At 66.0% G+C, this 46,381-nt stretch carries 44 protein-coding genes and 2 pseudogenes; 26 read left to right on the top strand and 20 right to left on the bottom strand.

All coding sequences use genetic code 11. From position 1 onward, the window contains the following. The coding region (locus A3A5_RS0127155) for a helix-turn-helix domain-containing protein (RefSeq protein ID WP_018310564.1) at nucleotides 1-231 on the bottom strand (231 nt) is incomplete at its 3' end. Nucleotides 232-299: 68 nt separating this feature from the next. Here A3A5_RS0127155 and A3A5_RS0127150 point away from each other — a divergent pair. Continuing rightward, the gene (locus A3A5_RS0127150; protein WP_018313618.1) at nucleotides 300-551 is read left to right on the top strand and encodes an antitoxin; all 252 of its coding nucleotides are present in this window, start codon (nucleotides 300-302) and stop codon (nucleotides 549-551) included. Between the two features lie 8 nt (nucleotides 552-559). Continuing rightward, nucleotides 560-958 (top strand): type II toxin-antitoxin system VapC family toxin, encoded by a 399-nt coding sequence (locus A3A5_RS0127145; RefSeq protein WP_232431473.1) that lies wholly within the window; start codon nucleotides 560-562, stop codon nucleotides 956-958. Between the two features lie 232 nt (nucleotides 959-1,190). Here A3A5_RS0127145 and A3A5_RS0127140 read toward each other — a convergent pair whose 3' ends face one another. Both A3A5_RS0127140 and A3A5_RS0127135 read right to left on the bottom strand, forming a co-directional pair. Beyond that, complete coding sequence (locus A3A5_RS0127140; RefSeq protein ID WP_018313616.1) at nucleotides 1,191-1,757, bottom strand: DUF6036 family nucleotidyltransferase; 567 nt, start codon at nucleotides 1,755-1,757, stop codon at nucleotides 1,191-1,193. Beyond that, the gene (locus A3A5_RS0127135) at nucleotides 1,754-2,419 is read right to left on the bottom strand and encodes a helix-turn-helix transcriptional regulator (RefSeq protein ID WP_018313615.1); all 666 of its coding nucleotides are present in this window, start codon (nucleotides 2,417-2,419) and stop codon (nucleotides 1,754-1,756) included. The genes A3A5_RS0127140 and A3A5_RS0127135 overlap by 4 nt, the downstream gene beginning before the upstream one ends. A gap of 337 nt (nucleotides 2,420-2,756) precedes the next feature. Between A3A5_RS0127135 and A3A5_RS0127130 the strand changes: the two genes are divergently transcribed. Genes A3A5_RS0127130 through A3A5_RS0127110 form a run of 5 tightly spaced genes read left to right on the top strand, consistent with a single transcriptional unit; the run spans nucleotide 2,757 to nucleotide 7,934 of the window. Then, nucleotides 2,757-3,710: a hypothetical protein gene (locus A3A5_RS0127130; RefSeq protein ID WP_018313614.1), complete on the top strand. Its 954-nt coding sequence runs from the start codon at nucleotides 2,757-2,759 to the stop codon at nucleotides 3,708-3,710. Beyond that, nucleotides 3,707-4,591 (top strand): ThiF family adenylyltransferase, encoded by an 885-nt coding sequence (locus tag A3A5_RS0127125; protein ID WP_018313613.1) that lies wholly within the window; start codon nucleotides 3,707-3,709, stop codon nucleotides 4,589-4,591. Before A3A5_RS0127130 ends, A3A5_RS0127125 begins: the two co-directional genes overlap by 4 nt. A gap of 3 nt (nucleotides 4,592-4,594) precedes the next feature. Further along, a complete protein-coding gene (locus A3A5_RS0127120) occupies nucleotides 4,595-5,818 on the top strand; it encodes a hypothetical protein (protein ID WP_018313612.1) in 1,224 nt (407 codons plus the stop codon). Continuing rightward, on the top strand, nucleotides 5,815-6,924 hold the full coding sequence (locus tag A3A5_RS0127115; protein ID WP_018313611.1) for a GNAT family N-acetyltransferase: 1,110 nt from the start codon (nucleotides 5,815-5,817) through the stop codon (nucleotides 6,922-6,924). The genes A3A5_RS0127120 and A3A5_RS0127115 overlap by 4 nt, the downstream gene beginning before the upstream one ends. Nucleotides 6,925-6,926: 2 nt before the next feature. Next, on the top strand, nucleotides 6,927-7,934 hold the full coding sequence (locus tag A3A5_RS0127110; protein ID WP_026201179.1) for a hypothetical protein: 1,008 nt from the start codon (nucleotides 6,927-6,929) through the stop codon (nucleotides 7,932-7,934). Between the two features lie 48 nt (nucleotides 7,935-7,982). Here the strand turns inward: A3A5_RS0127110 and A3A5_RS0127105 are convergent, their stop codons facing one another. The 10 genes and pseudogenes from A3A5_RS0127105 to A3A5_RS42240 all read right to left on the bottom strand — a co-directional run bounded on the left by A3A5_RS0127105 (nucleotide 7,983) and on the right by A3A5_RS42240 (nucleotide 18,218). Beyond that, complete coding sequence (locus A3A5_RS0127105) at nucleotides 7,983-8,669, bottom strand: cyclase family protein (RefSeq protein WP_018313609.1); 687 nt, start codon at nucleotides 8,667-8,669, stop codon at nucleotides 7,983-7,985. Nucleotides 8,670-8,789: 120 nt separating this feature from the next. Continuing rightward, nucleotides 8,790-10,433: a hypothetical protein gene (locus A3A5_RS0127100; protein WP_018313608.1), complete on the bottom strand. Its 1,644-nt coding sequence runs from the start codon at nucleotides 10,431-10,433 to the stop codon at nucleotides 8,790-8,792. A gap of 165 nt (nucleotides 10,434-10,598) precedes the next feature. Then, nucleotides 10,599-11,426 carry a class I SAM-dependent methyltransferase gene (locus A3A5_RS0127095; RefSeq protein ID WP_018313607.1) on the bottom strand — a complete coding sequence of 276 codons (828 nt, stop codon included), beginning with the start codon at nucleotides 11,424-11,426 and terminating at the stop codon, nucleotides 10,599-10,601. Nucleotides 11,427-11,573: 147 nt separating this feature from the next. Next, entirely contained in the window at nucleotides 11,574-11,918 is a 345-nt protein-coding gene (locus A3A5_RS0127090; RefSeq protein WP_018313606.1) for a Na+/H+ antiporter subunit G, read from the bottom strand. A gap of 10 nt (nucleotides 11,919-11,928) precedes the next feature. After that, nucleotides 11,929-12,201: a K+/H+ antiporter subunit F gene (locus tag A3A5_RS0127085; RefSeq protein WP_013956829.1), complete on the bottom strand. Its 273-nt coding sequence runs from the start codon at nucleotides 12,199-12,201 to the stop codon at nucleotides 11,929-11,931. Continuing rightward, the gene (locus tag A3A5_RS0127080) at nucleotides 12,186-12,689 is read right to left on the bottom strand and encodes a Na+/H+ antiporter subunit E (RefSeq protein ID WP_018313605.1); all 504 of its coding nucleotides are present in this window, start codon (nucleotides 12,687-12,689) and stop codon (nucleotides 12,186-12,188) included. The genes A3A5_RS0127085 and A3A5_RS0127080 overlap by 16 nt, the downstream gene beginning before the upstream one ends. Before the next feature lie 3 nt (nucleotides 12,690-12,692). Next, nucleotides 12,693-14,234, bottom strand: a complete 1,542-nt coding sequence (locus A3A5_RS0127075) for a monovalent cation/H+ antiporter subunit D (RefSeq protein WP_018313604.1) — start codon at nucleotides 14,232-14,234, stop codon at nucleotides 12,693-12,695. Continuing rightward, entirely contained in the window at nucleotides 14,231-14,599 is a 369-nt protein-coding gene (locus A3A5_RS0127070) for a Na+/H+ antiporter subunit C (RefSeq protein WP_018313603.1), read from the bottom strand. The genes A3A5_RS0127075 and A3A5_RS0127070 overlap by 4 nt, the downstream gene beginning before the upstream one ends. Then, a complete protein-coding gene (locus A3A5_RS0127065; RefSeq protein WP_018313602.1) occupies nucleotides 14,599-17,400 on the bottom strand; it encodes a monovalent cation/H+ antiporter subunit A in 2,802 nt (933 codons plus the stop codon). The genes A3A5_RS0127070 and A3A5_RS0127065 overlap by 1 nt, the downstream gene beginning before the upstream one ends. 462 nt (nucleotides 17,401-17,862) lie before the next feature. Then, a pseudogene (locus A3A5_RS42240) lies at nucleotides 17,863-18,218 on the bottom strand (acyl-CoA dehydrogenase family protein). Between the two features lie 154 nt (nucleotides 18,219-18,372). On the opposite strand from A3A5_RS42240, the gene A3A5_RS0127050 reads away from it, so the two are divergent. Both A3A5_RS0127050 and A3A5_RS0127045 read left to right on the top strand, forming a co-directional pair. Continuing rightward, a complete protein-coding gene (locus A3A5_RS0127050) occupies nucleotides 18,373-19,800 on the top strand; it encodes an amidase (protein ID WP_018313599.1) in 1,428 nt (475 codons plus the stop codon). A gap of 88 nt (nucleotides 19,801-19,888) precedes the next feature. Then, nucleotides 19,889-20,842 (top strand): tripartite tricarboxylate transporter substrate binding protein, encoded by a 954-nt coding sequence (locus A3A5_RS0127045; protein ID WP_018313598.1) that lies wholly within the window; start codon nucleotides 19,889-19,891, stop codon nucleotides 20,840-20,842. Between the two features lie 37 nt (nucleotides 20,843-20,879). Here the strand turns inward: A3A5_RS0127045 and A3A5_RS0127040 are convergent, their stop codons facing one another. Both A3A5_RS0127040 and A3A5_RS43630 read right to left on the bottom strand, forming a co-directional pair. Then, the gene (locus A3A5_RS0127040; protein WP_018313597.1) at nucleotides 20,880-23,042 is read right to left on the bottom strand and encodes a PQQ-dependent dehydrogenase, methanol/ethanol family; all 2,163 of its coding nucleotides are present in this window, start codon (nucleotides 23,040-23,042) and stop codon (nucleotides 20,880-20,882) included. A gap of 81 nt (nucleotides 23,043-23,123) precedes the next feature. Next, on the bottom strand, nucleotides 23,124-23,354 hold the full coding sequence (locus tag A3A5_RS43630) for a hypothetical protein (RefSeq protein WP_157637307.1): 231 nt from the start codon (nucleotides 23,352-23,354) through the stop codon (nucleotides 23,124-23,126). Between A3A5_RS43630 and A3A5_RS0127035 the strand changes: the two genes are divergently transcribed. Then, nucleotides 23,353-24,150, top strand: coding sequence for a crotonase/enoyl-CoA hydratase family protein (locus tag A3A5_RS0127035; RefSeq protein WP_018313596.1), 798 nt, complete (start codon nucleotides 23,353-23,355; stop codon nucleotides 24,148-24,150). The genes A3A5_RS43630 and A3A5_RS0127035 overlap by 2 nt on opposite strands. Before the next feature lie 135 nt (nucleotides 24,151-24,285). Here the strand turns inward: A3A5_RS0127035 and A3A5_RS0127030 are convergent, their stop codons facing one another. After that, nucleotides 24,286-25,101: an IclR family transcriptional regulator gene (locus A3A5_RS0127030; RefSeq protein ID WP_018313595.1), complete on the bottom strand. Its 816-nt coding sequence runs from the start codon at nucleotides 25,099-25,101 to the stop codon at nucleotides 24,286-24,288. Between the two features lie 216 nt (nucleotides 25,102-25,317). On the opposite strand from A3A5_RS0127030, the gene A3A5_RS0127025 reads away from it, so the two are divergent. The 6 genes from A3A5_RS0127025 (at nucleotide 25,318) to purT (ending at nucleotide 32,132) form a co-directional block, all read left to right on the top strand. Continuing rightward, nucleotides 25,318-26,496, top strand: a complete 1,179-nt coding sequence (locus A3A5_RS0127025; protein WP_018313594.1) for a thiolase family protein — start codon at nucleotides 25,318-25,320, stop codon at nucleotides 26,494-26,496. Nucleotides 26,497-26,541: 45 nt separating this feature from the next. Then, the gene (locus A3A5_RS0127020) at nucleotides 26,542-27,306 is read left to right on the top strand and encodes an SDR family NAD(P)-dependent oxidoreductase (protein ID WP_013956840.1); all 765 of its coding nucleotides are present in this window, start codon (nucleotides 26,542-26,544) and stop codon (nucleotides 27,304-27,306) included. 42 nt (nucleotides 27,307-27,348) lie between these two features. Continuing rightward, nucleotides 27,349-28,113, top strand: a complete 765-nt coding sequence (locus tag A3A5_RS0127015) for a crotonase/enoyl-CoA hydratase family protein (RefSeq protein ID WP_018313593.1) — start codon at nucleotides 27,349-27,351, stop codon at nucleotides 28,111-28,113. Nucleotides 28,114-28,232: 119 nt separating this feature from the next. Beyond that, nucleotides 28,233-29,225 carry a tripartite tricarboxylate transporter substrate binding protein gene (locus tag A3A5_RS0127010; RefSeq protein ID WP_018313592.1) on the top strand — a complete coding sequence of 331 codons (993 nt, stop codon included), beginning with the start codon at nucleotides 28,233-28,235 and terminating at the stop codon, nucleotides 29,223-29,225. Between the two features lie 194 nt (nucleotides 29,226-29,419). Continuing rightward, complete coding sequence (locus A3A5_RS0127005) at nucleotides 29,420-30,664, top strand: MFS transporter (RefSeq protein WP_018313591.1); 1,245 nt, start codon at nucleotides 29,420-29,422, stop codon at nucleotides 30,662-30,664. A 262-nt stretch (nucleotides 30,665-30,926) separates the two neighbouring features. Further along, nucleotides 30,927-32,132, top strand: coding sequence for a formate-dependent phosphoribosylglycinamide formyltransferase (gene purT, locus A3A5_RS0127000; RefSeq protein ID WP_081624002.1), 1,206 nt, complete (start codon nucleotides 30,927-30,929; stop codon nucleotides 32,130-32,132). 14 nt (nucleotides 32,133-32,146) lie between these two features. On the opposite strand, the gene A3A5_RS0126995 is transcribed toward purT, so the two are convergent. Beyond that, a complete protein-coding gene (locus A3A5_RS0126995) occupies nucleotides 32,147-33,478 on the bottom strand; it encodes a mechanosensitive ion channel family protein (RefSeq protein WP_018313589.1) in 1,332 nt (443 codons plus the stop codon). A 587-nt stretch (nucleotides 33,479-34,065) separates the two neighbouring features. Between A3A5_RS0126995 and A3A5_RS0126985 the strand changes: the two genes are divergently transcribed. The 5 genes and pseudogenes from A3A5_RS0126985 to A3A5_RS42235 all read left to right on the top strand — a co-directional run. Beyond that, a complete protein-coding gene (locus A3A5_RS0126985) occupies nucleotides 34,066-34,938 on the top strand; it encodes a LysR family transcriptional regulator (protein WP_026201177.1) in 873 nt (290 codons plus the stop codon). Nucleotides 34,939-35,138: 200 nt separating this feature from the next. Then, nucleotides 35,139-35,891 (top strand): aldolase, encoded by a 753-nt coding sequence (locus A3A5_RS0126980; RefSeq protein ID WP_018313586.1) that lies wholly within the window; start codon nucleotides 35,139-35,141, stop codon nucleotides 35,889-35,891. A gap of 440 nt (nucleotides 35,892-36,331) precedes the next feature. Beyond that, on the top strand, nucleotides 36,332-37,555 hold the full coding sequence (locus A3A5_RS0126975; RefSeq protein ID WP_018313585.1) for an MFS transporter: 1,224 nt from the start codon (nucleotides 36,332-36,334) through the stop codon (nucleotides 37,553-37,555). Beyond that, nucleotides 37,552-38,151 carry a 2-hydroxychromene-2-carboxylate isomerase gene (locus A3A5_RS0126970; RefSeq protein ID WP_018313584.1) on the top strand — a complete coding sequence of 200 codons (600 nt, stop codon included), beginning with the start codon at nucleotides 37,552-37,554 and terminating at the stop codon, nucleotides 38,149-38,151. The genes A3A5_RS0126975 and A3A5_RS0126970 overlap by 4 nt, the downstream gene beginning before the upstream one ends. 288 nt (nucleotides 38,152-38,439) lie before the next feature. Continuing rightward, a pseudogene (locus tag A3A5_RS42235) lies at nucleotides 38,440-38,622 on the top strand (acyl-CoA dehydrogenase family protein); the annotation flags it as partial. A 25-nt stretch (nucleotides 38,623-38,647) separates the two neighbouring features. Here A3A5_RS42235 and A3A5_RS0126960 read toward each other — a convergent pair. Next, a complete protein-coding gene (locus A3A5_RS0126960) occupies nucleotides 38,648-38,965 on the bottom strand; it encodes a multidrug efflux SMR transporter (RefSeq protein WP_018313582.1) in 318 nt (105 codons plus the stop codon). A 117-nt stretch (nucleotides 38,966-39,082) separates the two neighbouring features. Between A3A5_RS0126960 and A3A5_RS0126955 the strand changes: the two genes are divergently transcribed. Next, entirely contained in the window at nucleotides 39,083-39,991 is a 909-nt protein-coding gene (locus tag A3A5_RS0126955) for a LysR family transcriptional regulator (protein WP_018313581.1), read from the top strand. Between the two features lie 15 nt (nucleotides 39,992-40,006). On the opposite strand, the gene A3A5_RS0126950 is transcribed toward A3A5_RS0126955, so the two are convergent. After that, nucleotides 40,007-41,248 (bottom strand): HD-GYP domain-containing protein, encoded by a 1,242-nt coding sequence (locus tag A3A5_RS0126950; protein ID WP_026201176.1) that lies wholly within the window; start codon nucleotides 41,246-41,248, stop codon nucleotides 40,007-40,009. Nucleotides 41,249-41,471: 223 nt separating this feature from the next. Here A3A5_RS0126950 and A3A5_RS0126945 point away from each other — a divergent pair, with 223 nt between their 5' ends. Both A3A5_RS0126945 and A3A5_RS0126940 read left to right on the top strand, forming a co-directional pair. Next, entirely contained in the window at nucleotides 41,472-41,765 is a 294-nt protein-coding gene (locus tag A3A5_RS0126945; RefSeq protein ID WP_010812104.1) for a putative quinol monooxygenase, read from the top strand. A 116-nt stretch (nucleotides 41,766-41,881) separates the two neighbouring features. Further along, nucleotides 41,882-42,883, top strand: a complete 1,002-nt coding sequence (locus tag A3A5_RS0126940; protein WP_018313579.1) for a cysteine synthase A — start codon at nucleotides 41,882-41,884, stop codon at nucleotides 42,881-42,883. A gap of 13 nt (nucleotides 42,884-42,896) precedes the next feature. Here the strand turns inward: A3A5_RS0126940 and prpR are convergent, their stop codons facing one another. After that, on the bottom strand, nucleotides 42,897-44,861 hold the full coding sequence (gene prpR, locus A3A5_RS0126935) for a propionate catabolism operon regulatory protein PrpR (protein WP_018313578.1): 1,965 nt from the start codon (nucleotides 44,859-44,861) through the stop codon (nucleotides 42,897-42,899). 281 nt (nucleotides 44,862-45,142) lie between these two features. On the opposite strand from prpR, the gene prpB reads away from it, so the two are divergent. Continuing rightward, nucleotides 45,143-46,051, top strand: coding sequence for a methylisocitrate lyase (prpB, locus tag A3A5_RS0126930; RefSeq protein WP_018313577.1), 909 nt, complete (start codon nucleotides 45,143-45,145; stop codon nucleotides 46,049-46,051). A gap of 98 nt (nucleotides 46,052-46,149) precedes the next feature. Further along, nucleotides 46,150-46,381, top strand: a 232-nt coding sequence (locus A3A5_RS39420) for a citrate/2-methylcitrate synthase (RefSeq protein WP_035813795.1), incomplete at its 3' end; no start/stop codon positions are given.

The following is a 46,381-nucleotide window of genomic DNA, read 5'->3' as shown; positions in this document are numbered from 1 at the left end:
CAGCCCTTTCTCGCGCCAGGCGTTCGTCCAGTTGTACACAGTCTTCTTGCTCACATCCAACTGCGTCGCGATCTCGTGCACTCGTTGACCTGCACCGAGCAGCAACAAGCCTTGTCCTCTAACCCTGAAGTCTTCATACGGATGCCGCAGCGCAAGCTCTTCCAAGGTTCGTTTCTCCACGTCGTTCAGTTCGATGGTGCACTTCATCGGCGATGCCAGCTCGTTCTTCATGTGACTGGCATCTGACTTTCATTCGTGAAATTGGTTTACTCAAGACACTTATACCAACGGAAACACTCATGAGCACCACTGCCAAGATCTTTACCACTGGCCGCAGCCAGGCGGTGCGGCTGCCGCAGGAATTCCGCTTCGCTGAGCGTGAGGTTTATATACGCCGTGACCCGTCCACAGGGGACGTGATTCTGTCGCGCCGTCCGGAGAGTTGGGACAGCTTTCTGGCTGAGATCGAGGGTAGTGCCGTGCCCCCAGACTTCCTGGCAGACCGCACGCAGGGCGAACAAGCCCGGGATCCGCTGGCTGGCCTCGAATGACGCGCTACATGCTCGACACCAATATCGTGAGCCATCTGCTGCGGGGACATCCAGCAGTCGTGGCGCGCGTAACGGCCGCGCCAATGGTTTCGCTGTGCCTGTCAGCCATCACCGGCGCGGAACTGATGTACGGATTGGCCAAGCGCCCCGGCGCAGCGCGCCTCGCGCGCGCCGTCGACGAGCTGCTGCGCCGGGTTGAGGTGTTGCCCTGGGCGTCTTCGGTGATGGCCAGCTATGGCGAGACCCGCGCTGTGCTGGAATCCCAAGGGCAGCCGATGGGCGCACTGGATTTGCTGATTGCCGCGCATGCGCGGGAGGCGGGTGCAGTGCTGGTGACCAATGATCAGGCGTTCTGGCGCGTCCCTGGCCTAGTGGTGGAGGACTGGTCGGTGCCGACAGGAAACTGACCGGCTGGCGGGCAAACGAGAGCGTCACAGGGATCGGACCGGTGGCTCCAGGCCCCATGTGGCCGAGTACAGGCAGGTGTAGGGGCGCGCCAGGCTGCGGGTGATTTCACCGCCGCCGATCCCACGTCCTGTCTGTTACCGCAACACTGAGGGGCTCAGTCGGGCGGGGCAGGGCAGATGCCGGTGTGGATGCGACGCGCGGTCAATGTTGTGGCGCCCTCTGAAAGCAGACCTAGGCGTCATCGGCGGGGACCGCATGACCTTGGTCCCGCAATGCTTTCGTCCAGCGCTTAATGCGTGCACGCAGTCGTCCCTGTGCAGCTTTTTCTATCGGCATGTCGTCGACGAGGCCGATCGCTGCGCGCGGCGAAACATAGCCGTACTGAATTAGGGCCATACAGAAGACGCGGTCCTTGTCGCGATCCGCTACCGCCTTCGCCATAAAGAGGTCAACGACGCCCAAGCAATAGCCAACCCGCCCGTTCGTGCCCGCGGTCTGGATGCGCTGCAGGCGGCTTTGCCAGCCGGCTGGGAGGCACGCAGTCTCAGGCCCGACGCCCTGCGCGTAGTAACCATACGTCTCGTGAAAGCGCGAACCCTCTCCGATGGCTGCGTCAATCGCATCCGCCTTGTCGGTAGCATTGAGCGGGTAGATGTCGGCCTCCGCGGACATCGTGAAAACCGCCGGGGGATTGGGGATCGGCCCCAGGATCGATTGGCTGCCAACGACAACGAACTCGTACTCGTTCGTAATGTCGGCCGCAGCTCGAATGATGTGTTCCAGATCTTCCCGGTTCATTCCTGGTCCCCGAGGACAACGCCCTTCTTCAACGCCTGGATCTGTGCAAGCACGTCCTGTCGAACGGCATCGGGTAGAAGCGTCGGCAGGGGAGAGGCCTGCCGAAGCTCTTGAGCACGCCGAGTCCGGCCCAGCGCTTTGCGCCACGACCGGTTCGCAAGAATCGTTTCCCACTCGGACCAGAGTGAATCAGACCGTGAGTCTCCCTGCGAGCGCCATCGTCTGAGGATCTCTTGGGCGCGGTCCAGAAGCGCAGGATCGTCATGAATCATGCGGATCGCCTCCTTGTGGAGCGCCATGCTCTGCAAGTCCTGAGCTTCATGGCGGCTGCGATCAGTCCTGACCATAACCTGCACTTGTGGTCTGGCACGCTTGGACGAGCCGGCCGCCGAATTGGCTAACGGCGGCTGGAACGTGTCACTGACTAAGAGGGCGAGGTCACCGGCCACGCCCAGGACGGACATCACGCGCAAGTATGTGCCCATCGTCGGCGCGGGGTCGCCTGCCTCAACGGCAGCGAGGGTCGTCCGGGAGATGCCGACGCGCTTGGCCATTTCGACCGTGCTAACGTTCCGCGCCTTCCGCAGGCGTTTGATACGGTCGCCGAGTTGCAGCAGCAAGTGACGCTCTAGGACAGAGGTGGTATCGGTAAAGGCAGGCATATGTCCAGTATTCTAGGCAAAACAACTGCCTTTGACCAGCTTGCTGAACATATGCATCAGATCTAGAAGACACGCCTCAGCGGGATACCGGGAACGAGTCCCTCAGGCTGAGATATATTCGATTTAACATAATATACATTATGCGTAACTTGAGCATGAGGACCAATTAGTATTGCCGTACTTGGCCCAAATAGAAAAGACATACCCCCGACCAAAACTGGCTTGCTGTCGGCATCTGTGGCCACGCCCGTGACACCATAGCCTGGCTGTTATATGCTCCAATCCACACTTGCCTCCCGGTCCGGCCACACAAGAACAAGGCACCAGCCAAACCTGCATGTTCAAATTCATCGGGCGTTTTCGACAGCGGCTGCGCTACCTGGACCTGAGCCTGAGGGCCAGCCGGTCCGTCCGGATCCGGGTCGTCGAGCGGCCCGGCTTGTGGATGGACGCTCAGCAGCTTGAAGCCATGCTGGCTGAGATGCGCGGCATCGTGCAACGGGGAATCGGCAAGGATCTCGATTACGGGGTGCTTTCCGGCGACCCTGAAAGGCTGCGGCGGGCCGTGATCACGCTGCTTTATGACCGGGACAGCGGCCGGCCGATTGCGTTCAACGCGCTGTCGGTCATGCCGGTCGAAATCAAGGGACGGCCGGCCGAGGCCATTCACCTTGGGCTGGTGATGGTCGATCCGGGCTATCGCACGCAAGGACTGTCCTGGGTGCTGTACGGGCTGACCTGCATCCTGCTTTTCTTTCGCCGCGGCCTGCGCCCGATCTGGATCAGCAATGTGACCCAGGTGCCGGCCATCATCGGCAAGGTCGCCGAGGTCTTTGTCACGGCCTATCCCAATCCCTTTGAGCCGTCGCGGCGCAGCTTTGAACACCTGAGCGTGGCCCGCGAGATCATGAAATCGCATCGGCATGTCTTTGGTGTTGACCAGGCGGCGGGATTTGACGAGGCGCGGTTCGTGATTACCGATGCCTATACGGGCGGCTCGGACAATCTCAAGAAAACCTTCGACCAGGCGCCGAAGCATCGGGACGAGCGCGCCAACGAACTCTGCCAGCGGGAGCTGGATTACCAGCGCGGCGACGATTTCCTGCAGATCGCCTGCCTGGACCTGGCCAGCGCACGGAAATACCTGTTGCGGGAAGTGCCTCGGGACTCGCTGCCCGCCATCCTCTATCAGATTGCGTTCCTGGCTGTCGGCCGGATCGTCCTGCCATTGTTCCACTGGCTGAATCCGCGTGAGCCGCTGGGAGTCCTGCGCGCAAGGAAAAGCCAATGATTCCACCCTTTTCATACGAGGAATTCACCACCCGCAACATCGGTTTCGTGACCGACGCGGAACAGCAGCAATTGCGTAATGCACGGGTGCTGATCTGCGGTGTCGGCGGCATGGGCGGCGCCTGCCTGCAGGCGCTGGCACGGGTCGGCATCGGCGGCTTTGCGCTGGCGGACTTCGATGCATTCGACGTGTCGAACCTGAACCGCCAGGTGTTTGCCAGCCTGGATACCGTTGGCGTGAACAAGGTCGAGGCCACCGTGGCGCAGATCCGGCGCATCAACCCGGAGCTTGCCATCGAGACCTTCGGCGCGGAGTGGACCGACAAGCTCGATGACTTGCTGAGCCGTTACAAGATCGTGGTCAACGGCATGGATGACATGGCCGCGGGCATCGCGCTCTATCGCAAGGCGCGGGAGCATGGTGCGACCGTCATCGACGCCTATACCGCTCCCCTGCCCTCGGTCACGGTCGTCCGACCGCAAGATCCCCGGCCCGAGGAGCGTCTGTCCTACCCCACGGCCGGCATGGACTGGAAGTCCCTGACGCCGGAGGTCAGGCAGGCATGCCTGGGCAAGGAACTGGAATATGTGATGGTCAACTCGAGCTCCGTCCGGCATGTTGAGCTTGGCATCGCCAGGGACCTGCTGACCGGCAAGCGCAAGCGCATGTCGTTTGCGCCGATGGTGATCACCACGGGCAACCTGATGGCGTTCGAAGCCATCAAGCTGGTGCTCGGCCGGCCGCGGCTGGCCGGCGTGCGCGGCTATTTCTTCAATCCCTGGAGCATGCGTGTCGAGACACCGCGCAATGTGCTGACGGCATGGGCCGTACGCGCGCTGGTACGGCGCTTCATGACAAGGCTGATGCGAGATGAGGGTTGACGCGTGATTGACGCCCTGGCAAGCGATGTGGCCGTTACCTGGCTCGGCGCGGTGGGCTGCGGGCTCTACCTGCATTTCCTTTGGTCCCGGCGCGAGGCCGGGGCCGGCACGGGCCTGTTCCTGTTCGGGGTGCTGACGGCGCTGCTGGCGGTCCGGGGCTTTTCCTGGCTGTTTGGCGGCACGCTGCTTGCGCAACTGGTGTTTGCAGCGGCAACCCTGCTGCCCATTGCCATGACCCTGTTTGCCGAGCACCTGGTGCGGCGCCACCACCCGTTGTGGCTGAAGCTGCTGGCGCTGGGCGTGTCGGTGGTGTTCTTCGTCGTCAATCTCTTTACCGATCTGTCGGGCAATACGCCGCTGCTGCTGACGTTCCTTGGCTGCTTTGCCGTGGTGACGGCAAGCAATGGCTGGTTCCTGCTGTGGCTGCGCGATGCCGAGCTGTCCGACAACGAGGAACGCCTGGCCCGGGCGGTAGTGGTGGTCGTGGCCCTGGCCGTGCCGCTCGCGGCCACTGACTTCCGCGAGGAACTCGGCCATGTGCCGGTTCGCCTCGGGGCGCTGGGGGCGCTGGCATTCGTCTATGTCTTCCTGAACCTGTCGGAATCGCAGCGGGTCGTGCGCGGGCTGCTGGTGCATATTGCAGCCGCCCTGCTCTTCGCCGTCGTGCTGGCCAGCGTGATGGCGCTGGCTTCGCGCGGGCCCGGCCCGGGCTTTGCCGAGGCTGGCCTGCGCGGCATGCCCGTTGCCATTGCATGGGTGCTGCTGACGGCCATTTTTGTCCGCATTCGCGCCGTTTCGCTGGCCGGTGATGGCAACGCGTTCCTGCGCTGGCTGCTCCACGCCCGGCTGGATACGCCAGAGGGTTTCCTGCATTCGCTCAGGCGCCTGCCGCAGACCGCAGACCATGTGGTGCTCGGCAACGCGGAGCTTGGTGGCTACGCCCTGGACGCACTGTTCGAGCTGGCAGGAAGGCGGCGTGAGCCCGTGTCGATCGGCGACGCCAGGGCGTGGGCCAGGATCCGGCAAGGCGATCGGGTCGAGGCCGCGGAGCAGCTGGTGGACCTGCTCGAGCGCCACGAAATGACGCATGCCCTGCTGATCGCGCGCCAGCCCGCGCAAGTGGTGCTGCTGAACCTGCCGCAAGGCGCCAACGCGGCCATCGGCGAGTTGCGCGCCGCGGTGATCCTGCGGCTGGCGCGCCATCTCGGACAGCGGGAGGCCGCATGACAACAGTGCTGCGTGAAGGCGATTTCGACGCGTTCTTCGAGGCGCCCTTCGCCTGCTATGGACGCGATACCCATTTTGTGTCGCCGATGAAGGGGGATCTTGCGCGCGCGCTGGACCCGGCGAAGAACCCGCTGTTCCGGCAGTTTGCGCGCCGCACCTGGTTCACCGCCCATCGGGACGGACAGATCGTGGGCCGTATCCTGGCCCATATCCACGATGCGTCCAATCAGCAATACGGCCAGCAGCGCGGCTACTTCGGCATGTTCGACTGCGTCGATGACGTGGAGGTCGCGCAAGCGCTGCTCGGCGCGGCGGCGGGCTGGGTGAAGCACAACGGCTGTGAGGAACTGGCTGGCAGTTTCAACCTGACGATCACGCAGATGATCGGCATCGTCACCGAGGGCTTCGAGCATCCGCCATACACCTACCAGGAATACACGCCGCCGCATATTGCCAGGCTGCTCCGGGCATGCGGCTTCGAGCCGTTCTTTCCGATGCGCACGTTCGAGCTCGACGTGCGCAGCTACGATCCGGTGCAGTTGATCGGAAGCAAGCAACGCGCACTGCTGCAGGATCCCGCCTGGCAATTCGAGCCCATCCGGCGGCGCGGCTTTGACCGGCGCCTGCTGGAGGCATGCGCGGTCCTGAACGATGGCTTCGCCAACAACCCGATGTTCGTGCCGCTGACGGAGGAGGAATTCCTGTTTCCCTGCGCCGGCATGATGTGGATCATCGACGAGCGCCTGTCCTATACCGCTTATTTCAAGGGCGAACCGATCGGGGTGCTGCTGTGCGTGCCGGATCTCAACCCGTTTCTGCGCGCCACCGGCTTCCGCCTGAAATTGTCAACGCTCTGGCATCTCATCAGGTTCCGCGCCAGCCGCAAGCGTGCGGCGATCATCTTTTTTTCCGTGCGCAGGGACTACCACAGCCGCGGCGTCAACGGCGTCATGCTGCACCATCTGCTCAAGGCGATGCGCGGTGCCGGGTACTCGCACCTGGGCATCAGCTGGGTGTCGGATTCGAATGGCGCCAGCCAGAAGCAGATGGAGAAGATGGGCGCCAGGCCACTGCATCGGCTGCATCTCTTCAGGAAGGCCATCTAGTGATGCTCACGCGCGATCAGCAACTCACCCTCGTTGCCCAGGCTGGCCGCGCCCCCAGCGCGCACAATATCCAGCCCGCTCGCTGGCGCTTTGCCGGCGACAAGGTTGAACTGTTTGAAGACCCTGCGCGATGGCTGTCCGTGGGCGACCCCACCGGGCGGGACAACCAGATCGCCCTGGGCATGGCCTGGGAAGGCATGACCATGGCGTTGTCGACGCTCGGGTTGAGGCTCACCCAGCCTGAGGTCTCCAGCCTGCCCTACCCTCCCGCTACCCAGGACTTTCGCCGGGCCGCATCTGCCCTGATCACATCAGGTGCGGGCCCGGATCCCCTTGCCGCCTTCGTGGACGCGCGCCGCGCCTATCGAGGCAAGTTTCTCCGTGCGACCCCGCCGCAGATCAATTCGTTGGGCGAATGCGCTGCGGACCACGCCGAATTCGTCACGCTGGCGAGCAAGAACAGCACGGCGCAAATCGCCCAATGGTATGACGACGCTGCTGCTGCGGGATTGGATGACCCACGGTTTGCCGAGGAGCTCTATCACTGGCTGCGCTTGTCACCGCACGATCCGGGCTGGCCGCGCGACGGGCTTTCGGCCGACTGCATGGCACTGTCGCGGTGGGAAGCCTGGGGTGCGTCGATTGCGCTGAGACCCCGTGTGATCCGGCTGCTCTCTGCGCTTTCGCTGACCCGCCTGCTGGCATCGGAAAGCGCAAAAGTGAAAAGCGCGGCCCGGATCGTCCTGATTCATGCCGCACCGGACGTCACGAGCTTTGACATCGGGCGCCGCTGGTACCGGTTCTGGCTGGCCATGACTGCCAGGGGCTTTGCCGGCGTGCCGATGTCGGCGCTGGCCGATTCACCTGGCCATGCCGCCCTGCTTGCCGAAAGCCAGCGGTTGCCGCGCAGAAACCGGCTCGTGAACATCATGCGCTTTGGGCCTGTGCCGGTCCGCGGCATCCCCCGGAGCGCAAGACTTCCCACCGCAGAGCTGATGCAGGCATCCTGAGCCAACGACGCTTGCGGGTTGCGGCCCTTACCCCGGGCGCGGTCCTGGCTATGCGTGTTCGCGCACCTCGGCGAAGGCGCGGACGGGGAAAGCCGCCGCGTCCCGCGCCTTCAGCGGGATGGAAAAGAAGCGAAACGGCACGCCATGCAAGCGCGACAGTCCGGTGAGGTTCTCGACGATCAGGATGCCTCGTCCCAGAAACCGGGTGTGCGCCGGGCGTTCCGGATCCTGGGTCGAGTCGACGTTGGCGCAGTCCACCCCGAACAAGGCAATGCCCGCGTCGCAGAGCCGGCTGATCACGTCGCGTGAGATAAACGGGTGCGATCGATAGATCTCCGTCCCCCAATGGCGATCCCAGTCGAAATTCACCAGCACGGCCTGGCCTGCGAGCTGCTCGGGAAACTGCAGGTCATGCCACGCAAGTTGTTGCCCGGGGGTCGCGTGGCGGGCATCGATGACCACGCCGTCAAGCACCAGCCGGCTGAGATCGAGCGCAGCAATGTCTTCCGCGCCTTCGAAGCGGTGACGGGGCGCATCCAGCTTGGTGCCGACGGATGTCTGGAACGCCACCTCGGAAATCTCGAACGAGGCTTTGCCCTCGTAGTGCCAGCCTGATTGCGCATGCGTCATGAACGGCCGGATACGCGCGGTCAACTCGACCGCTTCGCCGGTTTCGCGCTTGAAGAGGACGCCAGGCATCCCGTCGTGGAACACATGAGAGAGATCGACAATCATCGTCTGCGCTCCATCCTGGTTGCGCTGAACCGATGCTACTGCCGTGCCTTCAGCCGGGTCAAGCTGCCAACGGGCGGCATCGTGAGTCCTTTCAGTCATGAACCGGGACAACCCACAAGGCTAAAGCAGCTTCAGGAATTCCAGCAGCGCATCCTTGTCGCTTTCGGCAAGGGTCAAGAACGCCTTTTCATGGCCGCGGTTGTCGCGCCCCGCTGTCGCCGTGTCGTAGAGCACGGGTTTCGACCACGGCTGGTAGCTGGCCGGATAGGCCCAGGTGCCGTCCGCATCGAGCTTGCCGGCGATGCCCAGCTTGCCGTAGTCCAGTGCATGACCGCCGACCCAGAAGCGCCTGGGCCGCGCCTGCGGATGCATGAGATGCCAGAGCGTGGGCACGGAGCCGTTGTGAAGGTACGGTGCCGTCGCCCACACGCCGGAGAGGATGGGCGCGACATAGCCCCCGGTGCTTGCCGCGTCGATATGCTTGCCCAGCTCGGAGCGCGAGATGGCTTGCAGCAGGCCGGGATCGATCGCTTGCCAACGCGTCGGGTCAGTACCGATATCCGCTTGTGCCACCAACCGGTTGGGGAAGCTGACAAGCCGCGGGCGCTCAGTGTCCTGGCTGTAGCTGCCGTGGCACTGGGCGCAGTGGGCATCAAAGATGGCGCGGCCGCGCGCGGCGCGGGGACGGTCAACCGGGCCCGGAAACGGCGGCGGCGTGTAGCCCGCCATGAAGCGCATGACGTCTTCCACTCGCGGAATGGCGCGGCCGGCGCGATCCGGCGGCATGCCCATGGTCGGCACGGTGAAGAAGGCCACGATATGCGCCAGCCGCCCGGCATCATTGGCGGCACCGGGCGCTACCGGCACGAAGCGCGGCGCGCCCTTGCTGGTATAGACGCCGTCATAGAGCAGCGATGAGCGCAGGCTTCGGTAGCCCAGTTCCGGAATCGAGGTGGAACCACTGGCGGCGATGCCCGCTGGGAGAAGATGAAACTGGAACTTGAGTGCCGCGACACCATTGGTGCTGCCGGCCGCCCCGTTGCTGAACGGCAGTGGCTCGTCACCGCTGGCTTCAAGTTCCGCCACCCGTTTCACCAGCCGCGGCCAGACGAATTTCCGGATGGTATCCAGTTCCTCCTTGCTAGTGTCGGGGTAAAGCTGGTGGATGGCTGACAGGAGCTTCTCCGGATCGGATTTCACCCGCTTCACCGCCTGATAGACCGCGGCGACGAAGGCGTCGAGGTTGAGGGAGGTATTCGGCAGCCCCAGCCAGACATCGTTGGTGGGACGCCCGTCCTTGCCGTAGGTGATGCCCGCATGGCACGATGCGCATCCCAGGTTGGACACCTCCAGGCGGATTTTCGGGATGTCCCGGCCGATTATTCCGCTGACCACGCCCAGGGGCTTGTCGAACCTGGGCTGTTGCTGGCGCGGCCAGTTGCGGACCGCATCGGGATAGATGAATCCGAACTCGCGCAGCGCCCGGCGCAAGGCGTCATGGGTGACCGGAACGCCGGGGCCGCCGGCCAGCAGCAGCGCCGTCGTTGCCAGCTTCCACGGCAGCGCATTGGTTTCCAGGGTATCGGTGCTCAGGCCGCCGAAGTCATCGAAGACAAAGCGCGCCGCCCCGAGCTCATCGGCACGAGCCCCGGCCCTGAAGTCCCGCATGACCGCGGATTCGCCTTCAGCATAGCCACGCAGGAAATCGCATCCCGACAGCGAACCTAACAGCAGACCGATCGCGAGCACGCGAACAAGGGGCATCGTAGTCATCGTCCGACAGCGCGCGCCAGGGGAATCCGGACCGCGCCGCGCTGATGGTAGCCGACGATCCGTGCTGTCTCAAGCCGAGCCTGGCTACAGTATCGGTGCAAGCGGCGATTTGCGCACGCCCCGGCGATGGCCTGGCGGCGACCTGCCGGGGCTGCTTTACCCCGCGGGCGCGGTTACCATCGCCACGTGCGCCTGCATCGGACCGGCCAATGGACCCGCGCCGTAAGTCTGCAGGAACGCCTGTTCGCAATGGTCGGTTGCCTGGCCGAGCGCATCCGGCCCGCGCCGCTCCAGGTCGGCCCGCAATGGCGTGCCCTGGCAGAATGCCACCGCCGGGATGCGGGCGGCGCTGGCGCGGCTGGTTGCCGCGACGGTTTCAAAGACCGGCGATGACTGGAATCCGCCCAGGCGCAGATCCTGCTCGATGGTGGCCTGGCTGTGGTAGCCGTGCGGGACGCGGGCCATGAACTCGGGCGGCGCGTCGGGAAACAGCGTGGCGAGTGCCCCGGTGACATCGCGGGCAAAGGCGTTGAATTCCAGCCGGTCCCAGACATTGAAGATCAGCGTGCCGCCCGGCGCCAGCACGCGGCGGGCTTCGGCGAAGGCGCGGCCCTTGTCCGGGAAGAACATCACGCCAAACTGGCAGGCGACCATGTCGAAGCTGGCATCGGCAAACGGCAGCGCCATGGCGTCGGCCTCACGCCATTGCACCGGGCGGCTGGTGCCGGCCTGCTCGGCCCGCGCCAGCATCGGCGCGTTGAGGTCGGTGGCAACGATCATGGTATCGGCCGACAGCCGCCCGGCGATTTCCCGGGTCAGCACGCCGGTGCCGGCGGCCAGTTCCAGCACCCGCCGCGGCTGCAGCGCTGCGATGCGGGCAGCCATGTCGGCAGCGTATGGCGCAAAGATCATCGGCACCATCAAGGCCTCATAGACGTCAGGAATCGCGCCCGCGAAGACCTTGTCCGAGTGTTGCAAGTCCATGAAACCCCCTGCCCTGGCGTGAAAGGTGCCGGCATCGCCTGACTGGGTGTAGGACACATTGCAGCGAAAGTAAACCGTTGCAGCAGGCACCAAGGCGCGGTTGGCATGCTTCGTTTCCTGTGGCTGTCGGGTTTGCGCGTTGCTGCCCTAATCGCGGATGCGCGGCATCCAGCCGCTGCCGCGCGTGCACGGATCCACCGGCAGCTGGCGCTGCAGCGCGGCCTTGGCCAGCATGTGGGCACTGATCGGCGCGGTCAGGAACAGGAAGGCGGTCACCAGCAGTTCATGCAGGCTGGCATCGCCCCGGAAGCTGAAATACGCCACGGAGGCCAGCACCACCCCGCCCACGCCCAGCGTGGTCGACTTGGTCGGCCCATGCAGCCGCATGAAGAAGTCCGGCAGCCGGAACAGCCCCATCGCCCCGACCAGCATGAAAACGCTGCCCACCAGCAGCAGCGCGCACACGATGAATTCCGCAACAGGATGCAGCATCTGGCGCTCCCTAGTATTCGATGATGTCGCCGCGCTGCAGGTACTTGGACAGCGCCACGGTGCCGACAAAGCCCATCACCGCGATCAGCAGCGCGGCCTCGAAGAACAGTGCCGAATCCAGGCTGATGCCTAGCACCACGATCAGCGCGATGGCGTTGATATTCAGTGTGTCCAGCGCCACGATGCGGTCCGGCAGGCTGGGTCCGCGCAGCAGCCGCGCCAGGGTCAGCAGGAAGGCGAGGCCCAGGATCACCAGGCAGACCGGTATCACGATGGCAAGCATTGGAAGATCTCCTTGAGCGGGGTTTCATAGCGCGACTTGATGAGCCCGACCAGCGCGGCCTCTTCCTCCAGGTCCAGCACGTGCACGAGCAAGGCGCGGCGGTCGTCGCTCAGTTCGGCACACAGCGTGCCGGGGCTGAGCGAGACGATGCTGATCAGTGCGGTGGTGGCAAGCTCGTGCTCGACATCGAGCGGCACCACGATAAAGGCTGGGCGCAGGCGCGCGGTGGGGCCCAGCACCATGATGGCCACTTCCACATTGGCTTTCACGATATCGAACAGCACATGGATGCTGAGCCGCAGGATCAGGTCGGGCCGCGACAAGCGGAACGCGCCCAGCACCAGCCAGCGGTCGGCCAGCCGGCCGATGGCCCAGCCGAGCAGTGCCCCCAGCAGCCAGTGCCCGGGTGCCAGGCTATTGGTCAGCAGCAGCCACATGATCATCAGGATCAGGCTCAGCCAGGGATGGGGAAGCAGACGCTGCAGCATGGCTTACGCCGGCTTTCCGGGCAGCACTGCCCGCAGATAGGCGGCGCGGTCCAGCAGTTGCGCGGCCGCGTCAGCCACATAGTCGCTGACCGGCCGCGCGCATACCGTCAGCGCGACATTGCCCGCCAGCAGCAGTGCGCAGCAGGCCAGCTTGCGCGCGTCGGGCCGCACGCGCAGGCGTGCCGCGCCGGGATGGTCGTCGTCGAGGTATTCATCCCCTTCCGGCACGCGCGCCGCCGCATGCGGCAGCCGCCACAGCAGCCGCGTGCCGGTGCGGGACACGGCAATCAGCAGCAGCAGGCTCGACACCAGCACCGCGGGCCACAGCGCCGGCACCCACGGCGGCGGGGTCGCGCGCAGGACCATGGCCTTGCCGAGGAAGCCCGACAGCGGTGGCAGGCCCACCGCTGCCACCACGCCCACCAGGTACAGCAGGCCCGCCAGCCGCGAGGCACTGACCGGGGTCCCGTCCTCGCGCGCCGGCTCCGGTTCCAGCGCGTCGGCCAGCAGGAACAGCGCGGCGGTGCACAGCGTGGTGCTGAGCAGGTAGAACATCGCCGCGGCCCAGCCGGCTTGCGTCTGCATCGATACGCAGGCGGCCAGCAACCCGACTGATGCCACCACCAGGTAGCTGGTCATCGCGCGCAGCGTGCCGGCGGCGACCGCGCCCAGCGCGCCTACCGCCAGCGTGAACAGCGCCAGCACGAACACCCAGTCATGCAGGAATGGCCCCAGCAGCCCCCGCGGGCCGCCGAAGATCAGCGCATCGCAACGCAGCATCGCGTAGATGCCGACCTTGGTCATGATGGCAAACAGCGCTGCGACCGGGCCGGTGGCGCTGGCGTAGGCGCGCGGCAGCCAGAAATACAGCGGAAACAGCGCCGCCTTCAGCGCAAAGACCAGCATCAGCATGGCGCCGGCGGCCACCGCCAGCGGCAGGTCCTGGGCCGGCAGGCCGGCCAGGCGCAGGCCGAGGTGCGCCATGTTCAGCGTGCCCGACAGCCCATACAGCACGCCGACAGCCACCAGGAAGAATGACGACGCCACCAGGTTCAGGATCACATAGTGCAGCCCGGCGCCGACACGCGCCCGCCCTGCCCCATGCACCAGCAGTGCGTAGGACGCGATCAGCAGGATCTCGAAGAAGACGAACAGGTTGAACAGGTCGCCCGCCAGGAACGCGCCGTTCAGGCCCATCAGCTGGAACTGGAACAGCGCATGGAAATGCCGGCCCTGCCGGGCCGTGCCCTCCCCCGCCGCCGCCAGCGCAGCGACGGCCAGCACCACGGTCAGGGCCAGCATCATCGCACCGGTGCGGTCCAGCTGCAGCACGATGCCGAACGGGGCGGACCAGTTGCCCATCGCATAGACCGCAATCTCGCCGGCAGCCGCCTGGCGCAGCAGGTGCACCGCCACTGGCGCCAGCAAGAGCGTGGCCACGGCGCAGACGATGCGCTGCGCGCGCAGCCGCTGGGCCGGCATCGCGCTCAGCAGCGCACCGGCAAGCATGGGGATCAGGATGGGCAGCAGCACGGCGTGGTTCATGGCCGGGGCTCCTGACCGGCGCCATCGGCAGCGTGCCCCTCGGGCTGGCCGGCGGCGTCGACATGGTCGCTGCCGGTAAGCCCCAGCGAGCGCAGCGCCAGCACCACCGCGAACGCCGTCATGCCGAACGCGATCACGATGGCGGTCAGCACCAGCGCCTGGGGCAGCGGGTCGGCATAGCTGGCGCCCGCCACGATCACCGGCGGCCGGCCGATCGACAGGCGCCCCATGCCCAGCAGGAACAGGCTGACCGCATACGACAGCAGCGTCAGCCCCAGCACCACGGTGAAGACGCGCTCGCGCAGCAGCAGGTAGATGCCGCCCGCGGCCAGGATGCCGATTGTCATGGCGTAGAGCGCGGCCATCAGGCGTCCTCCGCGGCCTGTGCCGGCGGCAGGTTGCGCACGCCCAGGTGCGATACGATCACCAGCGTGGTTCCCGTCACGGTGCAGAAGACTCCCAGGTCAAAGATCATCGCCGTGGCTAGCTCCACCTCGCCGATGCCCGGTATGTGGAAATGCCCGAAGGCGGTGGTCAGGAACGGATAGCCGAAGGCCAGGCTGCCCAGCCCGGTCAGGCCCGCCAGCAGGATGCCCGCGCCGGCAATGGCGCGATAGTCCGGCGCAATGCGCGCTTCGGTCCAGCGCACGCCGCTGGCAACGTACTGCAGCAGCAGCGCCACTGATGTGATCAGCGCCGCGACAAAGCCGCCGCCCGGCAGGTTGTGCCCGCGCAGCAGGATATAGACCGCCACCAGCAGCGTCAGCGGCAGCATCAGCCGCGCCAGCATGGCCAGCAGCAGCGGATGCGCCTGGCTGCTCCACGGCAGGCCATCGGGCGCTGCCGACGGCGTGTCCAGCCGCATGCCCTTGAGCAGCGCCTGCACCGCCAGCCCTGCGATCAGCAGCACGCAGATCTCGCCCATGGTGTCGAAGCCCCGGAAATCCACCAGCAGCACGTTGACCACGTTGTGCCCGCCGCCGCCCGGCACGGACTGGTCGATGTAGAAGGCAGACACCGGATCATAGGGCCGCGTCATCACGGCGTAGGCCGCCACCGCCAGCAAGGTGCCGCCGCCAAGGGCCAGCACCACATCCCGCCCGGAGCGCGCCGTTCCGGCGCGCTCCGGCGTCTCGCGCGGCAGGTAGAACAGCGCCAGCACCAGCAGCAGGATCGTCACCACCTCCACCGAGATCTGCGTCAGCGCCAGGTCCGGCGCGGAGAACCGCAGGAATGCCATCGACACCATCAACCCGCAGCCGCCCAGCAGCACCAGCGCGAGCAGCCGCTGGCGGTGCGTCACCACCACACCCGCCGCGCACAGCCCGAGCAGCGCCAGCGTAGCGGCGCCGATCAGGTCGATGGCGCCCGCCGGCACGCCGCCGCTGATCAATTCCAGGTCGGCCAGGAAGTATGCCGGCCCGCCCAGCAGCGCCAGCAGCATCCAGGCGACATAGGTCTGCAGCGAGCCGTTCTCCAGCCAGCGCGTGACGGCCGCGGCAAAGCGTTCCAGCGCATGCATGCCATGCTCGAACGACTCGCGCGCGCTCAGGTGGTCGATCGCCTGCTGCAGGCGCCGCAGCGCGTCGCGGCGCAGGAAGAACAGCGCCGAGCCCCCGGCCATCGACACCAGGCTCATCAGCAGCGGCAGGTTGACCCCGTGCCACAGGTTCAGGCTGTAATCTGGCAGGGGCGCGCGCAGCGTGGCCAGCGAAGCCGCCGCCAGCAGGTCGCCCACCGTATAGGCCGGCACCAGCCCGACCACCAGGCAGATCACCACCAGGAACTCCACCGGCACCTTCATGAAGCGCGGCGGCTCGTGCGGCGGGTAGTTGGGCAGGTCGGGCTGCCGGGCGCCGAAGAACACGCCGTAGATAAAGCGCAGCGAATAGGCCATCGTCAGCGCCCCCGCCAGCGTCGCCGCCGTCGGGATCACCCAGTTGAAGTCGCGCAGCAGGCCCTGCGCCAGGGTCTCGCCGAAGAACATTTCCTTGCTGAGGAAGCCGTTGAACAACGGCACCCCCGCCATCGACAGCGATGCCACGATGGCCAGCACCGCGGTGTGCGGCATGTAGCGCGCCAGCCCGTGCAGGCGGTTCAGGTCGCGCGTGCCGGTTTCATGGTCGATGATGCCGGCCGCCATGAACAGCGACGCCTTGAACACCGCGTGGTTGATGATATGGAAGATGGCCGCCACCGTGCTGAGCTGGGTATCGAGCCCGAACAGCAGCGTGATCAGGCCCAGGTGGCTGATGGTGGAATAAGCCAGCAGCCCTTTCAGGTCCCGCTGCAGCAGCGCCAGGCCGGCGCCCACAATCAGCGTGGCCAGCCCCGTCATGCTGACCAGGTAGAACCAGCTGTTGGTGCCGTCCAGCACCGGATAGAGCCGCGCCAGCAGGAACACGCCGGCCTTGACCATGGTGGCCGAGTGCAGGTAGGCGGAGACCGGCGTGGGCGCGGCCATGGCATGCGGCAGCCAGAAGCTGAACGGGAACTGCGCTGACTTGGTGAAGGCCGCCAGCAGGACCAGCACCAGCATCGGCAGGTACAGCGGGTGGTGCTGCACCTTGCCGGCCCGCGCCAGCACCTCGGACAGCTCGAAGCTGCCGCAGATATGGCCCAGCAGCAGCACCCCTGCCAGCAGCGCCAGCCCGCCGCCGCCCGTGACCGCCAGCGCCATGCGCGCGCCCTGGCGCGCATCGGTGCGCCATGACCAGAAGCCGATCAGCAGGAACGACAGGATGCTGGTCAGCTCCCAGAACACCACCAGCAACAGCAGGTTGCCGGCCAGCACCACGCCCAGCATGGCCGCCATGAACAGCAGCAGGCAGAAGAATCGCACCGCGGATTCATTGCGCGCGAGGTAGTAGCGCGCGTACAGGATTACCAGCAGGCCTACGCCGAGCACCAGCAGCGCAAACAGGAACGCCAGGCCATCCAGCCGCAGCGACAGGTCCAGCCCGAGCTGCGGCAGCCATGCCACGCGCCAGCCCAGCGCATGCCCCGGCTGCTCGAAGACCGCGCCGCGCAGGCTCAGCAGCAGCGCCAGCGCGGCCAGAGGCAGCCCGATCACGACAGGCGCCAGCAAGCGCGCGGCCCGCATGCCGATCAACCATGTCAGCGCCGCGGCCAGCAGGGGCAGCGCGATCAGCAGCACCAGCGCCATGCGCCCCCCCTCAGCCGTTGCCCGGGGTCACGGCCGGCGTGTGCCGGCCGTCGACGCGCCGGGCGGCAAGCCGGGCCGATGGTGCTTGTCTTGCAAATGGGGCAGTGGTCATGGGCCAGGTCCTCTATGCGGGCAAGCGTCCCCCCCTACTGTCCGGATTCTGCCGGCATTGCGCAAATCATGCTTGCCTTATGCGCGGCGCACGAAAAAATTCATCGCTTTACAAGAAGAAGCTGAATACGTACGGCGATAGCACGTGCTGCGCGGCAGCGTCCGCGCGAGTACCCTTCGACAACCGAACACAGCTTCCTGCACGCCGAGACCGCGCTCGAAGTCATCCAGGCCTTCCGCGATGCCGGGCATCCGATCTACATCGACAGTTGCCCAGCCGCCGGCACAGGGGATTGGTGAGCGGGTCATGGCCGGCGCCCTGCTGCTGCGCTTGCTCAGGCGTGTGCGTCATCATGCGGCTCCGAACTGGTCGGGTTCCAGGTCCAGGCACGGGTGGCGCGGAATCGCCGCCGCAGTCTTCATCAGGTGGCGCCCGATCAGGTTCTTGTGCACCTCACTGGTCCCCTCGCCGATCTGGTTCATCTTGGCGTCGCGCATGAAACGCTCCAGCGGACAGGCCTTCAGGTAGCCGTTGCCGCCGAGCAATTGCAGGCAGTCCACCACCACCTTCATGCACAGGTCAGTGCTTGCATCTTGGCGATCGAGGCATGGATCGAGGTATCGGAATCCTGGCGGTCGTAGCGCTGCGCGCAGGCATAGACCAGGCAGCGGGCGGCCTCGATGCGTGCGCCCATGTCCGCCAGCATCCACTGGATGCCCTGGTGCTGGCCCTCCGCGCGCCCGCAGCGATAGTCCCCGCGTGCGCGGGCCGGTTGTAAGATGCCTGTTCCAGCTTATCGCCATCACGCCTGCGCGCGCCGGAGCCGGCATGCGCGGCCATCTTCAGGAGACGCCCGTCCAATGAGCGAAGCACTTTGTCTTGCCAGCGCCGCCGCACTGCAGCAGCGCATCCGGCGCAAGGAAATCTCGCCGGTGGAACTGACGGCTGCGGTGCTGGCGCGCGCCGAACGGCTGCAGCCGGTGCTGAACTGCTTCATCACGCTGTGCGCGGACGAGGCCATGGCCGCGGCGCGCGCGGCGGAAGCGGAAATGATGTCCGGCCGGCCGCTGCCCCCGCTGCACGGCATTCCTTTCACCGCCAAGGACATCGTCAACACCCGCGGCGTGCGCACCACCTTTGGCGCCGTGCCGATGCGCGACAACGTGCCGGCCGAAGACGCCGTGGCGGTGGCGCGGTTGCGCATGCAGGGGGCGATCCTGGTCGGCAAGACCACCACGCCGGAATTCGGCTCCAAATGCCTGACTGATTCGCCGCTGTTCGGGCGCACCCGCAATGCCTGGCATGCCGACCGCACCAGTGGCGGCTCCAGCGGCGGCGCCGCGGTGGCGGTGGCCAGCGGCATCGCGCCGCTGGCGGTGGCAACCGATGGCGGCGGCTCAACGCGCATTCCTGCCGCCTGCAATGGCGTGGTGGGCATCAAGCAGAGCCAGGGGGTGATTCCGCACAGCCAGGCGCAGGACCTGTTCGGCAACCAGACTTACGTGACGCCGACCACGCGCACGGTGGCCGACACCGGCCTGATGCTGCAGGCCATGGCCGGCGAGCACCCGTGCGACCCGTGGTCGATCGGCGTGGCCGCCGCCGACTACGTGGCCGCAGCGCAGCCGCAGGGCGACCTGCGTGGCCGGCGCATCCTGTATTGCCTGGCGCCGCCGGGCCGCCCGGTGTCAGCAGACGTGGCGCGCGCGTTCGAGGCCAGCCTGGACAAGCTGCGCGCGCTAGGCGCCGAACTGGAGCCCTTCGGCGGAGACGGGTTCGACGTCGAGCCCGTCTGGCGTGCCATCAACCACACGGTATGGCGCACGCGCTTTGCGGCGGTCGTGGCGCAGCACCGCGAGGCACTGAGCCCGACCTTCGTGCGCCAGGTGGAATCCGCCGCCGCATTCACCGCCGTGGCATACCAGCAAGCGATGTTCGAGCGCTCGCAGCTGTTCCTGCGCGTGCAGGCGCTGCTGGGGCGCGCCGACCTGCTCGCCATGCCCACCATCACACGCACCGCACTGCCGCTGGAGCAAGACCTGTTCGGCCAGATCGAAATCGACGGCCAGGACTATCCCGATGTGCGCGCGAACTGGTTCCCCTGGACCATGCCGTTCAACATGACCGGGCATCCGGCCATCAGCCTGCCCTGCGGCTTTGGCTGCGACGGGCTGCCGATCGGGCTGCAGCTGGTCGGGCAGTTCCGCGGCGACGCGCAGCTGCTGCGTGCGGCGGCCTTGTACGAATCGGTCCATGATTTCACCGGCCGATGGCCCGCGCTGCCTTGACCGGTGCCGAGGTCCTTATGACATCCCAACCCAAGATGCCCAGACTGCCATGACTCCTGAATCCCGACTGACGCGCCGGCTGCTGGCCATGACCGCTGTCGCTGCCGCCGCCTTCGCCATGACCGCGCCGGCCAGCGCGGCCGATGCCGAGCCGATGCATATCATCGTCGGCTACGCCCCCGGCGGCGCCGCCGACAGCCTGGCGCGCCTGTATGCCGAGCAACTGCGCCAGGACGGCCACGGCACCGTGGTGGTCGAAAACCGCCCCGGCGCCTCGGCGCGCCTGGCGCTCGACTACGTGAAGCGCGCCAGGCCCGATGGCAAGACCGTGTTCATCGGCCCCTCGCCCCTGTTCACCATCTTTCCACTGACCTACAAAAAGCTGTCATACGATGCCGACAAGGACCTGGTGCCCGCGGCGGTGCTGACCGATGTGCCGACCGCGGTCGCGACCGGCGTGCAGCAGCCTTACCAGAACATGAAGGAATACGTGGGCTGGGCCAGGCGCAACCCGGGCGGCGCCAGCCTTGGCCTGGCCACCATCGGCAGCGCCGGCCACCTGGGCACGGTGGCGCTTGGCAAGGCCGAAGGCATCGCCATCACGCCCGCACCGTATCGCGGCGCGTCGCCGATGCTGGTGGATGTGGTCAGCGGCAATGTGTCGATCGGCTGGGATGCCGTGGCCAGCATGATGCCGCTGTACAAGGGCGGCAAGTTGCGCTTCCTTGGGGTGAGCGGCACGCGCCGCGCCAAGGCGCTGCCCGAAGTGCCCACCATGAAGGAACAGGGCTTCAGCCAGTATGACCACGCCACCAGCTGGTACGGCGTGTTCGTGCCCGCTGGCACGCAGCCTGACGTGGTGGCGCACGTGGAAAAGATGTTCCTGGCCGCCTCGGCCAACGCCGCCACTGCGGCCAAGCTGGAAGCGCTGGGCCTGGAAGTGGTGGCGCGCTCCGGCCAGGAAGGCCGCCGCCGCATCCTGCTGGAGCGCGCCGCGTGGAAGCCGATCGTGGAGGCGACCGGCTTCCAGGCCGAGGACTGACGTTCTCGCTCCCGCTTGCGCTGGCCCGGCCCTGCCCTCAGGGCTTGGGCCGCACCGCGTCAGCGGTCCCCTGGATAAAGGCCTTGATCTTCTCGACGTCGTCCGGCGTCAGCTTGCCGGTGAAGTCAGGCATGCCGCGCGCCATCGCCGGCCCCTTGAAGACCACCTTGTCCAGGTTCTCGATATAGGCGGCATCGATATAGCCCAAGTTGGGGATATTGCCGCCGCGGTCCACGCCGGGCACGCCGTGGCACAGGGCGCAGTTGCTGACGTACAGACCGGTGCCCGCCTTGACCTGCGCCGGGTCATATTTCACGCCCTGCAGCAGCCTGGCGGCGCGGTACTCGGCAAAGGCCGGCAGCGGCGCCTTGCCGCCGAGGGCGAAGGTGTAGACCGTGCCCGGCCCCTGCCGGTTGGTGGCGCGCTGGGCCTGCCCGTAGACCCCGCCCCAACCCACTGCCACCGACACATACTGCTTGCCGTTCAACTCGAAGCTGACCGGCGCCGCCACCACGCCGGTGCCGGTGGGCGACTCCCACAGCTTGTCGCCGCTGCGCGCGTCATAGGCGACAAAGCGGCCATCGGCGGTGCCCTGGAACACCAGGTTGCCGGCGGTGGTCAGCGTGCCGCCGTTCCATGGCGACACATGCTCCTGCGTCCACGCCGCCTTCTGCTGCACCGGATCCCAGGCAATCAGCCGGCCAAAGGGCTTGCTCTTGGGCGGCTCGGCGTTCAGGAACTTGGCGGTGTTCCAGCCCACGTTGCCATGCGGGGTGCCGGGCTTGCCTTCATTGAAGTTCCAGGTCTTGTCGTCCATCAGGTTGATCGGGACGTTCTGCGCCGGCAGGTAGACCAGCCCGGTCTGCGGGTTGAACGACATCGGGTGCCAGTTGTGCGCGCCGTACGGCCCGGGGACCGAGTCATAGGGCTTGTCGGTGGCGCGCGCCTCGGGCCGCTCGATGGGGCGGCCATTGGCGTCATAGCCGGTGGCCCAGTTCACGTCGACAAAGTTCTTGGCCGAGATGAACTTGCCGTTGGTGCGGTCGATGACGAAGAAGAAGCCGTTCTTGGGCGCGTGCAGGATGACCTTGCGCATCTGGCCATCGAGCTTCAGGTCGGCCAGGATGATCGGCTGGGTCGACGTGTAATCCCAGTTGTCGCCCGGGGTCTCCTGGTAGTGCCAGACGTATTTGCCGGTGTCGGGATCGAGCGCGACGACCGATGCCAGGTAAAGGTTGTCGCCGCCGGCCGGGCTGCGCTTGCTGTGTGACCACGGCGCGCCGTTGCCGGTGCCCACGTACATCAGGTTCAGCTCTGGGTCGAAGGCCAGCGTGTCCCAGGCCGTGCCGCCGCCGCCCGCCTTCCAGTACTTGCCGCTGGGGTCCCAGGTCTTGGCCGCCGCGGCCATTGACGCATCCTCGAACGGCCTGGAGGGGTCGCCCGGCACCGTGAACCAGCGCCACTTCTGCTCGCCGGTGCCGGCGTCATAGGCGGTGATGTAGCCGCGCACGCCATATTCGGCGCCGCCGTTGCCGATGATGACCTTGCCCTTGAACACGCGCGGCGCGCCGGTGATGGTGTACGAGTACTTGCGGTCGATGATGGTGTCCTGCTCCCACAGCTTGCGGCCGCTGGCGGCATCCAGCGCGATCAGCCGGCCATCGTACGCGGCCACGAACACCTTGCCCTGGTACAGCGCCACGCCGCGGTTGACCACGTCGCAGCAGCCGCGATAGCCGAGCGAGCGGTCCACCTTGGGATCGAAGGTCCAGAGCCGCTTGCCGGTGCGCGCATCGACCGCATGCACCACGCTCCATGACGCAGTGACGTACATCACGCCGTCCACCACCAGCGGGGTTGCTTCCACGCCGCGGGTCGACTCCAGATTGTAGGTCCACACCAGGCCCAGGTCGCGCACGTTGGCGGCATCGATCTGCCTGAGCCGGCTGAAGCGGGTCTCGGCATAGTCCAGGCCATGGCTGGGCCAGTCGCGGGCCGTGCTGGCGTTGGCACTGATGAAGGCGCCGTCGACCTTGGCTGCCGCATTGCGCGGCGCCGCGGCGCCGGCGGGCAAGACCTGCATTACCAGCGCCAGGGCGGCTGCCAGCAGGCCTGTGGCGCGCCTCATGGGGCGGCGGGTGTGCATCATCGCAACATCGGGGGCAACGGGGTCCGTCGCCTGCTTCAACGCATGGCTCATGTCGTCTCCTGTAGGGCATTCTTGTTGGAATTCGGGACTGCAGGATTACGGAACTGCGCGATGCCGGGCGGTGGCCGGGGCCTATAGATAATCGGTGAGCGATCCGATTATGGATACAGGGATTACCCGCAGAAAATCGTGCAGCCGGCGCAAGGCGGCTGACGTCCAGAGCCCGCCGAGCGATATGTGGCGGATATTACTGACGAAGAAATGAATATTGGACGGTGTGGGCACGCGTCGCTTAGCCTTGGCGCCAAGGCAGGCAACCGCAGCCCGCAATCCCCGCATCCCCGTATCCGGAGACACCAGCATGAGCAACTTCCTTCTCTACGAGCAGCAAGACCATATCGTCACGCTGACAATGAACGAGCCCGAGCGCCGCAACCCGCTGACCGGCAATACCGCGGTGGCAGAGTTCCTGGCCGCGATCGACCGCATCCACGGCGACCGCAGCGTGCGCGCCGTGGTTATTACCGGCGCGGGCACGGCGTTCTCGTCGGGCGGCAACATCAAGGACATGGAACGCCAGGCCTCCGGCGAAGTGCCGGGCATGGAAATCCGGCAGGACTACCGCTGTGGCATCCAGCGGCTGCCGCTGTCGCTGTTCAACCTGGAAGTGCCGGTCATCGCCGCGGTCAATGGCGCGGCCATGGGCGCGGGGCTGGACCTGGCCTGCATGTGCGACATCCGCATTGCCTCTGAGCGGGCGCAGTTTGCCGAGTCCTTCGTCAAGCTTGGCATCATTCCCGGCGACGGCGGCGCGTGGCTGCTGCCGCGCGTGATCGGCCTGTCGCGGGCGGCCGAGATGACTTTCACTGGCCAGCCGATCGATGCCAGGCTGGCGCTGGAATGGAACCTGGTGTCGCGCGTGGTCGCGCCCGAGGCGCTGCTGCCCACGGCCTATGAGCTGGCCGGGCGCATCGCCGCCAACCCGCCGCACGCGGTGCGCCTGGCCAAGCGCCTGATGCGCGAGGCCATGCATACCCGCCTGGATACGCTGCTGGAACTGTCCGCCGGCTTCCAGGCGCTGTCGCACCAGACTGCCGATCACCGCGAGGCGGTGCAAGCGTTCCTGAATAAGCGCACGCCGGTGTTTACCGGCAACTGAGGGTCAACCGAGGGCCAGGCTGGCTGCGTCTGCGCCGACTGGTTGACCATCGCCACGTGGTCGGCATGGCGCTGCTCGCGCGCTGCCAGTGCGATCTCGTCCGGGAACCAGCGCGCCCTCCAGCAGCCGTGGCGATTATGCGGCCACGCCCAGCGCCCCCTCTACATTGCGCACGAGGCTCACCAGCCGCGGGCCGATGTCCTCCTCCATCTGCTTGCTCTGCTGGCTGAACACCGGCACCGAGGCGGCAAAGATCCACGCCTCGCCGTCGCGGCGGGTGCGCATCGGCACGGCAACCGATTCCACCTCGCGGTGCAAGTCGCGGTGGCCGCGGCAGAAGCCGTGGTCTTGGAGGTCGCGGGCGGCATCGGTCAGGCGCTCCTGCAGCCAGTCGGCGCGCTGCGGATCGGCGGCGCGAAGCTGGGCCAGGTATGCCCCGCGCTCGGCCTCGGTCAACAGCATCAGGTAGCCGCGTCCGGAACCTGTGCGCGAGACCGACACGCGCGTGCCGACCTCGGGCCGGAACACATGGCTGCCCACGCCCTGGGCGATTTCGACGTAGGTCAGCGCATTGCCGCTGCCGACGATCAGTTCGACCTGCCCGGCGATATGGTCGGCCAGCTCTTGCATGGCCGGCCGCGCCAGCTGGCGGATCGTCATGCGTGCCAGCGCGGGCGCTGCCAGGTTGATCAGCCTGACCCCGGGCACGTAGCGCGACAGGCGCTCTGAATAATGCAGCAGGCCCAGCTCGCACAAAGTATCGAGCAGGCGGAACAGGGTCGGCTTGGCCAGGCCGGTGCGCTCCATCAGTTCGCGGCTGCTGAGCTCCTGCACCGTCGGCGAAAAGCAGTTGAGGATCGAAATGCCCCGCGCCAGCGCGCTGACAAGGCGCGCCTCGCCGTCGGCATCGGCGGGCGGCGGAGCCAGGGACGCATGTGATGCATTTGTCATGTCATTGCCTGGATTCAAGGTTTTTTGATACACGGGTCTCAAAACCCGGATGTTGCCCTTCGTTTTTTCCAAAGTCAAACCTGGCCTTTTGTGTTTACACGACGCTTTTCCGAAGCCAGAATCCCAATTCATCGTATTGGACGAGCACATTTCGGTACGGATGTCTCAATATCCCAGCCACGACTCGCAACGCTCAGCCTTTTCAGGAGACACCGCATGCAACAAGCCGTCATCGTCGACGCCATCCGCAGCCCGATGGGCCGCTCCAAGCCAGGCTCGGCCTTTACCGAACTCCATGCCACCGAGTTGCTGGCCCAGGTCCTCAAGGGCCTGGTCGAGCGCAACCAGCTGGACCCGGGTCTGGTCGACGACGTCATCACCGGCTGCGTGACCCAGGCGGGCGAGCAATCCGCCGGCCCGGGCCGCGTGGCATGGCTGGCGGCCGGATTTCCTGACCACGTGCCGGCCACCACCATCGACCGCAAGTGCGGCTCCAGCCAGCAGGCGGTGCATTTCGCCGCGCAGGGCATCATGGCGGGCGCCTATGACATCGTCATCGCCTGCGGCATCGAGTCGATGAGCCGGGTGCCGATGGGATCGGCCCGCATCGGCCAGAACCCGTACGGCCCGTCGATGGAAGCGCGCTATGCACCGGGCCTGGTGTCACAGGGTGTTGCGGCCGAGCTGGTTGCCGCCAGGTACGAACTGTCGCGCCACGACATGGACAGCTATTCGGCCCGCTCTCACGCGCTGGCCGCCGCCGCGCGCGAAAGCGGCGCCTTCCGCCGCGAGATCCTGGGCATCAGCACGCCCAACGGCGTGGTCGAGCACGACGAGACCATCCGCCCCGGCACGTCGGTGGAGAAGCTGGGCACGCTGCAGGCTTCGTTCCGCAACGACGAGCTCAGCGCGCGCTTCCCGCAGATCGGCTGGAACGTGACCGCTGGCAATGCCTCGCAGATCAGTGACGGCGCCTGCGCCATGCTGCTGATGAGCGAATCGATGGCGCAGCGCCTGGGGCTGAAGCCGCGTGCCCGCTTTGTCGCATTCGACGTGTGCGGCGACGATCCGGTCATGATGCTGACCGCCCCGATCCCCGCCAGCCAGCGCGCGATCAAGAAGAGCGGCCTGAAGCTGGACCAGATCGACCACTACGAGATCAATGAAGCCTTTGCCTGCGTGCCGCTGGCCTGGCAGCGCGCGCTCGGCGCCGACGCGGCACGCCTGAACCCGCGCGGCGGTGCGATTGCGCTGGGCCATCCGCTGGGCGCCTCCGGCGTGCGGCTGATGACCACCATGCTGCATGCACTGGAAGACAGCGGCCAGCGCTATGGCCTGCAGTCGATGTGTGAAGCCGGCGGCATGGCCAACGCCACCATCATCGAGCGCCTGTAAGCGGCGCCTTCTACCGAACAACGTATCCAATCAAGGAGACACAGCATGAAACTGACCAATATGTCCGCCGTCGTGACCGGCGGTGCGTCCGGCCTGGGCCTGGCCTGCGTGCGGCGCCTGGTGGAACGCGGCGTCGATGTCGTGATCGCCGACCTGTCGGAAGAGCGCGGCAATGCCGCGGTCGACGAGTTCGGCGGCAAGGTCCGCTTCCTCAAGGCGGACGTGACCGACACCGACCAGATGAACGCTGTCTACGACGCCGCCGAAGCCATTGCCCCGCTGCGCGCGCTGATCCATTGCGCCGGCCTGGGCGGGCCTGTGCGCGTGGTCGAGAAGGACGGTTCGCCGGGCTCGCTGGAAAAATACGAGTCGATCGTGCGCATCAACCTGATCGGCACCTTCAACGCGCTGCGCCTGGGGGCAGCGCGCATGGCGAAGAACGAACTGATCGACGGTGAGCGCGGCGCGTGCGTGCTGACCGCGTCGGTGGCCGCGTACGAAGGCCAGATCGGCCAGATTCCTTATGCATCGGCCAAGGCCGGCATCGTCGGCATGACCCTGGTGGCCGCGCGCGACCTGGCACAGCGCGCGATCCGCGTCTGCACCATCGCCCCGGGGCTGTTCGACACCCCGCTGCTGGCCAAGCTGCCGGAGAACGTGCGCGCCTCGCTCGGCGCCATGGTGCCGCACCCGCCCCGCCTGGGCGCACCGGATGAATATGCGTCCACCGCGCTGCACATCCTGGAGAACCCCATGCTCAACGGCGAAACCATCCGCCTGGATGGCGCCATCCGCATGGCACCGCGCTGACCCGCGCTGCGCCGATACCGCCTTCTGAACAGGGAAACTCGCATGAGCGACACGCTGCAACTGGAAACCCGCGGCAATACGCTGCTGATCACCATGAACCGGCCCCAGGCGAAAAACGCCATGGACTTCGAGACCGCGACGGCACTGGCCGCCGCCATCGACCAGCTGGAAAGCCGCGACGACCTGAGCGTGGCCATCCTGACCGGCGCGGGCGGCACCTTCTGCTCGGGCATGGACCTGAAAGGCTTTCTGGAAGGCAAGCGCCCGAGCCTGCCCGGCCGCGGCTTTGGCGGGCTGACCGAGAAGCCGCCGCGCAAGGTGCTGATCGCCGCCGTGGAAGGCTATGCGCTGGCCGGCGGCTTCGAGCTGGCGCTGGCGTGCGACCTGGTCGTCTCGTCGAAAGCGGCCAAGTTCGGCCTGCCGGAAGTCAAGCGCGGCCTGGTGGCGGGCGCCGGCGGCCTGATGCGCCTGCCGCGCCGGGTGCCGTACCACATCGCCATGGAATACGCGCTGACCGGCAATATGCTGGGCGCCGAACAGGCCCACGCCTATGGCCTGATCAACCGCCTGACCGAACCGGGCCAGGCGCTGGAAGGCGCGCTCGCACTGGCCGACGAGATCGGTGCCAACGGCCCGCTGGCGGTTGCCGTCACCAAGCAGATCGTGGCCGAGTCCGCCGACTGGAGCGCCGAAGAGATGTTCGAGCGCCAGCGCCCGCTGCTGGCGCCGGTGTTCACCTCGGCCGACGCCCGCGAGGGGGCCGCCGCGTTCGCCGAGAAGCGCAAGCCGGTGTGGACCGGCAAGTGATGGCCCACGCCAGGCGGACGGCATTGATGCCATCCGCGCTGCACTAGAGAACGGCCGGCCGCAAGCCGGCCGTTCTTGCATTGCCAAGCAGCACACAGACCAGAACATGGAGGAGACCCATGAAACACAAGCTGCCCGAATCGTTGTTCAACACGTCCGCTGCCCTGCTGCTGGCGACCGCCGCCGCCACGCTGCCGGTGGCGGCCAGCGCCGCGGCCTGGCCTGAGCGCCCCATCACCATCATCGTGCCCGGCGCGCCGGGCGGCACCACCGACATCCCGACGCGGCTGGTGGCACAGAAGCTGTCGGCCATCCTGGGCCAGCCGGTGGTGGTCGACAACAAGCCCGGCAGCGGCGGCGTCATCGGCACGCAGGCCTTCATGCGCGCGGCGCCGGACGGCTACACGCTGCTGGTCGGCAACACCGGCTCGCACGCGATCAACTACAGCGCCTACAAGCAGTTGTCCTACCAGCCGCAGGACTTCATGCCGCTGACGGACCTGATCTCGTTTGCCAACGTGCTGGTGGTCGGCGCGCAGGCGCCGGTGCGCAGCGTGGCCGAGCTGGTGGCGCAGCTCAAGCAGTCCCCGGGCAAGTATTCCTACGCCTCGGCCGGCATCGGGCAGACCACGCACCTGACGGCAGAGCTGTTCCGGCTGCGCACGGGCACCGAAGTGATTCACGTGCCGTACAAGGGGTCGACACCAGCCACGACCTCGGTGCTGGCGGGCGGAACCACCTTCATGTTCGACAACCTGACGCAGGCGCTGCCGCAGATCCGCGCCGGCAAGCTGCGCGCGCTTGCGGTGACCAGCGCCGAGCGCCTGCCCGCCCTGCCGGACGTGCCGACGATGGCGCAGGCCGGCGTGAAGGATTTCGTGGTGATGGGCTGGCTGGGCTTCTTTGCGGCGGCCAAGACCCCGCCGGCCATTGCCGCCACGCTGCAGGAAGCGCTGTGCAAGGCCATGCGCGACCCCGAGGTGGTGGCCAGGTTCCGCGACATGGGCGGCATCCCGGGCGGCGAACCGCAGCCGAAGTTCGCCGCGCTGGTCAGCGGCGACATCAAGCGCTGGGGCGAGACCATCCGTGCATCCAAGGTCAGCCTGGACTAGCTGTACCAGGTGCCGGGCCGCCTTTGGCAAAGCGGAAGGCGGCCCGGCCCAAAGCCAAATTGACACGGTGGGGCCTGCGACATACCCTCGCCCTACCCTGCGGTATATTCAGCGCTTACTTAAATACCAGTACATTCAATACATAGAAAGCGCCGCGGGACCCACAACGATAACGACAGCGACGAGACCACACCGTGCCCACCCCCACCGCGCCTTCCCGCTACGAAGCCCTGCGCCCGGCCTTGCCGATCCTGATCGGCGCCTCCGTGATGCTCAGCCTGGCCATGGGCCTGCGCCAGAGCCTTGGCATCTTCATGCCGCCGCTGACGCGGGACATCGGTATCTCGGTATCGGATTTCACCATCGCCATCGCGGTACAGAACCTGGCGTGGGGCCTGCTGCAGCCGCTGGCCGGGGCCTGGGCCACGCGGATCGGCTTCCGGCCGCTGATGCTGGCCGGCTCGCTGCTTTATGTGACCGGACTGGTGCTGCTGGCGACCGCGCACAGCATGGTCGGCATCACACTGGGCGCGGGCGTGGCCATTGGCGCATCGATGGCCTGCACCGGCAGCGCCCTGGCGATGGCGGTAGCGGCGCGGCCGGTGTCGGCGGCGCTGCGCAGCACGGTGCTGGGGCTGGTGTCTGGCGCGGGCTCGCTGGGCGCGCTGCTGGCGGCGCCGATCGGGCAGATGGTGACGCAGGCCTACGGCTGGCGCACCGGGCTGGCAGCGTTCGTGCTGCTGGCGCTGGTGATGCTGCCCGCGGCGTGGTTTGCCGGGCGCGTGGACCGGTTGCCGCTGGTGTCGCCCGCGGGGCGCGGCCAGGACAGCGCGCGTGAAGCGCTGGGCACCGCGCTGCGGCACGCGCCGTTCGTGGTGATGGCACTGGCGTATTTCGTCTGCGGCATGCAGCTGGTCTTCCTGACCACGCACCTGCCGTCATATCTGGACGTGTGCGGCATGGACCCGATGCTCAGCGCGCAGGCGCTGGGCGTGATCGGCGGCTTCAACGTGCTGGGCAGCATCTTCTTCGGCTGGGCCGGAGGCCGCTTCAACAAGCTGATGCTGCTGGGCGGCATCTATACGATTCGGTCGCTGGCGCTGACCTGGTACTTCTCGTCGGCGCCCACGCCGCAGAGCACGCTGGTGTTCGCCGCGGTGATGGGCTTCCTGTGGCTGGGCGTGGCGCCACTGGTATCGGGCTGGATCGCCGAGACCTTCGGGCTGCGCTGGCAGGCCATGCTGGGCGGCGTGGCGTTCTTCAGCCACCAGATCGGCAGCTTTCTCGGCGCCTTCGGCGGTGGGCTGGTCTACGACGCGCTGGGTTCCTACACCGTGGCGTGGCAGGTCGGCGTGACGTTGGGGCTGGCCGCGGGTCTGGCGCAAATTGCATTTGCCGCGGCCACGCGGCGGCAGCCGCCGCTGATGGCCACTTCCTGAAGCGCCGGCGCCGGCCCGCCCCGAACGGGGGATGCGGAGGGCGCGCTTAGCACCTAGCATGGATCCTGAGCGGTCCGGTCTTGGATCCTCAGGCCTTTTCAAGCCCGCCCCCGCGCGGGTTTTTTTATGCTTCTTCGCTGAATTGGGTGGCACGCCCGCCAGGCGCCCTTCCCTGGCCCATGCCAATATGCGCCCCCGCCGGCGCCACAGACAGCCCCCAACACGTACAATCTCGGCTTTCCTTCCCGTCCCACCCGCTGCCATGACCACCCTCGGAACGCCTCTCTCCCCCTCCGCCACCAAAGTGATGCTGCTCGGCTCCGGCGAGCTGGGCAAGGAAGTGCTGATTGCACTGCAGCGCCTGGGTGTGGAAACCATCGCCGTCGACCGCTATGACAATGCACCCGGCCAGCAGGTAGCCCACCACGCGCGCACCATCGCCATGAGCGACCCGGACCAGCTCAAGGCGCTGATCGAGGCGGAAAAGCCGCACCTGGTCGTGCCCGAGATCGAGGCCATCGCCACGCCCATGCTGGAAACGCTGGAAGCCGCCGGCACCGTGCGCGTGATCCCCACCGCCCGCGCCGCGCGCCTGACCATGGACCGCGAGGGCATCCGCCGCCTGGCCGCCGAATCGCTCGGCCTGCCGACCAGCCCGTACAAGTTCTGCGATTCGCTGGATGAACTGCAGGCTGCCATCGACGGCGGCATCGGCTACCCGTGCGTGGTCAAGCCGGTGATGAGCAGCTCCGGCAAGGGCCAGAGCAAGATCGACGGGCCCGAGGGCGTCAAGGCAGCCTGGGACTACGCCATGGCCGGCGGCCGCGTCAGCCACGGCCGCGTGATCGTGGAAGGCTTTATCGATTTCGACTACGAGATCACGCTGCTGACGGTGCGCGCCGTGGGCGCCAGCGGGCAGGTGGAGACGCAGTTCTGCGCCCCGATCGGCCACGTCCAGGTCAGCGGCGATTACGTCGAGAGCTGGCAGCCGCAGCCGATGCACCCCGCTGCGCTGGAAACCGCCCAGCGCATCGCGCAGGCGGTCACGGCAGACCTGGGCGGCATGGGCCTGTTCGGCGTGGAGCTGTTCATCAAGGGCGAGCAGGTCTGGTTCAGCGAAGTCAGCCCGCGCCCGCACGACACTGGCATGGTCACCATGGCCACGCAATGGCAGAGCGAGTTCGAGCTGCATGCGCGCGCCATCCTGGGCCTGCCGGTCGACACCACGCTGCGCAGCCCCGGCGCCAGCGCCGTGATCTACGGCGGCGTGGATGCCCAGGGCGTGGTCTTCGATGGCGTGGACCAGGCACTTAGCGTACCGCAGACCGAGGTGCGCCTGTTCGGCAAGCCCGAGAGCTTCGTCAAGCGCCGCATGGGTGTGGCACTGGCCTACGCGGACGATGTCGACACCGCCCGCACCCGGGCCAAGGAAGCTGCCAGCCGCGTGCGTCCGCGCGCGGTCGGCTGAGCATCAGGCGCAGGTCAGATCGGATGGCTGCCCGCGGCGGCGGCGTGGGCAGGTGCATGATGGACGGTGGCCTGTGCTGCCGCCACCTGCGCAGCGGCCAGCACCGGCGAGATGCGCACGCCGCTCAGGTCCGCGCCTGACGGCGCCTGGTACAGGCGCAGGCCCAGCTCAGGCAGGATCGCCAGCAGGTGGTCGAAGACATCGCCCTGGATGCGCTCATAGTCCATCCACGCAGTCAGCGCGGTAAAGCAGTAGATCTCCACCGGGATGCCCTGCGAATCGGGCTCCATCATGCGCACGTTCAGCAGCAGATCGTGGTGGATCTCCGGGTGCGCCTTCAGGTAGGCAATGCCATAGGCGCGGAAGGTGCCGACATTGGTCAGCCGGCGCCGGTTGACCGGGTCATTGCCGGCCGCAGTCAGCAGGCGGTTGGCCTCGTCGACCTCGGCCTGCTTCTCTTCCAGGTAGTCGTGCAGCAGCCGGAAGCGCATCAGCGCCTGCACTTCCCGGTCCTCCAGGAAGCGCACGCTGCCCGCATCCAGCCGCAACGTACGCTTGATGCGCCGCGCGCCGGATTCGAACATCTGCCGGTAGTTGCGGTAGCTCTCGGAGAACAGCTTGTAGGTCGGCACCGTGGTCACGGTGTTGTCCCAGTTCTGCACCTTGACCGTATGCAGGGCGATGTCCTTGACGTAGCCGTCGGCATTGCACTGGGGCATCTCGATCCAGTCGCCGATGCGCAGCATATCGTTGGAGGTCAGCTGGGTACTGGCCACCAGCGACAGCAGCGTGTCCTTGAACACCAGCAGCAGTACCGCCGACAATGCGCCCAGGCCAGACAGCATCCACAGCGGCGAGCGGTTGATCAGGATCGACAGCACCAGCACCGAACACACCAGCCCCAGCCCGAGCCGCCCCACCTGGATATAGCCCTTGATCGAGCGCGTCTGCGCCCTGCGGCTGCTGGCGTATACGTCCTGCCAGGCACTCAGCACGCCGCCAAGCATCAGGAAAAAGCAGATCCACAGGCCGGCATGCGCCAGGCGCTCGACGGCCAGCGCATAGCGGCCCATGTGCGGCACTTCGCCAATGCCGACGGTGATCACCCCGAAACCGACCGCATAGCCAAAGCGCCGATAGGCACGATAACGCGTCAGCGCCTTGCTCCAGGGCCCCTTGCCCCATACCGTCAGCAAGCGATGGGCGATGCGCGACATGACATGGCCGAACAGCCACTGCGCCACCACGGCGATCAGCACCAGCACCAGCAGGTACAAGGCAATCTGGGCCCACGGATGGGCAGGAATACGTTGCTGGAACAGTTCCAGCAGGGCATCGAAACTCATGGAGGGGCAACTTTATAGCCAGTGACTTGGCGAGATAGTGTACAGAACCTGCCCGCCCCCCCCCGCCACAGGCCCAAAGGCACCGCGAGCCGTCCCTGTCCGCGGCGCACCGTGAGTCTCGCCACCCCGGCCGTCAGTTCGGCTCCAAGCGGGCGCGCCTCATGACGTCCAGCCACTTCGCGCTCTCGGCAAGATTGAAGCGCGCGAATTCCTCCGCTGTCAGCTTGCTCGGCTCGACGCCGTAGGCCTGCATCCGCTGCTGCACGGCCGGCAGGGCAGAGGCGTCATGCGAACGAGGGGCCAACCGCCAAAAGCCGGGTACGACCGGCTGGGCTAACAGAGCGAGCTGGCCGAAGTCGACTATCAAACCGGGCATAGTACCAATACACATATGGTGCGGAACTTGCGTTAATGCCGGATGCCTGTTGAGCGATGGATCTAGCCACATCTCCACCGAGGGATCCATTGACGCCCAAAGTCCAGGGAGGGGCGGGCTCCGACCGGGAAAGCGCTGAAGCCACGTCGGTTCGAAATGGCGGAACGGTTGAACGTCATAACTAGCTGAAGAGGGGCACCCCCCCAAAATTATGAAGGCATTAGATGCTCAGATAAGGCTATTCCTGGCAATAGCGCAGGCCCGCTCCATTTCAGGCGCTGCAATGACGCTTGGTCTAACCCAATCCGGCTTGAGCCGTCAGCTGGCCCACCTCGAGGCAGCAGTAGGTCAAAAATTGTGCGACCGCCACGGGCGCGGGGTCTCCCTTACTGACGCAGGCCACAAACTGCAGGCTGCCGCCCAGGCCGCATATGACGTTATCGACAATACGATTCTCCAGTTGTGCGAGGAGCAAGGAGTCAGCCAAGGCAGTCTCCGAGTGGCTGTTATTCATACCCTCAGCTACTACTTCATGCCAGACGTTGTCTCCCGATTCATGAGCCAGCGCCCAAATGCCAATGTCTCGCTCATGGGGCGGAGTTCACCTGAAGTTGTTGAGCTGGTGGAGACGGGCAAAGCGGATATAGGCTTTGTTTACGACGTTGCGGTAGCCTCAGATGCCGTAGAAATCGTGCCGCTATTCGACGATGTCATGACGTTGATCGTCAGCCAAAACTCGCCCTCGGTCGCACTCGAAGGGGTCGACCTAGAGGCACAAAGACTACCGCTTGTCGCTTTTCCTGCGCACTATGCGCTAAGACGAATGCTGCACAGGAAGGGACTTGACACAAATGTCGTGGCGGAAGTGGACACGGTTGATGCGATGCTCAGGCTCGTCGCATCAACCGGCGGTCAGTGCGTTTTACCAGACCGAGTACCGACACAACTGCTCGAGAACTATGGGCTGTCACGAGTGCGAATAACAAATCCTCGTCTCAGTCGGCGCGTTGTCGCCATTACCAAGCGAGAAAAAGCTCAAACAGCGCTGGTGAAACACATACTGAAGATCGCTCAAACGGTCTGAGGTAGTACGCGCAGTCATAGGAAGTATGAGCGCTCCGCGCTATCACAGTCCCTTCTGACTTCCCATAATCCAGTTGTACCGACATCCCACCGGCCAAGTCGGGATGGTGCCGAAGTGTGCCCCCCCACGAGGGGCAACAGAGGCGTTCTGGAGTCGCCGGGCCCAGTCTATGCCCGGCAACCAATACGACTGGAAACAAAATGGAACTTCGCTCTAAGGAATACTTCGACGAACGCGCAACGCAGGAGATGCGTGCCCATCTCAAGCCTCGCGAGCGCACGCTGCAGCAAACGCTGGCCTATGCTTGCCGCATCCTGGCCATGACCGGGCAGGATGCTGGCTTGGCTGGCCAGATCAGTGCACGCTCGGAGCGCCCAGGCGCCTACTGGACCCTGCGCTTCGGCCTGGGTTTTGACGAGGCCACCGAAGCCGACTTTATTGAAGTCGACCAAGACCTGAATACCCTCAGCGGCATTGGGATGGCGAATCCGGCAACGCGGTTCCATCTGTGGGTTTATGCCGATCGCCCCAACACCCATAGCATCATCCATACGCATTCTCCGTATGTGTCGGCACTTGCCGCGGCCAAGCAACCGCTAATCGTATCGCAAATGGACATGACGCCGTTTCACAACGATTGCGCGTTCCTTGCGGAATGGCCTGGCGTTCCCATCGCTGACCAGGAGGGCGTGATCATATCCGGCGCTCTGGGCACCAACCGCTCGATCCTGCTGGCCAGCCACGGTCAGCTAACCACCGGATGTAGCGTGCAAGAAGCGACCTATCTTTCTGTCTACATGGAGCGCGCTGCCCGCATGCAGGTGCGCGCCCGCACCTTCGGGCCGCTTACCCCACTACCCGACGATCTCGCCCGTGAAGCTCACGACTATCTGCTCAAGCCTTCGATCGTCAACGGTACCTTTGATTACTGGTGCCGCCAGACGGAGCGTTGAGTCGCACCACCTTCGGCCTTCGGCCCCAAAAGACGAACCACGACCTCCAGCATGATTTTACCCCGTTAGCAAAGGTGGCGAGTGTTCCCATGGCCATCTTGGCCCGCGAGACTGGCACTACCAGCCAACCCGCTTTTCGGTAGCGAGCGGCTGGTCCTTCGGAAGGGGACAGGGTCATACCGAGATTGGCACGCACAGATGCCACTAGTCAGCACTGGAGACGCAATGAATAGCCCCGTAAAGCAAACATCGACCACCACCGGCACCGTACATATCCCCCAAAGCAAAGAAGCGTGCATTTGAGTGACCACGCTCGAGCACATCGCCCCCATCAAGCAAGTCACAGAGGCATTCTATGTATCCCGCCAATTCACAAGCAGGCATCGCCAGCGCAAATGCCGGGACGGCCAAGCAGCACACCGTCGCAGGCATTTGCCAGCATGCTCGGCACGACTATCGAGTGGTACGACTTCTTCATTTATGGAACTGCCGCCGCGTTAATTTTCAACAAGATCTTCTTTCCCAGCTTCGATCCGATCAGTGGGACCCTCGCCGCGTTCGCGACCTACTCCGTCGGCTTCTTCGCCCGGCCTCTTGGAGGCATTGTCTTCGGCCACTTTGGTGACAAGGTTGGGCGAAAATCCATGCTGCTGATCACGTTGATGATGATGGGTATCCCGACCATCATCATCGGCCTCATTCCAACCTACGAGCAAATTGGTTACTGGGCCGCCGTGATCCTCGTATTGATGCGCCTTCTCCAGGGGCTCGCCGTCGGCGGCGAATGGGGCGGCGCCGTGCTCATGGCTGTGGAACATGCCCCCGAAGGCAAAAAAGGCTTCTTCGGTAGTCTTCCTCAAACTGGCGTCGCTCCTGGCCTCATCCTCTCATCGTTGGCAATGGCAAGCGTTGCGAGACTGCCTGAGGCGGATATGTTGAATTGGGGCTGGCGCATTCCGTTCCTGGCCAGTGCGTTGCTTCTGGCTGTCGGATGGTTCATCCGCATCCGCGTCGCCGAGTCCCCTGACTTTGAAAAGGTTAAGCAAAGAGGCCATGAGGTCGAGGTGCCGGTGGTCCATGTCGTCAAACACCACTGGTTGTCGTTGCTCAAGGTATCCGGCGCGCGGATGGCGGAAGTCACGTGGTTCTACACGGTCGCTACCTTTGCCCTGACCTACGGTACGGTAACACTTGGTTTACCCAAGACGATGATGCTGAATGCCGTGATCGCGGGCGCTGCCGTCGCACTGTTCACAATGCCTCTCACTGGCTTGCTCGGGGATAAGATCGGGCATAGGAAGATCTTTGTGGTCGGATCGGTCGGAATCTGCCTCTTCGGGTTCGCGTTTTTTAAGCTTCTTGGCTCGGGAAGCGTCGGCGCTGTATATCTCGCCATGGTGATCGCAATCGGCCTTATCTATGCCATGCTGTACGGCCCCGAAGGTAGCCTATTTTCTGTGCAATTCCCCCCGGAAGTTCGCTACAGTGGTATTTCCCTTGCCGTGCAAGTCTCTGGTGCTATCGGTGGCGGACTGGCCCCACTGGTGGCGACCTGGCTGCTTAAGCTCGGCCAAGGTAGTCCGCTGTATCTCGCCGGCTACCTCACTGCCCTGGGGTGCTTGTCGATCTTCTGTGTATCTCGCATGAAGGCAACTGAGCAATGACCAAGGCAATTGACTATTACTTTTGGATCAATTCGGACTGGGCCTATCTCGGACACAGCCGTCTTGTGGAACTTGCCAAACGCCAAGGCGTCGCGATCAACTATATGCCTGTGGACCTGCCGTACGTTTACTCGCAGACGGGGGGCATTTTGCTCGGGCAGCGCTCTCAGGAAAGGCAGGCTTACCGGATCACCGAACTCGCCCGTTGGTGCAAGCGGCTAGGGATTCCGGTCAATCCGCAGCCCAGATACATGTGCCCAAACGGTGATCTTGCTTCGTGCATGGTCATTTCTGCGAAGCACGCGGGGCTTTGCGAAGGCACCTTGGCCCAAGCGATTCTTCATGCCGAATGGTTGGAGGACCAGGACATCTCCTCACCAGAGACGCTGCAAACTATCGCCCGCTCGCTGGACCTGGATGGCGAGGCGCTTCTCAGCCAAGCCGCATCTCCAGTAATCAAAGCGGAGTACAGACAATACACCGACAACGCTATCTCAGCCGGTGTCTTTGGCTCGCCTGCATACGTCTACCGTGGAGAAGTGTTCTGGGGCCAGGATCGCCTCGATTTCCTTGAGGATACCCTGGCCTGCACCTAAAAATGGGGCGGCTTAAGAGCAAGGCAGGCGATGGGCTCCAGGCTCTGGAGGGGTGCCTATAAGAAGCTGACGGCCCGGTGTGCCGCGTCGCGACCATCCAGGGGAAAGGGGTACTCAGACGAAGGTTCGTGTGGCGACGTCGACCACGGGAACGCTCAACCACAACGGGCCGGCGCCCCCTCGCCATTGATGCCCGTCAGCCCGGTGGCAGCCTGGATGGCCGAGTCGTAGCCAGGCTCTCGGTATCGAGGTTCAGTTCCATCACGCGGCGATAGACCGCCACGAACGGTGGTCGATGCCGCGGTGCAGTAGTTCGGCGCGCGCGGCGTGCAGGTCGGCGGCATCATGGAAAGCCTCTATCGCGAGATCCGCGCCTTGCGCATCTACGAAGGCGCCACCGAAGTGCAACAGCTGATCATCGGCCGCGACGTCCTCAGGCCGGGCGCCAACCTTGGGGCGCGACACGCCTGAGCGCGCTACGGCCAAGGCCTGGGGCTCAGGCCGGCAGCAGCTTCAACCCCCCGATCCCCACAAAGATCAGCCCGATCAGCACCAGCCGCATCGGCGCCGCGCTTTCGCCCAGGAACAGGATGCCGATCACCGTCACCCCGATCGCCCCGATCCCGGTCCAGATTGCGTACGCCGTCCCGACCGGCAGGTGCCGCAGCGCCGCGCTGAGCAGGAAGATACTGGCCAGCGCCGCCCCGATGCCCAATGCCGTCGGCCCGGGCCGCGTCCAGCCGTCGGTATGCTTGAGCGCCAGCGCCATCACGATCTCGATCAGGCCCGCCAGCACCAGCAGCATCCACGCCATTGCCATATCTTTCATCCAGGTCTGCCGCCCGACACCGATTGCCGGGCACGCCACGCCACTGTAGGCTGTGCAGATCAGCACGAAAACTGGCGAATTCTGCAAAGGGGCTATGCAAACATGCAGGAAGCAGACTGGGACGACCTGAAGTACTTCCTTGCCGTGGGCCAGTCCGGCTCGCTCGCCGGCGCCGCGCGCGCCCTGCACGTCAACCACTCCACGGTCCTGCGCCGGCTGGCGCGGCTGGAAGAGACCCTGGGCACCCTGCTGTTCGAACGCCATGCCACCGGCTATGCCATGACCGCCGCCGGCGAGGCCCTGGCGCACCGGCTGGCCGGCGTCGGCGAGCAGATCGATGCGGCCCAGCGCCAGCTGTCCGGCCTTGACAGCCAATTGAGCGGCCCGTTGCGCGTGACCACCACCGATACCCTGCTGGGCGGGCTGCTGATGCCGCTGTTCGCAGCATTCCGGGCCATGCATCCGCGCATCCAGCTACAGATCGTCATCAACAACAGCTTCCTGAGCCTGAGCCGGCGCGAGGCCGATGTGGCAATCCGGCCGGCGAATGCGCCGCCGGAATACCTGGTTGGCCGCCGAATCGGGCGGCTGCAGACGGCGCCGTACGCGGCGCGGCGCTACCTGGCGCAACTCGGGCTGCCAACGGAAGCCGACCATCCGCGGCTGTCGGACTGGTCTGCCTATGACTGGGTCGTGCCGGACGATGCGCTATCCCACCTCGCCCAGGCGCGCTGGATACGCGACCACGTGCCGGAACCCCGCCGCGCTGTCAGTGCCGACAGCCTGGTGGCCATGGCGGATGCCGTGCGGCACGGCATGGGCGCCGGCATGCTGTTGTGCCTGCTGGCCGGGGCCGACCCCGGCCTGGTGCGGCTGGCGCCAGTCGATGAAGCCATGGATACCGATTTGTGGGTGCTGACACATCCGGATCTCAGGCACAGCGCGCGCGTGCGGGTGTTGGGCGATTTCCTGTATGAGCGGCTGAGGCAAGGGGAATGGGTGGCGGGCTGAAGACTTGCCTCTGGTTCAGGCCACCGTGGCATACATCTCCATCAGCTGCTCATCCGTATACCCCCAGTCAGCGGCATTCTCGAACGCCACCACGGTTTCGTCGCTGTGGCGCAGGTCGATCAGTTCGGTGGGTGTCGGTCTTGACTGCGACACGGAATAGAACGCCATCACCTTCGGCCGCAGCGGATCGGCCTCGTTCTGCGCGCAGACCACTGCCAGCCGGTTCGAACGCAGCCGCAGCACGGTGCCGAGCGGATAGATGCCGACGGTGCGGGTGAAGGCCTTGAACACGCGCCGGTCGAACAGCGTGTCGACACGCACGGCCATGTATTCCATGGCGCGGGCCGGCGACCACGGCTGGTGGCCCGGGCGGCTGGACGTGAGCGAGTCATAGGCATCGCAGATCGCGCCGATCTTGGCGTGCACGCTCAGTTCGCTCCCCGCCAGGCCGTACGGGAAGCCGCGCCCGTCCACCCGTTCGTGATGATGGACGCAGACATCGAGCGGGATGTTCGAATAGAGCCGGGCCTCATTCAGGAGGCGGTAGCCAGCCGACGGATGCCGGCGGTAGATCTCCTCTTCCTCGGGCGTGCGTTCGCTGGCCTTGTGCGCCGGGGCCGCGGGCAGCGTCAGCTTGCCGATGTCGTGGAGCAGGCCGGCCAGGCCGAGCTCGCGCACCTCGTCGTCGGGCAGGCCCAGCGTGCGGCCGACGGCGATCATCAGCGCGCAGACGGCAAAGGCGTGCAGGTAGTTGTCGTCGCCACGCGCCTTGAGCCGCGCCAGCGCCAGCAACGCCTGCCCATGGCGCGACAGCGAGCGTGAGGCCGAGTCGACCAGCAGCAGCGCGCCGTTGACCTCCAGCGCCCGGCCCATGCGGATGTCGGCGAACATTGAGCCGATCACGGCCTTGCCGGATTGCAGCAGCTCGCGCGCGCGGACAATCTCGGCATCAAGCGTGGCGGCGAGTTGCGGCGCGGTGGCCGGGTCCATGGGGTCGGGTGTCAACGCCGAGGCGGGGACGGGGTCGGGTATTTCCGCCGTGTCCGGCGTGCCCGGCGTGTCCGGCGCCGCTAAGTTGCGGCCCTTCAGGATGTCGATCCAGACCTCCTGCACCCCTGCCGACAGGATCTGCCGAACCTGCTCCTCATTGGCGATCAGGAACCTTGCGCGCCAGAACGGATGGTTGATCCACGGGCCGCCAAGCCTGGCGACAAACATCCCGACCTGCAGTTGTTCCGACCGTATGCGTCTCAACATGCGTTACCCCCTCGGATGATGGTTTTCTTGTTTTCGATCGGGATATCGGCAGCCGCCGGCAGGACTTTAGCCCTATTGCGGGAAAGAACCGTGCCGCCCGCCCTTGTCAAGCGCCACCCGAATGCCCGGACGGCGTCCTCGGGCATTGCCGGGGGCGGTACCGCCAGCGCTACAATGGCCTGCCCAGTGCTCACAGACGCCAGCCAGTCGCCCCCGTTCACCCATGTCCGGAACGTACACGCTAGTCGGCATCGCCCGTGCCAAGACCCACCGCCGCGAGGCGCTGGTATCCCAGCTCACCACGCTGCGCTCGCGCGGGCTGACCGAGCCCGGCTGCCTGGACTACCACGTCGGGCAAGACGCCGAGGATGCGCGGGTCTTTGTGATCTACATGGTCTGGGACTCCAAGCGCGCGCTCGAATCGCACCTGAACCGGCCCTATATGCGCGATTTCCATGCCTCGCGCGCGGACTTCGTCGAAGGCGATTTCAGTTTCCGCTGGCTCAACGCCGCCTGACCCCGCCTGGCCACGGGCAATCCCGGTCACTTCGGCCCGTCCCCCTGCTTGTCATTCCCGCCGCACCGATCTATCACTCAATGTGACGCCCGGAGCGGGCACGGCAGGAGTGCACTATGGAAGTCAGGGATGGATTTGCCGGCACTATCGGCCACACCCCGCTGATCAGGCTGGCCGGCCTGAGCGCCGAGACCGGCTGCGATATCTACGGCAAGGCGGAATTCCTCAATCCAGGCGGCTCGGTCAAGGACCGCGCGGCACTCTACATTATCCGTGATGCCGAACGGCGCGGGCTGCTGACGCCCGGCGGCACGGTCATCGAAGGCACCGCCGGCAATACCGGCATCGGCCTGGCCCACCTGTGCGCGGCGCGTGGCTACCGCTGCATTGTCGTGATCCCCGACACGCAGTCGCCCGAGAAAATGGAGCGGCTGCGCATGCTCGGCGCCGAGGTCCGCGCGGTGCCCGCCAAGCCTTATGCCGATCCGGACAACTACCAGAAAATTGCCGGCCGGCTGGCCGACGAGACCGACAACGCGATCTGGGCCAACCAGTTCGACAACCTGGCCAACCGCCAGGCCCACTACGAGACCACCGGCCCCGAGATCTGGCACGCCACCGGCGGGCACATCGATGCCTTCACCTGCTCGACCGGCACCGGCGGCTCGCTGGCCGGCATCGCGCGCTGCCTGAAAGAGCACAAGCCCAGCGTGCGCATCGTGCTGGCCGACCCGCACGGCAGCGGCCTGTACCACTTCGTCAAGCACCGCGAGGTCAAGGCCGAAGGCAGCTCGATCACCGAAGGGATCGGCTCCAGCCGCGTCACCGCCAACCTGCAGGACACGCCCATCGACGATGCCGTGCGCATCGACGACCAGACCTGCGTGGACATGGTCTACCGCCTGCTGCGCGAGGAGGGGCTGTTCGTGGGCGGGTCGTCGGGCATCAACGTCGGCGCCGCGGTGGCGCTGGCGCGCGAGATGGGGCCGGGGCATACCATCGTCACGCTGCTATGCGACCGCGGCGACCTGTACATGGGACGGCTGTTCAATCAAGCCTGGCTGGAGGGCAAGGGACTGCAGCCAATTCCGTTCCGGCGCGCCGGCCCCGCAGGGTAAATGCTTGCGCGGCTCACGCTGCCTTGAGCCGCCGCCACAGCGTGGTCGGGCTGATGCCAAGGATATGGCAGGCCGTGGCGCGGTCGCCGCCGCACTCGGCCAGCACGCGCCGGATATGCTCGACTTCGCTGGACTGCTTCACCCCGGCCAGTGAACGGCGCGGGCGTGTTGCCGGCGCGGCGGGCTCAGCGCCGGCCTCGGCCGGCGCCAGCATGCCATCGCCGAACAGCTCCGGCACCGCCGCCTGCAGCTCACGCTGCAGCGCGTCGCTGTCCAGCCGGCGTCCGGCCACCAGCACGGCGATCCGTTCGGTCACGTTTTCCAGCTCGCGGATATTGCCCGGCCAGCGGTAGCGCGCCAGCCGCGCGCGGGCCGCGGCCGGCAGGCGCTGCGGGCGGTCCATGCCCAGGCGCTCCTGTGCGCGCCGGTACAGCAGCTCGGCCAGCTCCTGCAGGTCTTCGGAGCGCTCGCGCAGCGGCGGCATCTCGATGCGCAGGATATTGAGGCGGTAGTACAGGTCCTGCCGGAAGGAACCATCGCGCACCATCGCGGCCAGGTCGCGGTGGGTGGCGCCGATCACGCGCACGTTGACCGGCACGGCGTCGAGCCCGCCGATCGGCAGCACCTGCTTTTCCTGCAGCACGCGCAGCAGGCGCGTCTGCAGCGCGGACGGCATGTCGCCCACCTCGTCGAGGAACAGCGTGCCGTTGTGGGCCGATTCAAACAGGCCGGCCTTGCCGCCGCGGCGCGCGCCAGTGAAGGCGCCCTCTTCATAGCCGAACAGTTCGCTCTCCAGCAGCGCCTCGGGGAAGGCCGCGCAATTGACTGCCACGAACGGGAAGGCGCGGCGCGGGCTGGCGTCATGCATGCCCTGCGCCAGCACCTCCTTGCCGGTGCCGCTCTCGCCGCCGATCAGCACGGTGGAATCCACCGCCGCGTAGCGCCGCGCCAGCTCGCGCAGCTCAGTCATGGCCGCGGAGGTGCCGGCCAGGTCGTCCAGGCTGTAGCGCACCCCGGCCGGCCGCGTGCGGGCGCGCGAGCGCAGGTTGCGGTCCACGCGCTGGATCGCGCTGGCGTCCTGGATGGTCAGCACCGCGCCGGTGGTGCCGGCCTCGCCGATGATGGGGATGCGGTTGACCACCACCATCTTGTCGCCGAGCTTGTGGATCGCTTCTAGTTCCTTGTCGCCGCTCTGCATCACGCCTTCGAGCGCCAGGTTTGGCGCCAGCGTCTGCAGCTTGCGCCCGACCGCGGCAGCAACGGAAGTGCCGAGAAAGCGCTCCATCGCGGGGTTGAACGACTGGATGCGCCCTTCGGCATCCACTGCCGCCACCCCCTCGTTCAGGTGCGCCAGGATGGTATTGACATAGTCGCGCCGGGTGGCCTCGATGCGGCGCAGGCGCGCAGCCTCGATCGCGTCTTCCAGCGCCATGCGCACCGAGTTGCCGGAGTACAGGAACACGCCGGTCAGGCCATAGCGGTCGGCCAGGTCGGTCACCAGGCCGGGGCCGACCACGACCTGGATGCCCTCCTGCTTCAGCGCCTTCACGCGCGCCACGGCATCGTCCTCGGTCAGGTAGGTATAGGCCGGGACCGACAGCGAGAACGCGCGCACGAATTCATCCACCTCGGCATACGTCGACGCATGCGTGACCAGTGCCACCCGCGGCGAAATGCGCCGCGCGGTGGCCAGCGCGCTCATCACGTCAAAGCCCGTGACCTTGACCAGTACCACCGGCACATCCACGTGCTGGCGCAGGTAGGCGCCGTTGGAGCCGCCCGCCACCACCACGTCGAGCCGGCCCTCGCGCGCCTCGCGCGCCACGGCGCTGGCAGCGGCCTCGAAACCTTTGCCGACGATGCGGAATTCGGCCCGGTCGGCATAGGCCGGAATCAGGTCGGCGAAGGCGCGTGCCAGGCGGCTGATGCCGATGGCCCAGATGCGCGGACGGGCTTGTGTGGAAACGGGAGGAGCCATGGTGCAATGCAGAAAGAATGCGTGATGAAACCCGGGACGAACAGGCGTACAGTGCTGGCACATTGTCCGCCACGCAGCCCAGGATTTCAACTTTGCATTCCAAACTTGTGATTTTGAAATTCAATTGTGCTGAAAAGATGACATGAAATCGGCCGCGAGCCAGCCGCCCTGCCCGCCAGCCCAGCACTGACAAGGGCTGGCGGATTTTTCGAGTGCCCGCCAATGGGCTTGGCACACCCCTTGCAGTATTGGGTCCGTCCTTGTTCACCAACGCAAACGCCATGACCTACTCCGCTTCCGACCTTGCGCGCTCCGCTGGCGCCCGTTTCCGCCAGGCGCTTGCCGACGAGCATCCGCTCCAGGTGGTGGGCACCATCAACGCCAACCACGCCCTGCTGGCCAAGCGCGCCGGCTACCGGGCCATCTACCTGTCGGGCGGCGGCGTCGCGGCCGGCTCGCTGGGCCTGCCGGACCTGGGTATCTCTAACCTGGACGACGTGCTGACCGACATCCGCCGCATCACCGACGTGTGCGACACGCCGCTGCTGGTGGACGTCGACACCGGCTTCGGCGCCTCGGCCTTCAACGTGGCCCGCACCACCAAGTCGCTGATCAAGTTCGGCGCCGCGGCCATGCATATCGAGGACCAGGTCGGCGCCAAGCGCTGCGGCCACCGCCCCAACAAGGAAATCGTCACGCAGGCTGAAATGGTCGACCGCATCAGGGCCGCCGTCGACGCCCGCACCGATGAGAACTTCGTCATCATGGCCCGCACCGACGCGCTCGCCGTCGAAGGCCTGGACCAGGCCATCGAGCGCGCCGTGGCGTGCGTGGAAGCCGGCGCCGACGCCATCTTCCCGGAAGCCATGACCGACCTCGCCATGTACCGCAAGTTTGTCGATGCGGTGAAGGTGCCGGTGCTGGCCAATATCACCGAATTCGGCGCCACGCCGCTGTTCACCACCGACGAACTCGGCGGCGCCGGCGTGTCGATGGTGCTGTACCCGCTGTCGGCCTTCCGCGCCATGAACAAGGCCGCGGAAAATGTCTACGCGGCCATCCGCCGCGACGGCACGCAGAAGAACGTGGTCGATACCATGCAGACCCGCGCCGAGCTCTACGAGAGCATCGGCTACCATGACTTCGAGCAGAAGCTTGACGCGCTCTTTGCGCAAGGCAAGGGCAAGTAAGCAAGACTCAGGCGCGGCCGGGCTATGTCCCGGCCGCTTGCACGATCTCGTGCACGATACAGACAGGCAATACCAGGTATCACACAAAGGAGACCCAGATGTCCGAAGCGCAACCGCTCGTCACTCCCAAGCCCAAGAAATCCGTCGCCTTGTCGGGCGTGACCGCCGGCAACACCGCGCTGTGCACCGTCGGCCGCACCGGCAATGACCTGCACTACCGCGGCTACGACATCCTCGACATCGCCGAGACCTGCGAGTTCGAGGAAATCGCCCACCTGCTGGTGCACGGCAAGCTGCCGACCAAATCCGAACTGGCCGCCTACAAGGCCA

This window comes from Cupriavidus sp. UYPR2.512, assembly GCF_000379565.1.
Taxonomy (GTDB): Bacteria; Pseudomonadota; Gammaproteobacteria; order Burkholderiales; family Burkholderiaceae; genus Cupriavidus.
This window is presented reverse-complemented; position numbering and strand designations above follow the sequence as displayed.

What these genes read in the sequence shown, in the direction of transcription:
- A3A5_RS0127035 (WP_018313596.1), top strand. Translation starts at nt 23,353, where the DNA reads ATGAGCAACTTCCTTCTCTACGAGCAGCAAGACCATATCGTCACGCTG.
- A3A5_RS0127025 (WP_018313594.1), top strand. Translation starts at nt 25,318, where the DNA reads ATGCAACAAGCCGTCATCGTCGACGCCATCCGCAGCCCGATGGGCCGC.
- purT (WP_081624002.1), top strand. Translation starts at nt 30,927, where the DNA reads ATGACCACCCTCGGAACGCCTCTCTCCCCCTCCGCCACCAAAGTGATG.
- A3A5_RS0126970 (WP_018313584.1), top strand. Translation starts at nt 37,552, where the DNA reads ATGACCAAGGCAATTGACTATTACTTTTGGATCAATTCGGACTGGGCC.
- prpB (WP_018313577.1), top strand. Translation starts at nt 45,143, where the DNA reads ATGACCTACTCCGCTTCCGACCTTGCGCGCTCCGCTGGCGCCCGTTTC.
- A3A5_RS0126995 (WP_018313589.1), bottom strand. Translation starts at nt 33,478, where the DNA reads ATGAGTTTCGATGCCCTGCTGGAACTGTTCCAGCAACGTATTCCTGCC.
- A3A5_RS0126975 (WP_018313585.1), top strand. Translation starts at nt 36,332, where the DNA reads ATGCTCGGCACGACTATCGAGTGGTACGACTTCTTCATTTATGGAACT.
- A3A5_RS0127145 (WP_232431473.1), top strand. Translation starts at nt 560, where the DNA reads ATGCTCGACACCAATATCGTGAGCCATCTGCTGCGGGGACATCCAGCA.
- A3A5_RS0126955 (WP_018313581.1), top strand. Translation starts at nt 39,083, where the DNA reads ATGCAGGAAGCAGACTGGGACGACCTGAAGTACTTCCTTGCCGTGGGC.
- A3A5_RS0126950 (WP_026201176.1), bottom strand. Translation starts at nt 41,248, where the DNA reads ATGTTGAGACGCATACGGTCGGAACAACTGCAGGTCGGGATGTTTGTC.
- A3A5_RS0127125 (WP_018313613.1), top strand. Translation starts at nt 3,707, where the DNA reads ATGATTCCACCCTTTTCATACGAGGAATTCACCACCCGCAACATCGGT.
- prpR (WP_018313578.1), bottom strand. Translation starts at nt 44,861, where the DNA reads ATGGCTCCTCCCGTTTCCACACAAGCCCGTCCGCGCATCTGGGCCATC.
- A3A5_RS0126945 (WP_010812104.1), top strand. Translation starts at nt 41,472, where the DNA reads ATGTCCGGAACGTACACGCTAGTCGGCATCGCCCGTGCCAAGACCCAC.
- A3A5_RS0127130 (WP_018313614.1), top strand. Translation starts at nt 2,757, where the DNA reads ATGTTCAAATTCATCGGGCGTTTTCGACAGCGGCTGCGCTACCTGGAC.
- A3A5_RS0127100 (WP_018313608.1), bottom strand. Translation starts at nt 10,433, where the DNA reads ATGCCCCTTGTTCGCGTGCTCGCGATCGGTCTGCTGTTAGGTTCGCTG.
- A3A5_RS0127095 (WP_018313607.1), bottom strand. Translation starts at nt 11,426, where the DNA reads ATGGACTTGCAACACTCGGACAAGGTCTTCGCGGGCGCGATTCCTGAC.
- A3A5_RS0127075 (WP_018313604.1), bottom strand. Translation starts at nt 14,234, where the DNA reads ATGAACCACGCCGTGCTGCTGCCCATCCTGATCCCCATGCTTGCCGGT.
- A3A5_RS0127070 (WP_018313603.1), bottom strand. Translation starts at nt 14,599, where the DNA reads ATGGCCGCGCTCTACGCCATGACAATCGGCATCCTGGCCGCGGGCGGC.
- A3A5_RS0127045 (WP_018313598.1), top strand. Translation starts at nt 19,889, where the DNA reads ATGACCGCTGTCGCTGCCGCCGCCTTCGCCATGACCGCGCCGGCCAGC.
- A3A5_RS0127010 (WP_018313592.1), top strand. Translation starts at nt 28,233, where the DNA reads ATGAAACACAAGCTGCCCGAATCGTTGTTCAACACGTCCGCTGCCCTG.
- A3A5_RS0127085 (WP_013956829.1), bottom strand. Translation starts at nt 12,201, where the DNA reads ATGCTTGCCATCGTGATACCGGTCTGCCTGGTGATCCTGGGCCTCGCC.
- A3A5_RS0126940 (WP_018313579.1), top strand. Translation starts at nt 41,882, where the DNA reads ATGGAAGTCAGGGATGGATTTGCCGGCACTATCGGCCACACCCCGCTG.
- A3A5_RS43630 (WP_157637307.1), bottom strand. Translation starts at nt 23,354, where the DNA reads ATGCTGGTGTCTCCGGATACGGGGATGCGGGGATTGCGGGCTGCGGTT.
- A3A5_RS0127080 (WP_018313605.1), bottom strand. Translation starts at nt 12,689, where the DNA reads ATGCTGCAGCGTCTGCTTCCCCATCCCTGGCTGAGCCTGATCCTGATG.
- A3A5_RS0127105 (WP_018313609.1), bottom strand. Translation starts at nt 8,669, where the DNA reads ATGATTGTCGATCTCTCTCATGTGTTCCACGACGGGATGCCTGGCGTC.
- A3A5_RS0127150 (WP_018313618.1), top strand. Translation starts at nt 300, where the DNA reads ATGAGCACCACTGCCAAGATCTTTACCACTGGCCGCAGCCAGGCGGTG.
- A3A5_RS0127140 (WP_018313616.1), bottom strand. Translation starts at nt 1,757, where the DNA reads ATGAACCGGGAAGATCTGGAACACATCATTCGAGCTGCGGCCGACATT.
- A3A5_RS0127015 (WP_018313593.1), top strand. Translation starts at nt 27,349, where the DNA reads ATGAGCGACACGCTGCAACTGGAAACCCGCGGCAATACGCTGCTGATC.
- A3A5_RS0126960 (WP_018313582.1), bottom strand. Translation starts at nt 38,965, where the DNA reads ATGGCGTGGATGCTGCTGGTGCTGGCGGGCCTGATCGAGATCGTGATG.
- A3A5_RS0126985 (WP_026201177.1), top strand. Translation starts at nt 34,066, where the DNA reads ATGAAGGCATTAGATGCTCAGATAAGGCTATTCCTGGCAATAGCGCAG.
- A3A5_RS0126980 (WP_018313586.1), top strand. Translation starts at nt 35,139, where the DNA reads ATGGAACTTCGCTCTAAGGAATACTTCGACGAACGCGCAACGCAGGAG.
- A3A5_RS0127050 (WP_018313599.1), top strand. Translation starts at nt 18,373, where the DNA reads ATGAGCGAAGCACTTTGTCTTGCCAGCGCCGCCGCACTGCAGCAGCGC.
- A3A5_RS0127090 (WP_018313606.1), bottom strand. Translation starts at nt 11,918, where the DNA reads ATGCTGCATCCTGTTGCGGAATTCATCGTGTGCGCGCTGCTGCTGGTG.
- A3A5_RS0127115 (WP_018313611.1), top strand. Translation starts at nt 5,815, where the DNA reads ATGACAACAGTGCTGCGTGAAGGCGATTTCGACGCGTTCTTCGAGGCG.
- A3A5_RS0127065 (WP_018313602.1), bottom strand. Translation starts at nt 17,400, where the DNA reads ATGGCGCTGGTGCTGCTGATCGCGCTGCCCCTGCTGGCCGCGGCGCTG.
- A3A5_RS0127030 (WP_018313595.1), bottom strand. Translation starts at nt 25,101, where the DNA reads ATGACAAATGCATCACATGCGTCCCTGGCTCCGCCGCCCGCCGATGCC.
- A3A5_RS0127040 (WP_018313597.1), bottom strand. Translation starts at nt 23,042, where the DNA reads ATGAGCCATGCGTTGAAGCAGGCGACGGACCCCGTTGCCCCCGATGTT.
- A3A5_RS0127020 (WP_013956840.1), top strand. Translation starts at nt 26,542, where the DNA reads ATGAAACTGACCAATATGTCCGCCGTCGTGACCGGCGGTGCGTCCGGC.
- A3A5_RS0127135 (WP_018313615.1), bottom strand. Translation starts at nt 2,419, where the DNA reads ATGCCTGCCTTTACCGATACCACCTCTGTCCTAGAGCGTCACTTGCTG.
- A3A5_RS0127110 (WP_026201179.1), top strand. Translation starts at nt 6,927, where the DNA reads ATGCTCACGCGCGATCAGCAACTCACCCTCGTTGCCCAGGCTGGCCGC.